General features: G+C 64.4%; 36 protein-coding genes (1 of these 36 running past the window's edge). 20 read left to right on the forward strand and 16 right to left on the reverse strand.

The features are described 5' to 3' along the window. The 5 genes from BA190_RS31750 to BA190_RS31770 all read left to right on the forward strand — a co-directional run. On the forward strand, positions 1-334 hold the final stretch of the coding sequence (locus tag BA190_RS31750) for an ABC transporter permease (RefSeq protein ID WP_068297923.1). It extends 608 nt beyond the left edge of the window; only the last 334 of its 942 coding nucleotides appear in the window; its start codon lies off the left edge, out of view; the stop codon is at positions 332-334. Positions 335-373: 39 nt separating this feature from the next. Further along, complete coding sequence (locus BA190_RS31755; RefSeq protein WP_068297926.1) at positions 374-1,180, forward strand: ABC transporter permease; 807 nt, start codon at positions 374-376, stop codon at positions 1,178-1,180. Positions 1,181-1,211: 31 nt separating this feature from the next. After that, a complete protein-coding gene (locus BA190_RS31760; RefSeq protein WP_068298043.1) occupies positions 1,212-2,642 on the forward strand; it encodes a gamma-aminobutyraldehyde dehydrogenase in 1,431 nt (476 codons plus the stop codon). A 166-nt stretch (positions 2,643-2,808) separates the two neighbouring features. Next, on the forward strand, positions 2,809-4,551 hold the full coding sequence (locus BA190_RS31765; protein WP_162275265.1) for a tetratricopeptide repeat protein: 1,743 nt from the start codon (positions 2,809-2,811) through the stop codon (positions 4,549-4,551). Between the two features lie 135 nt (positions 4,552-4,686). Continuing rightward, positions 4,687-6,333, forward strand: coding sequence for an AMP-binding protein (locus tag BA190_RS31770; protein ID WP_068298047.1), 1,647 nt, complete (start codon positions 4,687-4,689; stop codon positions 6,331-6,333). A 78-nt stretch (positions 6,334-6,411) separates the two neighbouring features. Here BA190_RS31770 and BA190_RS31775 read toward each other — a convergent pair whose 3' ends face one another. The 5 genes from BA190_RS31775 to BA190_RS31795 form a co-directional block, all read right to left on the reverse strand. Next, positions 6,412-7,653, reverse strand: a complete 1,242-nt coding sequence (locus tag BA190_RS31775) for an amidohydrolase family protein (protein ID WP_068297936.1) — start codon at positions 7,651-7,653, stop codon at positions 6,412-6,414. Between the two features lie 2 nt (positions 7,654-7,655). Continuing rightward, the gene (locus BA190_RS31780) at positions 7,656-9,233 is read right to left on the reverse strand and encodes a gamma-glutamyltransferase family protein (RefSeq protein ID WP_068297939.1); all 1,578 of its coding nucleotides are present in this window, start codon (positions 9,231-9,233) and stop codon (positions 7,656-7,658) included. Between the two features lie 387 nt (positions 9,234-9,620). Beyond that, on the reverse strand, positions 9,621-9,896 hold the full coding sequence (locus tag BA190_RS31785) for a DUF1153 domain-containing protein (RefSeq protein ID WP_068297942.1): 276 nt from the start codon (positions 9,894-9,896) through the stop codon (positions 9,621-9,623). A 129-nt stretch (positions 9,897-10,025) separates the two neighbouring features. After that, positions 10,026-11,312: a chloride channel protein gene (locus BA190_RS31790; protein WP_082980176.1), complete on the reverse strand. Its 1,287-nt coding sequence runs from the start codon at positions 11,310-11,312 to the stop codon at positions 10,026-10,028. 126 nt (positions 11,313-11,438) lie between these two features. Further along, entirely contained in the window at positions 11,439-12,218 is a 780-nt protein-coding gene (locus BA190_RS31795) for a class I SAM-dependent methyltransferase (RefSeq protein WP_068297945.1), read from the reverse strand. Positions 12,219-12,405: 187 nt separating this feature from the next. On the opposite strand from BA190_RS31795, the gene BA190_RS31800 reads away from it, so the two are divergent. From BA190_RS31800 to BA190_RS31810, 3 genes are all read left to right on the forward strand, one after another. After that, the gene (locus BA190_RS31800; RefSeq protein WP_068297948.1) at positions 12,406-13,269 is read left to right on the forward strand and encodes an alpha/beta fold hydrolase; all 864 of its coding nucleotides are present in this window, start codon (positions 12,406-12,408) and stop codon (positions 13,267-13,269) included. Between the two features lie 229 nt (positions 13,270-13,498). After that, positions 13,499-15,070, forward strand: coding sequence for a serine hydrolase (locus BA190_RS31805; RefSeq protein ID WP_202908562.1), 1,572 nt, complete (start codon positions 13,499-13,501; stop codon positions 15,068-15,070). A 174-nt stretch (positions 15,071-15,244) separates the two neighbouring features. Then, positions 15,245-16,126 carry an alpha/beta fold hydrolase gene (locus BA190_RS31810; RefSeq protein ID WP_068297954.1) on the forward strand — a complete coding sequence of 294 codons (882 nt, stop codon included), beginning with the start codon at positions 15,245-15,247 and terminating at the stop codon, positions 16,124-16,126. 190 nt (positions 16,127-16,316) lie between these two features. On the opposite strand, the gene BA190_RS31815 is transcribed toward BA190_RS31810, so the two are convergent. Together BA190_RS31815 and BA190_RS31820 are read right to left on the reverse strand one after the other, a co-directional pair. Next, entirely contained in the window at positions 16,317-17,177 is an 861-nt protein-coding gene (locus BA190_RS31815; protein ID WP_068297955.1) for a DMT family transporter, read from the reverse strand. 26 nt (positions 17,178-17,203) lie between these two features. Further along, positions 17,204-17,716: a GNAT family N-acetyltransferase gene (locus tag BA190_RS31820; RefSeq protein WP_068297963.1), complete on the reverse strand. Its 513-nt coding sequence runs from the start codon at positions 17,714-17,716 to the stop codon at positions 17,204-17,206. Between the two features lie 108 nt (positions 17,717-17,824). Between BA190_RS31820 and BA190_RS31825 the strand changes: the two genes are divergently transcribed. Beyond that, a complete protein-coding gene (locus BA190_RS31825; protein WP_068297968.1) occupies positions 17,825-19,231 on the forward strand; it encodes a PLP-dependent aminotransferase family protein in 1,407 nt (468 codons plus the stop codon). A gap of 7 nt (positions 19,232-19,238) precedes the next feature. On the opposite strand, the gene BA190_RS31830 is transcribed toward BA190_RS31825, so the two are convergent. The 3 genes from BA190_RS31830 to BA190_RS31840 form a co-directional block, all read right to left on the reverse strand. After that, positions 19,239-20,030 (reverse strand): metal ABC transporter permease, encoded by a 792-nt coding sequence (locus BA190_RS31830; protein ID WP_068297972.1) that lies wholly within the window; start codon positions 20,028-20,030, stop codon positions 19,239-19,241. A gap of 110 nt (positions 20,031-20,140) precedes the next feature. After that, the gene (locus BA190_RS31835; protein WP_068297976.1) at positions 20,141-20,929 is read right to left on the reverse strand and encodes a metal ABC transporter ATP-binding protein; all 789 of its coding nucleotides are present in this window, start codon (positions 20,927-20,929) and stop codon (positions 20,141-20,143) included. After that, positions 20,926-21,804, reverse strand: coding sequence for a metal ABC transporter solute-binding protein, Zn/Mn family (locus BA190_RS31840; protein ID WP_202908563.1), 879 nt, complete (start codon positions 21,802-21,804; stop codon positions 20,926-20,928). The genes BA190_RS31835 and BA190_RS31840 overlap by 4 nt, the downstream gene beginning before the upstream one ends. Positions 21,805-22,073: 269 nt before the next feature. Here BA190_RS31840 and BA190_RS31845 point away from each other — a divergent pair, with 269 nt between their 5' ends. Together BA190_RS31845 and BA190_RS31850 are read left to right on the forward strand one after the other, a co-directional pair. Next, entirely contained in the window at positions 22,074-24,119 is a 2,046-nt protein-coding gene (locus tag BA190_RS31845; protein WP_068297980.1) for a DUF4139 domain-containing protein, read from the forward strand. A gap of 262 nt (positions 24,120-24,381) precedes the next feature. Next, a complete protein-coding gene (locus BA190_RS31850) occupies positions 24,382-24,966 on the forward strand; it encodes a class I SAM-dependent methyltransferase (protein WP_068297983.1) in 585 nt (194 codons plus the stop codon). Positions 24,967-25,017: 51 nt separating this feature from the next. On the opposite strand, the gene BA190_RS31855 is transcribed toward BA190_RS31850, so the two are convergent. Next, complete coding sequence (locus BA190_RS31855) at positions 25,018-25,806, reverse strand: cupin-like domain-containing protein (RefSeq protein WP_210185282.1); 789 nt, start codon at positions 25,804-25,806, stop codon at positions 25,018-25,020. A 486-nt stretch (positions 25,807-26,292) separates the two neighbouring features. Here BA190_RS31855 and BA190_RS31860 point away from each other — a divergent pair, with 486 nt between their 5' ends. Both BA190_RS31860 and BA190_RS31865 read left to right on the forward strand, forming a co-directional pair. After that, positions 26,293-28,011: a caspase family protein gene (locus tag BA190_RS31860; protein WP_068297988.1), complete on the forward strand. Its 1,719-nt coding sequence runs from the start codon at positions 26,293-26,295 to the stop codon at positions 28,009-28,011. Between the two features lie 106 nt (positions 28,012-28,117). Next, positions 28,118-28,741, forward strand: a complete 624-nt coding sequence (locus tag BA190_RS31865; protein WP_068297991.1) for a GNAT family N-acetyltransferase — start codon at positions 28,118-28,120, stop codon at positions 28,739-28,741. A gap of 7 nt (positions 28,742-28,748) precedes the next feature. Here BA190_RS31865 and BA190_RS31870 read toward each other — a convergent pair whose 3' ends face one another. The 4 genes from BA190_RS31870 to BA190_RS31885 form a co-directional block, all read right to left on the reverse strand. Beyond that, the gene (locus BA190_RS31870; protein ID WP_068297994.1) at positions 28,749-29,894 is read right to left on the reverse strand and encodes a PQQ-dependent sugar dehydrogenase; all 1,146 of its coding nucleotides are present in this window, start codon (positions 29,892-29,894) and stop codon (positions 28,749-28,751) included. A 57-nt stretch (positions 29,895-29,951) separates the two neighbouring features. Further along, positions 29,952-30,467 carry a hypothetical protein gene (locus BA190_RS31875; RefSeq protein WP_068297997.1) on the reverse strand — a complete coding sequence of 172 codons (516 nt, stop codon included), beginning with the start codon at positions 30,465-30,467 and terminating at the stop codon, positions 29,952-29,954. 206 nt (positions 30,468-30,673) lie between these two features. Next, positions 30,674-30,928 carry a hypothetical protein gene (locus BA190_RS31880; RefSeq protein ID WP_068298000.1) on the reverse strand — a complete coding sequence of 85 codons (255 nt, stop codon included), beginning with the start codon at positions 30,926-30,928 and terminating at the stop codon, positions 30,674-30,676. Continuing rightward, positions 30,925-31,332 carry a VOC family protein gene (locus BA190_RS31885; RefSeq protein ID WP_068298003.1) on the reverse strand — a complete coding sequence of 136 codons (408 nt, stop codon included), beginning with the start codon at positions 31,330-31,332 and terminating at the stop codon, positions 30,925-30,927. Before BA190_RS31885 ends, BA190_RS31880 begins: the two co-directional genes overlap by 4 nt. A 172-nt stretch (positions 31,333-31,504) precedes the next feature. Here BA190_RS31885 and BA190_RS31890 point away from each other — a divergent pair, with 172 nt between their 5' ends. Further along, entirely contained in the window at positions 31,505-32,419 is a 915-nt protein-coding gene (locus BA190_RS31890; protein ID WP_068298006.1) for a bestrophin family protein, read from the forward strand. Between the two features lie 19 nt (positions 32,420-32,438). Here the strand turns inward: BA190_RS31890 and BA190_RS31895 are convergent, their stop codons facing one another. After that, positions 32,439-33,497, reverse strand: coding sequence for a lysylphosphatidylglycerol synthase domain-containing protein (locus BA190_RS31895; protein WP_068298009.1), 1,059 nt, complete (start codon positions 33,495-33,497; stop codon positions 32,439-32,441). A gap of 266 nt (positions 33,498-33,763) precedes the next feature. Here BA190_RS31895 and ppaT point away from each other — a divergent pair, with 266 nt between their 5' ends. From ppaT to BA190_RS31925, 6 genes are all read left to right on the forward strand, one after another. Next, positions 33,764-35,005, forward strand: a complete 1,242-nt coding sequence (gene ppaT, locus BA190_RS31900) for a pyridoxamine--pyruvate transaminase (protein ID WP_068298012.1) — start codon at positions 33,764-33,766, stop codon at positions 35,003-35,005. Beyond that, the gene (locus tag BA190_RS31905) at positions 34,986-36,602 is read left to right on the forward strand and encodes an ABC transporter substrate-binding protein (protein WP_371260448.1); all 1,617 of its coding nucleotides are present in this window, start codon (positions 34,986-34,988) and stop codon (positions 36,600-36,602) included. The genes ppaT and BA190_RS31905 overlap by 20 nt, the downstream gene beginning before the upstream one ends. A 128-nt stretch (positions 36,603-36,730) precedes the next feature. Then, a complete protein-coding gene (locus BA190_RS31910; protein WP_068298017.1) occupies positions 36,731-37,687 on the forward strand; it encodes an ABC transporter permease in 957 nt (318 codons plus the stop codon). Further along, positions 37,684-38,514, forward strand: a complete 831-nt coding sequence (locus BA190_RS31915; protein WP_068298019.1) for an ABC transporter permease — start codon at positions 37,684-37,686, stop codon at positions 38,512-38,514. Before BA190_RS31910 ends, BA190_RS31915 begins: the two co-directional genes overlap by 4 nt. Next, the gene (locus BA190_RS31920) at positions 38,511-39,401 is read left to right on the forward strand and encodes an ABC transporter ATP-binding protein (RefSeq protein ID WP_068298022.1); all 891 of its coding nucleotides are present in this window, start codon (positions 38,511-38,513) and stop codon (positions 39,399-39,401) included. The genes BA190_RS31915 and BA190_RS31920 overlap by 4 nt, the downstream gene beginning before the upstream one ends. After that, the gene (locus BA190_RS31925) at positions 39,394-40,167 is read left to right on the forward strand and encodes an ABC transporter ATP-binding protein (RefSeq protein WP_068298026.1); all 774 of its coding nucleotides are present in this window, start codon (positions 39,394-39,396) and stop codon (positions 40,165-40,167) included. The genes BA190_RS31920 and BA190_RS31925 overlap by 8 nt, the downstream gene beginning before the upstream one ends. Positions 40,168-40,514: the final 347 nt, after the last annotated feature.

Raw genomic sequence — 40,514 nt, forward strand, 5'->3', positions numbered from 1 at the left:
ACAGGCGGCGCTGGAGCGTGTGCCCGGCTCCCTGATCGAGGCCTCCGGCGATCTCGGCGCCAGCCCGGGCCAGACCTTTCGCAAGGTCATTCTACCCCTGGCCTTTCCCGGCCTGGTGGCCGGGGCGATCTTCACCTTCTCGCTCACCCTCGGCGACTACATCGTGCCGCAGATCGTCGGGCCGTCCTCGCTGATCCTCGGCCAGGTCGTCTACACCCAGCAGGGCACCGCCGGGAACATCCCGCTGGCCGCCGCCTTCTCGGTGGTGCCGGTGCTGATCATGGGCATCTTCCTCACCGTTGCCAAACGATTGGGGGCTTTCGATGCGCTGTGATCGACATGCTCGGCTTCCTGCGCTCGCGGCGAGGGCATCATGACCGAGAACCGCTCGCCCCTGACCCTGCGCATCGCAGCCGCCGCAGGCCTGCTGTTCCTGCACCTGCCGCTTCTCTTCATCATCCTCTATGCCTTCACCACCGAGGAGCGCAGCTTCGAGTTCCCGCCGCCGGGTTACACGCTGAAATGGTTCGGCGTGGCCTGGAACAGGCCCGATGTCTGGGCTGCGCTGGGGCTTTCGGTGAAGGTCGCGCTGGTCTCGACCTTCCTCGCCATCATTCTCGGCACGCTGGCGGCGGCAGCCTTGTCGCGCACCCGCTTCTTCGGCCGGGAAGCCATCTCGCTCTTGCTGATCCTGCCGATCGCCCTGCCGGGCATCATCACCGGCATTGCGCTGCGGGCCGCGTTCAACCTGGCCGATATCCCGTTCTCCTATTGGACGATCGTGCTCGGCCACGCCACCTTCTGCATCGTGGTCGTCTATAATAATGCCGTGGCGCGTTTCCGCCGCCTGTCGCCTTCGCTGATGGAGGCCTCGATGGATCTTGGAGCCGACGGCTTCCAGACCTTCCGCCATGTCGTGCTGCCCTCGATCGGCACGGCGTTGCTGGCGGGTGGCATGCTGGCCTTCGCCCTGTCCTTCGACGAGGTAATCGTCACCACCTTCACCGCCGGCCAGCAGCAGACTCTGCCGATCTGGATGCTGTCGGAACTGATCCGCCCGCGTCAGAGGCCGGTCACCAATGTGGTGGCGGTGATCGTCATCCTCGTCACCGCTCTGCCGATCCTGGCTGCCTATTACCTCACCCGTGAAGGCGAAAACGTCGCCGGCTCCGGCAAATAACCAAGCCTCTGGGATGCCCAAGGAGATTGCCATGCTCGATACCAAGATGCTGATCGGGTCGAAATTCGTGCCCGGCACCGAAGCGCCGGAAAAGGTGCTCAATCCCAAGACCGAGGAGACGCTGGTCGATCTCCCCGAGGCTTCCGTCGAACAGGTCGACGAGGCCGTGGAGGCGGCGGCGGCGGCTTTCGTCGGCTGGTCGCGCACCACGCCGGCCGAGCGCTCGGCCCTGTTGCTCAAGCTCGCCGACGCGATCGAGAAGGACGCCGAGGCCTATGCCACGCTGGAGGCGCTCAATTGCGGCAAGCCGCGCATCCGAGTGCTGCAGGACGAGATTCCCGGCATCGTCGATTGCTTCCGCTTCTTCGCCGGCGCCGTGCGCAACATGCATGGGCTGGTGGCCGGGGAATATCTGGCCGGCCACACCTCGATGATCCGGCGCGATGCCATCGGCGTGGTCGGCTCGATCGCGCCGTGGAACTATCCCCTGATGATGGCGGCCTGGAAACTGGCGCCGGCGCTGGCAGGCGGCAACACCATCGTGATCAAGCCGTCCGAGCAGACGCCGCTGACGCTGCTCAAGCTCGCCACCACCATCGCCGAGATCTTCCCCGAGGGTGTGGTCAATGTGGTGGTGGGGCGCGGCGAGAGCGTCGGCAATGCCCTGATCCACCATCCCAAGGTCGCGATGGTATCGCTGACGGGCGACATCGCCACCGGCAAGAAGGTGCTGCAGGCGGCTGCCAAGACGGTGAAACGCACCCATCTCGAGCTCGGCGGCAAGGCGCCGGTGATCGTGTTCGACGATGCCGATCTCGAGGCCGTGGTCGAGGGCGTCAAGCTGTTCGGCTATTACAATGCCGGCCAGGATTGCACTGCGGCCTGCCGCATCTATGCCGGCAGCAAGATCTACGACAATCTGGTGTCCGAGCTCGCCGGTGCGGTGAAAGGGCTGAAATACAACCAGGCCAATGATGACGAGAACGATATCGGCCCGCTGATCTCGGCCCGCCAGCGCTCCCGCGTCGCCTCCTTCGTCGAACGGGCTACCGAGCACAAGCATATCGAGATCGCCACCGGTGGCCACCAGGCGGCTGGCAAGGGCTTCTTCTACGAGCCCACCGTGGTCGCAGGGGCCCTGCAGAGCGACGAGATCGTGCGGCGCGAGGTGTTCGGGCCGGTGGTCTCGGTAACCCGCTTCGGCGATGTCGAGGAAGCGTTGACCTGGGCCAATGATTCCGACTACGGCCTGGCGTCGTCGGTATGGACGCGCGACATTTCCAGGGGCATGCAGATGGCCTCGCGCCTGCAATATGGCTGCACCTGGGTGAATTGCCATTTCATGCTGGTGAGCGAGATGCCGCATGGCGGCGTCAAGTCCTCCGGCTACGGCAAGGACCTGTCGATGTATGCCCTGGAAGACTACACCGTGGCGCGCCACGTCATGGTGAAGATGGGCTGACCCGCGCGTTTGCAAGCCGAGCAGGGATGGGGCTGCCTTCGGGCAAGGCCCATCCCTTCCTTTTGGACAGCGATGCCGAGTTCGGGCATGGTCTGGTGTTGTGCATGGAACAGCCTGCGCAAGCCATTGATTTCATCATGCCTTTTTCATGAACGAGGTGATTGCCATGGAGCTCGGGAAACGGCTGATCCCGGCAGCGATACTGGCCGGCGCCTTGCTGGCAATGCCGACGATCGCGCCAGCCAGGACGGCACCGGCCACCGTCGAGGCGCTCTGGCAGAGTTGCCGGGCCATCGCAAAGGATCCGGCAGCCAGCGTCAAAGCTTGCACCCAGTTTCTCGATCTGCCCGAGGGGCGGCGAGAGCAGTTTCGCACCTATGCCTTTTCCAATCGCGGCAACGCCTATGTCAGCCTGCAGCGCTATGACGAGGCGCTGGTCGATTTCGCCGAGGCGCTGCGCCTCGATGCGGGGAACGAGACCGCCTATGTCGGCCGCGGCAATGTGCATTTCTGGCGCGGCGAAAACGATCTTGCCCTCAAGGATTTCGGGCAGGCGATCAAGCTCGATCCGCGCGATGCCAATCCCCAACATGGCCGCGGCAACGTCTATTTCAACCAGGGCCGCTACGAGGAGGCGATCAAGAGCTATAGCGAGGCGATCCGCATCAATCCGAAATTCTTCAACGCCTATAGCGGCCGCTCCAACGTTTATGCCGAGCTCAAACAGACCGACCGGGCGATCTCGGATCTCTCGCAGGCGCTCAAGCTCAATCCGACCTACGTCAATGCACTCGTCAATCGCGGCAACAACTACGTGCTCGCCAAGCGCTTCGACGAAGCGATCGCCGACTACGACAAGGCCCTGGTGCTCAAGCCGGACACCGTCCTCGCCTTGAGCGGGCGGGCGGGCGCCCACGGCATGAAGAAGGATTATGCGCACGCGGTCGCCGATTTCACCAAGGCGCTGGAACTCGATCCGTCCTATCTCAACGCGCGCTATGGTCGGGGGCAGGCCTATAAGGAGCTGGGCAAGCTCGATCTGGCCGCCGCGGATTTCCGCAATATCCTCGCCCAGAAATCTGACTTCCTGAACACGCGTGACCTGTTGGCCGATGTCGAGAAATCCGGCGCGGCGGCAGCCGTTCCGCCGTCCGGCGCCAATCTGGCACCCATGGCCGGCGCGCTCGCGGCCATCAAGACACAGCGCCGCGTCGCCCTGGTGATCGGCAACGCCGCCTATCCGCAGGCTCCCCTTGCCAATCCCCACAACGATGCCGCCGATGTCAGCGCCCGCCTGGGCCAGCTCGGCTTCGAGGTGGTGACCGGCTACGACCTCACTCTGGCGGGCTTTTCCGACACGGTGGAGCGCTTCGTCGCCAAGGCGCAGGGTGCCGATGTCGCCGTGTTCTACTATTCCGGCCATGCCATGCAGGTGGATGGCGAGAACTGGCTGCTGCCCGTCGACACCAGGGTGCGCAGCCTGTTCGACGTCCAGCAGTTCAACGTGTCGCTGCAGCGCCTGCTGCAGACCGTGGATACGCAGGCCAAGACCACGCTGGTCTTCCTGGACGGCTGCCGCAACAATCCGTTCGCCGATGCCCTCAAGGCCCAGCTCAAGGCGCAGAACCGGGCCTATGCGGAGACGCGTGGGCTTGCCCGCATCACGGTGGATTCGCCCGATACGCTGGTGGTGTTCGCCACCCAGCCCAATGACGTGGCGGCGGATGGCACCGGCCGCAACTCCCCGTTCACCCGCGCCTTCCTCGACAATGTCGGCGCACCGGGCGTGGAGGTCGAAACCCTGATGAAGAGGGTGACGGCCGAGGTAAAGCAGGCGACGGGAGACAAGCAGCGTCCCGAGCGCCTGTCGGGCCTGACCACGGAATTCTACTTCGTTCCCCCGAATTAATGTGCGTCCGTTTCGAGCCAGCTTGCCCGGCGCGACAATTCCGTCATGATATCGCCAACCATAAACGGATTGGGAGGAATCATGACGGCGGTTTCGTCTGAGCAAAGGCCATGGTTGGCGGCCTATGACGGAGACATGAAACCGCATGTCGGGGAGGTGCCCTACAGATTGCTGGGCGACATGATCGTCCAGAGTGCGCGCGAGACCCCGCGCAAGACGGCCTACACCTGCGTCATGCCCAACGGTATGCATGGTTCGCTGAGTTTTGCCGAGGCCGATCGACTGTCCGATCAGTTCGCCGCCTATCTGCACGCCGAGCTGAAACTGCCGCCGGGATCGCGTGTGGCCATCCAGGCCCCCAACGGGCTTGCCTATCCGGTGGTTGCCTTCGGCGTGTTCAAGGCAGGCTGCGTGCTGGTCAATGTGAACCCGCTCTACCTGGCCGAGGAGGCGGGCGCGGTCTTCGCCGACGGCGGCATTTCGGTGCTGGTGGTGATCGACATGTTCGCTGACCGCACCGCCAAGACCCTCGCAACGGTGAAGGTGCCGCATGTCGTCCTGATCAGCGCCGCCGAGTTCTTCCCGGGCTGGCCGCGTACCGTGATCGGCCTGGTGCAGAAACATCTGCGCAAGGAGATTCCCGCCGCGACTTTCCCGCATATCCGCCTCAGGCAAGCTCTGGCACTCGGCCAGGCCAAGCTCGCGCGTGGCTTGAGGGTCGCGGACATCACCGCCGGCATGGATGCCTCGGCCACGGCCTGCCTGCAATATACCGGCGGCACCACCGGCGTGAGCAAGGGGGCCATGCTTACCCACCGCAACCTGGTCATGAATGTCCTGCAGGTGCTGGCCTTCGGGGGCAGCGCCTTCACGCGGGACGATGTGATCATGACGGCGCTGCCGCTCTATCATATCTTCGCCTTCACCGTGAATTTCCTTACCTTCACGGCGCGCGGTGCCCATGTATTGATGGTGCCCAATCCGCGTCCCCTGAGCAATCTGCGCAAGGCTTTCGAGAAATATCCGGTCAGCTACATCACCGGCGTCAACACGCTCTATAATGGTCTGTTGAACGAGGCCTGGTTTACCTCCATGCCCAAGCCCCATCTCAGGGTCTGCATTGCCGGCGGCACGGCCCTGCAGGCTGCGGTAGCCGAGCGCTGGCACAAGAGCGTCGGCGTGCCGGTGGGGGAGGGCTACGGCCTGACCGAGACGTCACCCGTCGTCTGTTTCAACCCGTTCGGTTCGGGCCATAACGGGGCGGTCGGCGTTCCCTTGCCGGACACCGACGTCAAATGTGTCGATGACGATTTCAACGAGGTGGCGCTGGGCATGCCCGGCGAACTTGCCGTGCGCGGCCCGCAGGTGATGGCCGGCTATTGGCGCCGGCCGGACGAAACGGCCAAGGTGATGCGCGGCGAGTGGATCCTCACAGGCGACATCGCCGTGATGGATCAAGCCGGTTATTTCCGCATCGTCGACCGGCGCAAGGACATGATCCTGGTGTCGGGCTTCAACGTCTTCCCCAACGAGGTGGAGGACGTGCTGGCCAAGATGCCGGGGATCAAGGAAGCAGCGGTGATCGGTGTACCGGATGGCGCGGCCGGCGAAGCACCCAAGGCCTTCGTGGTCAGGAGCGATCCTGCTTTGACCGTCGAGGCGGTGCGCGCCTATGCCAAGCAGCACTTGACCGGTTACAAGGTGCCGAAATTCGTGGAATTCAGGGACGATCTGCCGAAATCCAATGTCGGCAAGATCCTGCGAAAGGATCTGCGGGGCTAGCAAACAAGCGTTTCGGTCCAAATGCGCTTTGCTCCAGCTGGGAAACTCGATTGCTTCCCGCTTTGCAGCCCGGCGACATCATTGTTCTCGACGAATGATCTCCGGCCTCGTCGTACGGAATGTCGGGCGACCGCGCTTCCAGCCTCGTATCACGCGGCTGTTCTCGCGTACCGCCTGTTCAGGCGTCTCGCAGTCGATCAATACGATGTCGGCTGCCGCTCCGACCGATAGGCCGGATGCGCGCCGCATTCCGCGCGCTGCAAGAGGACCGATCATGTCGAAGACGAGCCGCAGATGCTCGGTGCGCGAAAGTTGAACGACATTGGCATAGAGGTTCGCCATGCGGAGGAGTGAAGCATCGCCAAATGGCGTGAAGGGGTTGAGAATATTGTTGGTGGCGATCGAGGCATTCACCCCCATCAAAGCCAGAATATGGGTCGGAGCGACCCCGCGCGGCACCAGTCGCTCATACTCGCGGCCATTTAGAAACAGGTCGGTGGCCGGCAGGGCTACCACTGCAATGCCGGCCTCCCGGAGCCCCGCCGCGATCGCTTCAACCTCATGCGACGGCCGCGCCGAAAGGCTCGTCATGTGTCCGAGCGAAACGCGCCCCTGCCAACCGCGTCGTATCGTTTCTTTCAGGACGACGGGCAGATTGCTCTTTTCGGGTGCGAGATCGAAATCGAGATGGAAGTCGACAGCGACGCCGTGCGCTTGCGCGAGGTCGAAGATCAGGCCGATTTGTCCAGCCGGATCGGGATCGGTGTAGGGAGCACCACCCACCAGGTCCGCTCCGTCCGCCAGGGCCTCATTCAACAAATCCAGCGTTTCCGGCTCGTTGGTAAGCCCTTCCTGCACGAAAGCGCAGATCTCGATATCGATGGCGAACGCGTAATCCCGGCGAACGCGTTTGACGGCTTCGAAGGAGCGCAACCCGGCCCGCGGATCGACCTCGACAAAGCTGCGCATCGCCATGGTGCCTTGTATGATGGCCTGCTCGACGACGCGAGCGGCCCGTGCATAGACATCCGCCTCGGTGAAGGACGCCTTGGCTCTTGCCGTCTCGCGCACCGCCTCCGCCAAGGTACCTTCGCAGATGCGGCAGCGATCGAGGATACAGGCTTTGTCCAGATGGATGTGGCTGTCGACGAAGCCGGCGCAAGCCAGTGCGCCTTCGGCATCGACGATTTCAACCGCTTCACAACGAAGCTCTCGACCGATCGCGGCGATCGACCTGTCGCGTATCGCCAAGTCGACCGGTTCCTCACTGGTTGGCAGGCGGGCATTGCGGATAAGCAGGTCGGCTGGAGGAATGTCCATCGTCAAAGACCGATCGCCCCACCATCGCTGCGCGGATCATGCGCAGCTATGATCGTCCCGTCAGGTCGGAGGTGAATGATGCCGGCATGTCCGCCGAGTTGGCTGAAGGGTTCGATCAGGCCCACCTGATGTCCCCTGTCCGCAAGCTCGGCAATGAGCGAGCCTCCGGCATGGGCCTCTATCTTCAGGCTGTCGCGACTGTCCGAGAAGGTACGCCCCAGAAGGAAACGCGGCCGGGATAGAGCCGCAAGCGGATCGAGCCCGTGGTCGATCAGCAGCGACAGCAGCAGAGCGAGGGTCTGCGGCTGCCCGTCGGCGCCTTGAGTGCCGTAAAGCAGGCAGGGATGCCCGTCTTTCAAGGCGATGCCGGGGTTCAACGTGTAGAAGGGACGTTTGCCGGCCCTGATGCAGTTCGGGCTCGCTGGATCGAGGCTGAAGGCCGCACCGCGGTTCTGCCATAGGATGCCGGTGTCACCGGCGACGACGCCGCTGCCCCAGTCGAAATAGAGGCTCTGCAGCATGGCAACGCTCCTGCCCGCGCTGTCCGTCGCCGCCAGGAAGGCCGTGTCGGCGGTCTGGAAGGGTTGCGGCCAAGGCAACGCCCTGTCGAGCTCGATTGAGCGTGCCTTCGCAGCCAGTCGGCGCCCATCGAGCAACCGCGCGACATTCACGTCTGTGAAGGCGGGGTCGGCGATCGACGGGCGATCGAGGAAGGCCTGTTTCACGGCTTCCACGAGGAGGTGATAGAATTCGGCCGAGGCAGGGTCGAGCCGACCCAGATCGAAGGAAGACAAGACGCCCATGATGGCAAGCGTCGTCGCGCCCTGCGTCGGCGGTGGCGGCGCAAGAAGGGTCACATCGCGATAGCGTTGCATAAGCGGCTGCTCACGGAGTGTGCGGGTGCTGGCGAGATCCGCGGCAGTCAGGGGTGAACCGGCAGCTCGGAGGCTCGACGCGATGCGCGCGCCCAGTTCGCCTTCGTAAAACTCGCGCACGCCGTGATCGGCTATGGCGCGCAACGAACTCGCCAAAGCCGGCTGGCGCTGTATGCCGTTCCGGAAGAAGATCCCTTGGAAGCCAGGCCATTGCGTGACCTCGCTTTCGCGGAAACGATACCAGAATTCTTGAGAAGGACTGACGTCGAAGCCGTTTTGTGCCAGCGCGACGGCGTCGTCGAGCAGGCCGGCGATGGAGAACCGGCCCTGCCAGTGGCTGTGGGAGTAGTCGAGGACTTGTCCCCAACTGTCGACGAGGCATGCCGTCGTCATGGCCGAAAGCGGCCCGCGAAGCGGGATGACAGACAGATCGGGGATGAACCTCGCCGCCTGGCCAATGCCCAGGAAGACGGTGGCAGAACCCGTGCGATCGGCAACAAGCCAAACCGCGTCTCCGCCGAGACCACAAAAATGTGGATAGAGGACCGAGAGTGCTGCGCTCGCGGCAACCAGCGCCTCGAGGGCATTGCCCCCCTGCTTGAGGACCTTCGCCCCGATCTCTGTGGCGAGCCAATGCGGCGTGACGACCATGCCCTCGCTCGACGTCGCGCTGTCGCTGAGCCCTTGCCGTGGGATGGTCTTCATGCAATCGCCGCGATTGTGTGAACAGACCTCCAGCCAAGCAAGTTCCGGGCCATTTCCGGCTCAGGCGCGTTCGACCTCTTCGAGGCCCCGGCGTCGGTGCACCCAGCGGAAATCCCAGCGATGGGCAGACGGCAACCAGGCGTGCGTTTCCAGGAAGGTCATGTTGGACCGGTCGGCATCTTCGAGACTTGGTATGACGCCAAGAGGCCTCATGCGGGATGCATGAACCTGATCCCGCAGACCAACAGGCTATTTTAGACCGCGGATATGAGGCTCGCCGTTCGACAAAAAGAGAGCAGATTGCGACTTTTGATCATCGCAACCTGCTCTTGGACTGTCGTGTCCGCTGCAAGCGGAAAGAGCAGGCCGGAAGGCCTGATCCTGGATCTATTGCCGGTAGTGCTGGATGCGCGTGGTGCGCAGGCCCGCCAGGCCGTGGCGGTCGATCGAGGCCTGCCAGGACAGGAATTCCTCGGTAGTCAGCACGTAGCGGTTGCAGGCTTCCTCGAGGCTCAGAAGTCCACCGCGCACGGCAGCTACCACTTCTGCCTTGCGCCGGATCACCCAGCGCTGGGTACCGGGAGGCGGCAGGTCCGCAACGGTCAGGGGGCTGCCGTCGGGGCCAATGACATATTTCACCCGAGGGCGAAGAGTTTCGGTCATGGGTACGCTCACACAATTCGAATGACCATGTGAGCTGCAGGCTAGGAGGGCTCGCTTAAAAATTGTTGAAGGAAATTCAGAAAAGTCATTGATCTCGCTTCGATGATTACAATTCGGCAACAAGCTGAATCAGGCCTTAACTTCGTCGCCATCCGTTCGGTTGCCGGGCGCCAGGAAGGGTTTGGCCAAGGCGTGGTAGAGCTTTTCCCGGCAGATGAGGGCCGAGATGCCGTCTGCAATGATGGCGGTGGCGAGTAGAGGCAGCACCATGGCGCGGCTGTCCGACATTTCCGAAATGATGATGACGGCGGTGAGCGGAGCCCTGACCACGCCGACGAAATAGCCGATCATGCCGAGAAGCACGATGGCGCCGAGCGGCTGGTCGGGAAAGGCGAGGGCGAGCAGATTGCCGACCCCGGCGCCGGTGGCGAGCGACGGTGCAAAAATCCCGCCCGGCACGCCGGACAGCACGGTGATCAGGCTCGAAAGGAACTTGGCCGGCCCGAACCAGAGGGGCTCGGCATGGGATTCGACCAGCCGGCGGGCGACCTCGTAGCCGGTACCCCAGGTTGCGCCCTGGCTGAGAATGCCGAGGATCGCCACCAGGAAGCCGCAGACCAGGGCGAGGCGGATGGGACGGCGACGCATGGCCGCGATCGGGGCGAGGGCGGTGGCGCCGAAAGCCAGGATCAGCCGCGAGAACAGGCCGCCGGTGATGCCGCCGATCACGCCGGCCAGCGGCGCGATGAGCAGGGCGGCGCCGAGCGGCAGCGCTTCGTGCACGGAGCCGAAATAGATGTAGTCGCCGGCAATGCCCAGGCTGACGAGACCCGAGATCATCACGGCCGCCATGGCCAGCAGGGCAAGGCGCTGGTGGTAGGAGGCCGCGAGTTCCTCGATGGCGAAGGCGATACCGGCGAGCGGCGTGTTGAAGGCGGCTGAGACCCCCGCCGCTCCACCGGCAATGATCACGGCGGGCGACAGGTCGATCTTCAGCAGGCGATGCATGAAGGCCATGATTGCGGCGCTGATCTGCACCGTTGGTCCCTCGCGACCGACCGAAGCGCCGACCAGGATGGCGCCGACCGTCGCCGCGAATTTGAAGACGGCGACCTTCATGGAGATCAGGCCGGTTGCAACGGCATGACGGGGATCGCGGGCGCCGGCACTTATCTGGGGAATGCCGGAGCCCCGCGCCGCGGGCGCGAAACGACGTGTGAGCCAGGCCAGGAGAGCGAGCCCGAGGGGCGTCACCACCAGTGGCGCATAGGGGGCTTTGGAGACCATCAGCTCGAACAGCTTCGCGGCCTGGTCGGCTGTCCAGGTGAAGGCGAGGGCGACGAGGCCCAGAATGACGGCGCCGATGGTCGTGGCGGTGCGGCGACGCAGCAATATTGGAAGATCGTCAGGAATCATCGGGCAAGCAAAGTCCTTTGCTTCCCTTCTACACCGCCCGGGCCTCGCGGCGGCAAGCAAGAATGGTTCAAGAAGACCTGGCTGGCGCCGAATGGGCGCAAACTATCCGCCCCCTGTCATCTCCACCTAGTCTTTCGCCCGTTCGGCGCTGATGATCCAGGCGCGTGACTCGAAAAGCACGCCGTCGGCCGTCATGTGAGCGTCCAGCAGATCGCGCAGCCGCTGCAGGGGCCGATCCGGTGGTTCGTCCGTGCGAGCGAGCGTGTCCTTCACCAGATAGAGGCCGGTGATGGCATCGAAGGCGGCGTCGACATTCGGCCCGTAGAAGACCGGCTCGTTCACTTCGGCGAAGTCGATCGAGGTAAAGCCGGCGGTGCTGAGAAGCGCCGTGGCCGTGGCGGGATCACCGAGTGAAAACGGCTTGCCGGCATCGACGGAAATCGCCCCTCCCGGAGCCAGGGCCTGCCTGATGGCGCTGGACCAGGTGTTACGCGCCTGGCTCTGCCACACCATCCATGCAAGACGCGCGCCCGGGCGCAGGGCCCGTGCGATATTGGCAAAGGCGGCGGCCGGATCGGCAAAGAACATCACGCCGAAGCGGCTGATGCACAAATCGAAGCCGGCAGCCGGAAACGCATGGTGTTGTGCGTCGCCCTGTTCGAATGCGACGTTTTCCAAGCCTGCTTCCAGGCAGCGTTGTCGCGCAATTGCGAGCATCTCGGCAGAAGTATCGACGCCGACGACGCCCGCTTCTACCGCGATACTGGCGGCTTCGCGTGTGGTCTGGCCTGCGCCGCAACCGATGTCGAGTACCCGGTCGCGTGGCCCGATCCTGGCAGCGGCCCGCAAATGGCGATTATGCCGGGACAATTCCGCGTCGTAGAAATCGGCACATTGCAACGCCATGAGACTCATCCGGTTTTGTCGTGGCTATGAGAAACGCGTCCTGTTGCCGGGTTTCCTGCTCGCTGGCGGCGGGGCAGCGTCCCTTGTTTGGTGGCGTATTGGATACGCCCCACAAACTGATTGCATAATAGGATCAGATGTGCAATGTCGAATCCAATTGCAATATGCAAGCAGAAGGATCGTGTTCATGGAACGGGCCGAATCATCCTGCGTCACCGAGAAATCCGTCGAAGTTAAAGGCGCGAAGCTTCAGACTCAGGCTTTCGGCGCACCATCCAGCCCGCCCATCGTGCTGATCATGGGGATGATGGCCTCGATGCTGTGGTGGCCGGAGAGGTTGTGCAGGGAACTGGCCGCTCGCGGACGCCATGTAATCCGGTACGACCAGCGCGACACCGGCCTTGCCACCCACTATCCGCAAGGCGAGCCTGGCTACGCCTCCAGTGATCTGGCCGACGATGCCATGGCGGTTCTCGACGGTTACGGCCTGGAAGCGGCGCATCTGGTCGGCATGTCGATGGGTGGTTTCGTCGCGCAGGAGGCTGCATTGCGCCATTCCCGGCGCGTGCTTACGCTCACGCTGATCAGCGCCTCACCGCTCGCGGTCAAGGGACTACCGCCCTCGACCGAAGCCTATCGGGAGCACTCCGCGACGGGCGAGGCAGTTGACTGGTCTGATCTTGGGGCCATCGCCGATTTCCTGCGCCGCGATGCTGCCATGCTCGCCGGCACCAGGCATCCGCATGATGCCGAGGCCGTGAATGCGCTGATTGCGCGCGACATGGCCCGGACGCCGGCATTTGCCAGCGCAACCAACCATTTCGCGCTGGTGAGCGGGGAGGAGGCCACGAAGCTGCGAGCCTCCGACCTCACGATGCCGGTTCTTGCAATCCACGGTACGGCCGATCCCTTGTTTCCCATCGCGCATGGAGAGGCCTTCACCAAGGCCGTGCCGAATGCGCGGCTGCACCGGATCGAAGGCGGCGGGCACGAAATCCACGACCGGGACATTGACGAGATGGTGCAGGCCATCGCCCATCATGCGACATAACGCGTGTCCGGCAAGGCAGTCGCACCCATCTTTCACGCGTTGAATTCGTAGTAAATTTCGTACAGCGAGCCGTGCTGATCGAATACAGCTTGGCGCGCTATTTCACGCTGGCAAAAATAAACTGAAAGAGGCAGGGTAGCCGGAGTCTTTCTCATGTCATCGGAAGAATTCGGCGATGTCTATATGTCACCAGGGGAGTAAAGTTGGCTCTCGGTTGCGGCATTCGCTGATGACGGCTGTCATCGCCGGTTCGATGATGCTGTCATCCATGGCGGTCGCGCAGTCGCTCAAGCCGGAAATCGGGCCCTCGCCGCCCGAGGATGCCATGCCGCTCTACAAGGGCGGCGTCGAGAAGGCGATCAGCAGTTTGCCTGAGATCGTTCGTGACGTCAGGGCTCAGTCACATGTCCCCGGTATCGCCGTGGCGGTCGTGCACGGCGGCAAGACCGTGTTCGCAAAGGGATACGGCGAACGCCTCAAGGACGACAAGACCCAGCCGGTCGATGAATTCACGGTGTTCCAGGTCGCCTCGGTCTCCAAGTCGATTTCCGCCACGGTTGCCGCGATCGCGATGACCAAGGGCACCTTGGCTGGCAAGGCCATCAGCTGGGACGATCGCGTCCGCACCTATCTGCCCGGCTTCCTGCTTGGGAACGACTATGTCTCGAACCAGGCCACCATCGGGGATTTCTTCGCCCATCGTTCGGGTCTGCCGGGAGCGGCCGGGGACGATCTGGAGGATCTCGGCTTTGAGCGCAGGGACATCATCCAGCGACTCCGGCTGATGCCGCTCGACCCCTTCCGGACATCTTATCATTACGCCAATTTCGGCACGACGATCGGCGCCGAAGCGGTCGCCGCCGCCATGGGCGAGCGCTGGGAGATCCTGGCCGATCGGCTGCTTTTCAAGCCTCTGGGCATGCGGTCGACCAGCTATCTTCACAAGGATTTCCTGGCACAGCAGAACCGCGCCGTTCTGCATGCTTTCGAGGGGGGTGAGTTCAAGCCCCGATATGACCGGGATCCCGACCAGCAGGCGCCGGCGGGCGGGGTTTCCTCCAATGTCACGGAACTGGCGAAGTGGCTGCAATTGCTGCTCGCGGGCGGCAAGTATGGCGGCGAAACGCTGATAGCGCCCCAGGTTATCCTGCCTGCGTTGACCCCCCAGGCGGTAGGCGGACGCGCCGAGGCGCTCGACGCGCGCACCGGCTTCTATGGCTATGGCTTCAACGTGAACGTCAATGCCAACGGCCGGACCTCCATGGGTCATTCGGGCGCTTTCCTGCTCGGCGCCGGCACCACCTTCCAGATCCTGCCTTCGGCCGATGTCGGCATCGTGGTCCTGACCAATGGCGCGCCGGTCGGCGCCGCCGAGGCCATCGCCGCGCGCTTCATGGATATCGTGCAATATGGCGGGGAAACGCGGGATTGGTATACCCTTGCGCATCAGCACATGATGGGCTTTTTCAAGCCGGTCGGCGATCTCGTGCGCAAGACGCCGCCTGCCCATCCCAAGCCTGCCAGGCCGCTTGCCAGCTATGTCGGCGCCTATGTGAGCCCTTATTTCGAGGTCGGCACGGTGCAGGTCGAGGATGATCATCTGGTCCTGCTGCTCGGGCCGCACCTGATGAAATTCCCGCTCCGCCACTGGGACGGCGACGTCTTTGCCTTGAGGCCCGACGGCGAGAACGCCCCCGAAGGCTCCCTGTCTTCGGTCAAATTCTCGGGGGAGCAGCCAAATCCTGGAGCGATGACGGTCAACTATCTGAATGCCGAGGGGCAGGGCAGTTTCAGGCGATGATCGCTTCTCCGCCCTCGCTCTGATCGTCCGAAAAGAAAAATCCACGGTCGAAGCGGGCCAAGGTCCGGACATCCTGTTTTCGATGCCGCGCGGCATCGCTGCTGACAGGACGCGGTCAGTTGCCTGGTCTTATGTCAAGATGACCTCCCCTCTGCCGCATCGGATGCCCAAGCCATGAAAATCATCGAAGCCGGCGTTCTCGACATCGCCTATATCGAAAAGGGCCCCGCCGACGGGGTGCCGGTCCTATTGCTGCACGGCTTTCCCTATGACGTCCATGCCTTCGACGTCGTCGCCGAGCGGCTGGCGGCGAAGGGCATGCGCTGCATCATCCCCTATCTGCGCGGCTATGGCCCGACGCGGTTTCGCTCGGCCGAGACGCCGCGATCCGGCGAACAGGCGGCGCTCGGCGCCGATCTCCTCGCGCTGATGGATGCTCTCGCCATCCCCGCGGCCGTGCTCGGCGGCTATGATTGGGGTGGACGTGCCGCCTCGATCGTGGCGGCGCTCTGGCCGCAGCGCGTGAGGGGCCTGGTGAGCTGCGGCACGGGCTACAACATTCAAGACATTGCCCGCGCCACCGTTCCGGCCGAACCGGAAGAGGAAATGCGCTTCTGGTATCAATATTATTTCCACACGGAGCGCGGCCGGGCGGGCCTGACGGAAAGACGCCGGGAGCTCTGCCGCTTCATCTGGAAGCTCTGGTCGCCGCGCTGGGCCTTTGACGAAGAAACCTTCCAGGCCAGCGCCGCCGCCTTCGACAATCCGGATTTCGTCGAAATCGTCATCCATTCCTACCGCCACCGCTATGGTGGCATTGCCGGCGACCCGGCACTGGCGGCGATCGAGACATGTCTTGCCGCCCAACCCGCGATCGACGTGCCGGCCGTCGTGCTGCAGGGCGATGCCGACGGCGTCGATCCGCCCCGCCGCGAAGATCGCGACGCTCCTCATTTCACCGCGCGTTATGAGCGCCGTATTCTCCCCGGCATCGGCCACAACCTCCCACAGGAGGCACCGGAGGCTTTCTCCGAGGCCATCGCCTCGCTGGTGTAGATCCCACGAGTACCGTGGTGACTTTCGATGCAATGGCTACCCCTGTGGCGGTACTGGGTCCGCGCAAACAAAAAAGGCCCGCTCGATAGCGGGCCCGAGGTGCGGAAATCACGCTTTCCGGGGGCGCTCCGCCGCAGGGGAAGCGGCGGGAACCGGTTGGGTGGACAGGCGGATCAGGCGTAGCGGCAGATCAGGCGTAGCGCTTGGCGCCGGCGACGCAGATCACCACGCCGGCCGCGACGGCCCACACCGTCAGGCCGACCTGCTCGTGCAGCAGCAGCGCGGCGAGAGCCAGAGACATGAAAGGCTGCAGCAATTGCAGCTGGCCGACGGCGGCGATGCCGCCCTGGGCAAGGCCGCGATACCAGAACACGAAGCCGATCAGCATGGAGAACAGCGAGACATAGACGAGGGCCGAAAGGGCCGGCCAGCCGATGGCGCCGAGATCGGCGGGCAGCCACCAGATCGCCAGCGGCAGCATCACCGGCAGCGACAGGATGAGGGCATAGGAGATCACTTGCCAGCCGCCGAGATCGCGCGACAGCCGGGCGCCTTCGGCATAGCCGAGGCCGCACACCAGGATGGAAGCTACCATCAGCCCGTCGCCCCAGGCATTGCCGGCAGTACCCTGGCTCAAGGCATAGGCGGCCACCATGGCGGCCCCGGCGATCGAGAACACCCAGAAGCCGAGGCGCGGACGCTCGCCGCCCCTGAGTACCCCGAAAATGGCGGTGGCGAGCGGCAGGAGCCCGATGAAGACGGTGGCGCGCGAGGAGGTGATGCTCTGCAGGGCAAGCGCCGTCAGCAGCGGGAAGCCGACCACGCAACCGATGGCGACCAGGCCCAGGGAACCCAGCTGCGAAGCGCGCGGCCATCTCTGCCTGAGGATGACCAGGAGGGCAATGCCGAGCAGGCCGGCGATGGCGGCGCGCGCCGTGGTCAGGAAAAGCGGCGTCAGGTCATGCACCGCCACGCGGGTGGCCGGCAGCGATCCGGAGAAGATCGCCACGCCCAGGAAACCGTTGAGCCAGCCTGCCGACTTGTCGTCCATTTTTGTATCTTTCGTATTTCGTTTCGTCAGCCGGCAATGCCGCGGACATAGAATTTCGTGTCGACCGCCATGATCGGGAAGCTGGCGGGCAGATCGTGCCGGGCGATCTCGGCAAAGCCGTTCTTCTCGTAGAATCGGTGGGCGGCCAGGAATTTGGCCGTGGTTCCCAAGAAGATTTCCTCGATGCCGCGTTCGCGGGCTTCGTCCAGGAGATGGCCGAGCAGGCGCGAAGCCACGCCGTAAGGCCGGCCGCGATAGGGGGCGGCCACGAACATCTTGCGCAAAGCGGCCTGCGCTTTCGCGGTGCGGCCGGGAGCAATATCCTTCAGTCCGATCGTACCGACGATGGCGCCGTCATGTTCCGCCACCCAGAATCCACCCCGGCCGCTCTGATAGAAATCACCAATCGCGTTTAGGTCCGGCTGGTCGCCTGCCGTGATCTCGATGCCGAATTCCTCGCGCTGAATGGGGAGGATGACGTCGAGCACGCCATCCCGGTCGGCCGGTACGAATTGTCTGATCCTGATGGCAGTCGTCATGGGGAAACCTTCGAATAATCGAGCTTGTTGTCCCAGAATTGCGCTGGCATCGACAGGGACAGACCGGTACAATCTATCTGAACTGTACTGGTTCATGGAGAGGTACGGATGCTGGATCAAGTTGGCGGTTCCACGCTGATCGAGGCGACGATGGCGGAGATCCGCCGCCTGATCGCCACGGCGCCCGGTGCGCGCCTGCCCTCCATCCGCCGGCTGGCCGAACGGCAGGGCGTATCCAAATCGACCGTCGTGGAGGCCTATGAACGGCTGGTCGCGCAGGGCGCCGTGGCGGCGCGGCCCGGCTCGGGCTTCTTCGCGGCCGGCCGTGTCCGTCCCTTCGCCTTGGCGGAGAGCGGTCCGAGCCTTGATCGCGCCATCGATCCGCTCTGGATCTATCGGCAGTCACTGACCCAGCAGACGAGTGCGCTGCACCCCGGCTGCGGCTGGCTGCCCGATTCCTGGCTGCCCGAGGACATGGTCCGGCGCGGGCTTCGCGCGGTGGCGCGCGACGAGACCACCAATATCTCGACCTACAGCGTGCCCCAGGGGCTGCGGTCCCTGCGCGAGCACCTGGCCCGCCGCTTCACGGAGCGGGGCCTGGAAGTGGAGCCTGCCGCAATTCTGCTGACCGATTCAGGCTCGCGCGCCATCGACCTAGTCTGCCGCTTCCTGATCCAGCCTGGCGACGTCGTGCTGGTGGACGATCCCTGCTATTTCAACTTCCAGTCCCTGCTGCAGGCGCAGCGGGCCCGCATTATCGGCGTGCCCTATACGCGCCAGGGGCCGGACCTCGAGCGTTTCGCCAGCCTGTGTGCCGAGCATCGTCCCAAGCTCTATCTGACCAATGCCGTCCTCCATAACCCCACCGGGGCGACGGTGAGCGTGGGCAGCGCCCATCGCCTCTTAAAACTGGCCGAGCAGCATGATTTCATCCTGGTCGAGGACAACATCTTCGCCGATTTCGAAGCACGGCCCTCGCCGAGCCTGGCGGCGCTCGATGGTTTCGAGCGTGTCATTCATCTCGGCAGTTTTTCCAAGACGCTGACGGCGGCCTTGCGCTGCGGCTATATCGTGGCGCGCGCCGACTGGATCGAAGGACTGACGGATCTGGCGCTCGCCACCGGCATCGGCTGCAGCGATGTCGCGGCCCAGACCACGCTGTGCCTGCTCACCGATGGCAGCTATCGGCGCCATCTCGACGGCCTGCGCCCGCGCCTGGCCAGGGCGATGGCCGCGACGACGGAAAGGCTGGAGGCCTGTGGCCTGCGCCTGTGGCTGGAGCCGCAGGCCGGCATGTTCCTGTGGGCGGAGCTTCCGGAGGGGCTGGATTCGGCGGCGATCGCCCGCAAGGCCCTGGAGCGGGACGTGGTGATGGCGCCGGGCAACGTCTTCAGCGTCTCGCGCAACGCCGCCCGCTTCCTGCGCTTCAATGTGGCGCAATCGGCCGACAAGCGCATTTTCGATGTTCTCGCCGAGGTGATGGAGAAGACGGCGACATCCCGCGAGGGTATGTGACTTGCGGTCAGTGCCCGCGCTTGCGCGCCATCAGGCCCGCAGCGACATAGGCGAGCGCTCCCAGGGCCGTAATCCAGAAGCTGGTCGGCCAATCGGTATAGAAGGCCAGGACCAGGCCGATCCAGGCGATGGCCACCGCCAGGACGATGGAGATGATCAGCCCCTGATGGACGCGGTGGCTGATCCGCAATGCCGCCGCCGCGGGGGCGACCATCAGCGCGAAGACCAGGAGCACGCCGACGATCTGCATCGCCTCGGCCGTGGCTAGGGCGACGACCACCATGAAGAGGGCGGAAATCAGGGATGTCGACACGCCCTTGGCCTCGGCGAGTTCCGGCTGCAGGCTGGCGAACAGGAGGGGCCGCCCGATGACCGCAAGACCGATCAGGCAGAGGAGGCCGAGGCCTGCCAGCACGAAGACCGTGCCGAGGCTGACGCCGAGCACATTGCCGAACAGGAGATTGGTCACAGCCCCAGCATAGGCCTTGTAGAAATAGAGAAAGAGCAGGCCGATGCCGAGCGAGAGGGTGAGCACGATGCCGATGGCGACATCGCGATGGGCGCGCTCGCCCAGCAGGCCGATGCCGATGCCGGCCAGAACGGTGAAGATGGTGAAGCCCACGAAGGGGGAGAGGCCGAGCAGCGCGGCGCCGGTCGCACCGGGAAAGCCGACATGCGCCAGGGCATGGCCTGCAAAGGTCTCGCCGCGCAGCACCAGGAAATAGCCCACGGCCCCGGCGACGATCCCCACGATCGTGCAGGCCATGAAGGCATTGCGCATGAACTCATACTCGAACATTGCGGGACTTTCCTGGACAATCCTGGGAGCGCGGACGTCCTCGTCCGCCTCTTCCTATCCGCGCGAGCCGCGTTTCCAAGAGCGGACGAGGACGTCCGCGCTCCCAGGCCTTACGCATCATGCACATGGCTTTCCAGCTCGCCTTCCTCGGCCATCACGAAGATGCGGCCATTGACGCGGGCGACATGAATGGGCGTGCGGTAGAGATCGGACAGGACATGGCGGTTGACGACCTCGTCGACAGTGCCGATCGCGGCGCGGCCATGGCCGAGATAGAGCACCTGGTCGACGGCGTTGAGCAGCGGGTTGATCTCATGGGCGCAGAACAGCACGGCGATGCCGCGTTCCGAGGCGACCTCCTTGATCAGTTCGACGATGCCGCGCTGATGGGCCGGGTCGAGGCTGGCGAGCGGTTCGTCCATCAAGAGGAGCCTGGGGTCGCCGATCAGGGTCTGGGCGATAAGCAGGCGCTGGCGCTCGCCGCCGGAAAGCTGGGAGATCGGCCGGCGGGCGAGATCGGCGGCGCCAACGCGCTCGATTGCGGCCCAGGCCGCTTCCTTGTCGGCCGCGGACGCGAAGGGCCAGCCCCAGCGCGTGCCTTCGATGGCACCGAGCACGAGTTCGTAGCCGCTGAGGCCTGACAGGGCCGCGTTGCGCCGCATCTGCGGCATGTAGCCGATCTTGGGGTTGCCGCGCCGCGGCGCTTCGCCGAGCACGCTGATCCGCCCGGCCTGCGGCGTGACCAGGCCGAGCACGGCGCGCATCAGCGTAGTCTTGCCGGCGCCGTTGGGACCGAGCAGGCCGACAAACCGGCCTTCGGCAATGGAAAAGGAGACGCTGGACAGGATCCGGCGCCTCCCGAGGGTCAGGCTGACTTTTTCGAAACCGACAGCACTCACTGCGTCAAACCGGAAAGGGCCAGATCGACCTGGCCGAGCTGTCCGTCGAACCAGGCCTGGATAGCGGTGCCGGCCGGCATGGTTTCGGTGACGCCCACCACCGCGACCTTGTGATCCCTGGCGATCTGCAGGAGCCGCTTCGTGGTCTCGTCGGTGACCTGATTGTTGTAGAACAGGATCTTGGCCGAGCCGTCCTTGAGACTGTTCTCGAAGGCGGCGACCTGGCTGGGGCTCGGCTCGCTGTCATTCATGATCGCGGTCTGGAAATCCTGGTTGAGCATCTTGAGGCCGAGGGCCTCCGCCATATAGCCGAAAACCGGCTCGGTGGCAGTCACCTTGACGTCCTTGTACTTGGTCTTGATCGCATCGACCTGTTTCGTCAACTCGGAGAAAGACGCTTCGAACTTGGCGAGATTGGCCTTGTAGTCGGCTGCGTGGCCAGCATCGCGCTTTTCGAGCTCGGCGGCCAGCGCCGTGGCCACGGCCGGGAACGTCTTCAACTCGTACCACAGATGGGGATTGTCGCCTGCTTTGTGCCCGGTGAGCTCGGCGGCGACGATCGCCTTGCGATCGGGATTGGCGGAGGCGGAAAGCAGCTTGTCCATCCACGGATCATAGTCGGCGCCATTGTAGACCACGATCGCGGCGGTCGAGAGCGCGCGCGCGGTGGAAGGGCTCGATTCGAAAAGATGCGGGTCGTCCTCGGGATTGGAAAGGATCGAGGTGACCTCGACATGCTCGCCCCCGATCTGGCTGGCGAGGTCGCCATAGAAATTCTCCGCGGCGACGACCTTGATCTTCTCGGCGGCCGCGGCCGGATGGGGCATGATCGCTGCCGCGGCCATGAGGACGGCGGCAAACATCATCGAACGCATCGTGATCTCCATGACACTAGATAAGGACAGGCTGCAGGCCCATCGCAAAGACTGAAATGTTATAATGTAACAATCTTTGATTAGTGGGCGGGGCGAGGGATGTCAATCGTGTCCGGGCAGGATTCGCGACAGCGACTCAGGCTCGCCCACCGGTTGCACTCGCCTGTAACCCCCGATACACCTCCGATGCGTCGCAAAGCTGCTACAACAGCGTCGAAACCTGCCGCCGACCTCCCGGAGCAAAGCGCTAGCGCTATAGAGGGCTTTTCATGCGTTCCCCCGTTCTCCTCGTCCTGATGGCCACCACCATGCTCACCGGTACTGCTGAAGCCGCCGAACTCGTCCTCAAGCGTGCCGTGCTCGGCACCGGGGGCGTCGGCTATTTCGAATATGCTGCCGAGGTTACGGGCAAGGAGACGCTCACCCTGCGCGCCCGGCTCGACCAGGTCGACGACATCCTCAAGAGCGTGCTGATTCTCGATCCGGCCGGTACCGGCTCGGCCACGCTGCCCGGCAAGGCCGGCGCGGACGAGACCTTCGCCTCCCTGCCTTTCGCGAAATCCGATCTCGACAGCATGCCTGCCCTGATCGCGGCGCTGAAGGGGGCCGAGATCAGGCTCTCCGGCCCGCGCAAGCTCGAAGGACGCATCGCCAGCGTGCAGACGGAGACGGTTACGAGCAAGGACGGCGGCACCATGACGCGGACCCGCGTCTCCGTCTTCTCCGGCGCCGCGATCGAGCAGTTCATCCTGGAAGAGGCCGAAGGGCTGGAATTCAAGGACGCCAGGCTCGGCGAGCAGGTCGAGACGGCGCTCAAGGCCCTGCGCACGGCGCAGGACCGTTCCGGCCGCGACATTTCCATCCAGCTTGCCGAGGGCGGCAAGCGCACCGTGCGCATCGGCTATGTGGCGGAAGCGCCGGTCTGGAAGGCGGCCTACCGCCTGACGCTGCCCAAGGCCGACGAGGACAAGGCGCGCCTGCAGGGCTGGGTCGTCCTGGAGAACATGACGGGCAATCCCTGGAAGGACGTCGAGGTGACCTTGTCCTCGGCTTCGCCGGTGACCTTCCGCCAGGCGCTCTACGATCCCTATTACGTCCAGCGCCAGACCATTGCGCCGCCGGTGAGCCGCACGGCCTTGCCGCGTACCGATGCCGGACAGCAGAATCTGGAATTGAAGGCATCGGGCGGCGCGGGCACCGACCAAGCCATGTATGACATGGCACCGGCTCCCGCCGCCGCGCCCGCTCCGATTGCGCCATCGGCGCGGCTGCGCAAGAACCAGGCCTTCCTCGGCCAGGGAGGCGGCGCACAGAATTTCGGTATTGCCGAGCCGCAGGAGGCCGGCAGTGCCGCCGAGGAGAACGCCGCCGGCGCCAGCTTCACCCTGTCGAAGCTGGTCAGCGTCGGCTCGGGCGAGAGCCTCACCATTCCCTTCGTCGATCTCAAAATGCCCTCGCAGGCCGTGGCCTGGTATCAGGGCGGCAGCCGCAATCCCTGGCAGGCGCTGACTTTGAAGAATGACGGCGCCACCTCGCTGCCCGCGGGCTCGGCCACCATCTATGAAGGCACCGAGGCTGGACCGCTCTTCTCGGGCGAAGCCCAGTTCCCGCTGCTGCCGACCGGCGATTTCCGCCTGATCGGTTTCGGCGCCGACCAGAAGGTGCTGGTTGACTCGGAGGCGAGCTCGGCCAAGGCGATCACCAAGATCAAGGTAGTCGACGGTACGCTCCAGGTCGAAAGCCGTCTGCGCCAGACCACGACCTATCGGGTCAAGAACGGCGCCGGCGAGCTGCGCCATATGGTGGTCGAGCAGCCGCGCGTTGCCGACTGGACTTTGGTGGAACCCAAGGCCGAGGAGGCGACCATCGCCGGGCAGGCCTATCGCATCCGCTTCGATGTCGAGGCGGGCAAGTCCAAGCAATACAAGGTCACGCTGGAGCGGCCCGTGGTCGAGGCGATGGCCGTCGCCGATGTCACCGGCGAGCGCATCCAGGCATTGATGGCCGCCCCCGATCTCGATGCCGAGACCAAGGCCCGGCTTGCCACGGTTGCCGAGGCGGCCAAGGCGAGCGACGAGGCGCAGGCCGCGACGACACGCCTGGAAGAGCAGCGCGACGGCATCACCCAGGACCAGGAACGTATCCGCGAGAATCTGAAGTCGGCGCCGCAGGGTTCCGATCTCGCCCGGCTCTATTCCCAGAAGATGCTGGAGCAGGAAAAGGCGCTCGACAAGCTCGATGGGGCGATCAAGGAGGCGCGCGCCAAATATGAGGCGGCCCGCAAGATCCTCGGCGATCGCGTGAGAGCCCTGTAGCGGCAGGAGACAAGACCGGTCCCGCACCGGGGCCGGTATGCCGCTTTTTTGACAACCGCCGAAGGGTTGCAATGCTGGCTCAATGCAGCCCGGCACAATGGTCGTGCCTGCGGCGAAGATTGAGTCGCGTTCCGCCTCTCAACGTGGTCGCGGCAGGTCCGACGGTGCAGGCGCGATCGAGGCTGCATCCGTTTCGGCGGATGCATGGAGCGGGTCTCGGCCGCGCTTCTCCATGCGGTCTCGATTGCGACCGGACGATGGCATGACCATGCGCGACGTATTGCCCTTCTTGCGGGCCTTGAATTCAGATCCTCTCAGCGTGGGCGCCATCGCGCCCTCGGGTCCGGCCCTCGCCGAGTTGATCACCCGTGAGATCACGCCGTCCTCGGGACCCGTCGTCGAGTTGGGGCCGGGAACGGGTGTCTTCACCCGGGCCCTGCTGGCGCGTGGCATACGGGAGGACGAGCTCACGCTGCTGGAGCGTGGCACCGAATTCGTCGAATTGTTGCGTGGGCGCTTTCCCCTGGCGCGCGTGCTTCACGAGGATGCCGCCGGCCTGGGGACACTCGGCCTCTTCGACGGGCCGATGGCAGGGGCGGTGATCAGCGGACTGCCGCTCCTCAACCTGCCCCGGGACAAAATTCGAGCCATATTGGCCGGCGCCTTCGAGACCCTCCGTCCGGGCGGTGCCTTTTATCAATTTACTTATGGCGCGCGCTGTCCCGTGCCGGGACCGATGCTCGAGGAACTCGGCTTGCGAGCGGTCCGGATCGGCCGGGCCTTCGCCAACATACCACCGGCGACGGTATATCGGATCGGCCGGCGTGGCGCCTCCGTGCCGCGCTGATCCCCAGGCCGGCCATCGTCAGGCGGGCCTGGCGTCCAGGCCGGCCTTGCCTCAGCGGCCCACCAGCTTCTTGACCTGGCGGACGCAGCCGATCGTGGCCGCCTTCGAGCGGTCGACGATGGCCGACTGGCCGGGCGACCGGGGTTTCAGGCCCATGCGGCGCAGATAATAGTTGGCCCGGTAGACGTCCTTGTACTTCCAGTTCGGAAATTCGAGATTGAGCGACAGGCTGATCGAAATATTGTCGTGGTTCTGCAGCCAATGCGCGCCATGCGTCGGAATATGCACCGCGTCGCCGGGCTCAAGCGTGATCTTGCGGGCCTTCCGCTCGGCTTCCGGCTTGAAGGTGCCCGCCGTGGTCGTCACCGCGTAGTAGCGCTCGAGTTCATCCTCGGTGGTGATGCTGCGATCCATCGGATCGCAGACCCAGATATCCTTGGTGCCGTGAATCTGGGTGAGGACGTTGACCTCGGCATCGAAGTGATAGGGCGTCTTGCGGCGGGGTGAGGTGATGAAGATCAGCATTTCGGTATTGCTGAGCTGCTTGGAGCCTTCGGGGCCGGCAATCTGGCGAATGAAGTCGTCGAACTCGTCCAGCAGCTTCTTGTAGCGCGGATCGATTTCGATGTGCTTCAAAACCATCCAGGCACCGGCCGTCTCGATGCGGTCGATGACCTGTCGCACCGTCATGTCCGGTTTGGGGACAGAGCCCCATTTGTCGGTGATCGAGAGATCCCCGGCATCCCAATAGAGGTCGCCCGGGCGCTTGGCCGCTTCCTCCGCCACGCTCGCCAGCGCATCGATCGAAAACAGGGGGTGGCTGGCCAGAGGGTGCTGCATCGAGAAAGCAGCCTTGTGAAGCAGGCGGCGACATTCCTCGAACGGTTCCACCGTCGACCATTGATCCGAATGCTGAACAATAGATGGCTTCGTCAGCATGCCATGTTTCCTCTGGATTGAGCAGGACGTATCAGTAGTTGAGTTATGATTTATTGATTTATCGCAGATTTTTACTTTATGGGCGAGGCGAGTGGAGGAGTCTTTCGGGGGCGTACAAATCAATCTTTAGTAGGAGGGGAGACGTTCCCTCGCTCGCTCGTAAGCCGTATCACTTAAGGGAAGTCGACGCGCCGCCGATGGCAAGAAGAGCGCCTCGGCCAAGCATCCATGCTCGACGTGAACGGGATCGCGCAAGGCGATCGGAGTGCGCAAAGGCACGGTCCGGACAGCAAAAGTCGTGCCTTCTGCCGCCAGGCGAACTATACAAGCGGACTTTAAAGGCGCAGCCGGCGACGCCTGACTGATCCTGCCGGTTTCGAGGGTATCATGCGGCGTGCGGCACGCTTCTTCACCGGTCTGGTTCTATCGCTGGCGTTCGGCCTGTGCGCTGCCGAAGCTGCCCTGGCGCGCAATCTCGCGCTGGTCATCGGCAATGATTCCTATGCCAACGTCACGTCGCTTCAGAAGGCGGTCTCGGATGCCCGCGCCATTGCCGACCAGCTCGAAAAGCTCGGCTATGTGGTGAGGCGGGTCGAGAATGCCGATCAGCGGGGCATGAGCCGGGCCCTGGTGGCTTTCAACGCCGATATCCAGCCCGGCGACCGGGCGCTGTTCTACTATGCCGGCCATGGCTTCGAGATCGGCGGCACCAACTACCTGCTGCCCACCGACGTGCCTTCGGTCCAGACCAACCAGCAGGACCTCATCCGCGACGCGTCCTTTTCGGTGGAGCGGGTCATCGACGGGATCCGGGACAAGGGAGCCGGCGTTGCCGTGCTGGTGCTGGATGCCTGCCGCAACAATCCCTTCGCCAATGACAGGTCGCGCTCGGTGGCGGCAACCCGTGGCCTGGCCCGCGTCGACGCGCCTGAGGGCGTCTTCGTCCTGATGTCGGCGGGCGCCAAGCAGGAAGCGCTCGACCGGCTCTCCGACCAGGACGGCAATCCCAATTCCGTGTTCACCCGCAGCTTCCTCGGCGAATTGTCGAAGCCCGGCCAGACCCTGGTCGAGATCGCCAAGAAAACGCAGGTCGACGTGCGTGCCTTGGCCGCGAGTGTCGGCCACGACCAGACGCCGGCCTATTACGACCAGGTCATCGGCGACGTCGTACTGTCGGATGCGGTGGACACCACCCCCCAGGCGGGGCAGCAGGTCGCCTCGGCGAGCCCGCAAGGCAATACCGGTCCGAACATCCGCACCGAGATCAATACGGTCGGACGGACCGAGGCCGGCAAGGGTGTCTCGATCGGGCCCGGCGTGAAGCTCGGGCCGGGGGTCACGATCGGTGGCAAGGACTCCCGTATCGCCCTTCAGAATCCGGCCAATCCGCCCACGACGGATCCGGCCAAGGCCTTGAATCTCCAGCAGGGCGGTGCGGCGACCGGCCAGCAGCTCGCTCTGGTCCGGCCGGATACCAAGCCCGGCCAGCTCACGCAGCCCATCGGCCGTGCTCCGATCGCCAGCTTCTCGCGCTCCAATGCCGGCTGGACGGTGACATTGTCCCTGCCGGAACCGGCGACAGCCCTGTCGTACCGGGTCGGCGAGGCCGGGGAGTTCAAGGAAACCGGCCTGCTCGACGTCCTCGACCAGCGCACCGGTGGGCGCATGCCCAATCCGTCCTTCTCGATGTCGCCCCGCGCCCAGGCGGGCATCATCCAGGTACGCTATCGCAGCATCGATGGCGCCGATGTCGGCCCCTTCTCGATTCGCTTCGACCCGGACATCGCCCTTTACGAGGACCAGCGCCGCAATCTCACCTCGATCCAGGGCAGCTGGGTGGAGTTTCGCGATTTCAACGGCGTGCTGGTCTATTTCACCACGCTGGTGAGCTATCGCTGTGCCGTCACCGAGGTGCGCTATGGCCTCAACGGCGCACCGCCATTGACCCGCTTCGACTTGCCTGTCTGCAACATGAAGGATCCCTATTCGATCCCCAACAATGCCAAGACCTATCTGAAGCTACCGGGCAGTACCAAGTCGATCAGCGTGCAGGTCACCTGGCGCGACGGCTCGCAGTCCGAGATCAACACGGTGGAGAAGGATTGAGGCCGGGAGATCGGGTGAGGCAAGGTGGCACTCTTTGCTTCGGTGCGTCTTTGTGATTTGAAGTGGTTCATTCAGATCATAAAATCCTTCTGCATCGTTCGGTTCCATGACCTCCTCCGCTCCCGTTCTTTCCGCTGGCTATTCCAACGTGCCGCCCGGCATGCTCGCCAATGTGGTCACCTGTCTCGAAATGCTGCAAAGGCCCAAGCCGAAGCCGGCGAAGCCGCTCGAACGGCCGCTGACGCTGGAGCGGATCGAGAAACCCGATTTGGGCGACTACCGCGCCCTCTATCGAGCCGTCGGCGAGGACTGGCTGTGGTTTTCGCGGCTGATCATGCCGGACGCCGAACTCGCGGCGATTCTGGAGCATCCCGATGTCGAGGTCTATGTACTCATGGCAGGCAAGCGGCGGCTTGGCCTGCTGGAGCTCGATTTTCGCCAGCAGGGGCAATGCGAGCTCGCCTTTTTCGGTCTGGTGGCGGAGGCGATCGGGCAAGGCGCCGGCCGCTTCCTGATGGACCAGGCCCTGGCCAAGGCCTGGGCCAGGCCGATCGAGCGGCTATGGGTGCATACCTGCACGTTCGACCACCCCGGCGCGCTGGCCTTCTACCGCCGCTCCGGCTTCGAGCCCTTCGCCTTCGAAGTGGAAGTCTGCGCCGATCCGCGCCTGAGCGGATGCCTGCCGCGCCAGGCCGCGGCCCACATACCGCTGGCGGACTTCACCGCCTGAGCATTCGCTATTTCGCCGGCGTCAGGCGCAGCAGGCGCCCGTCCGAGGCGTCCTCGATCAGCCAGATTGCCCCGTCGCGATCGACGGCGACGTCGCGGATGCGGGCGCCCATCTCCCAGCGATCGGCCTGGCGCGCACCGTCCTTGCTATCGAAGGCGATGCGCACCAGGGCTTCGCCTCCGAGGGCGCCGATGAAGGCCGAGCCTCGCCATTGCGGAAACAGCTTGCCCGAATAGAAGGCCAGGCCGGCAGGGGCGATGATCGGGGTCCAGTAGATCACCGGGGCTTCGAATTCCGGGCGGGTCCGGTGACGAGGGATCGGCACACCGCTGTAATTGTCGCCGTTGGAGACGATGGGCCAGCCATAATTCGCGCCCCGGCGGATCAGATTGAGTTCGTCGCCGCCGCGCGGGCCCATCTCGTTTTCCCACAAACCGCCGTCGGGGGCGAAAGCCAGGCCATAGGGATTGCGATGGCCCAGGCTCCAGATCTCGGCCTGCACGCCGCCCTTGGCCGCCATCGGATTGTCGGCGGGCGCCGTACCGTCGAGATTGAGCCTGAGGATCTTGCCGCGATTGGTGTCAGTGTTCTGGGCGGTCTCCGGCTCCATGCGATCGCCGGAGCTGAGGAAGAGGTGGCGCCCATCGGGGGCGAAGGCGATGATACCGCCCGGCTGGCCGCCGCCACCCTTTGGCGAGGCGCGCCAGATCACGGCAAGATCGTCGAGACCTGCTTTGCCGTCCACCTCTTTCAGTCTGGCTCGTGCCAGGGCGAGTGTTCCGCCGCCGAAGCTTGGTTCGACATAGCTGAAATAGACCAACCCGTCCCGGGCAAAGCCCGGCGAGGCCGCAATGTCGAGCAGGCCATTCTGGCCGCCGGCCTGCACGCGCGGAACGCCGCTAACCTCAGTCTTGGCACCGGCCGGGGTCACCAGGAACAGCTGCCCGCCCTTTTCGGTGACGAGCATGCGCCCGTCGGGCAGGAAGGCGATTGCCCAGGGCGTGTCGAAACGCGCGACGGTGGTGGCCTTGAAGGGGCGGGTCGTCGAGGCAGGGCTGTTCGCCGCATTCAACTCGGCGCGGGCCAGGCCGGGAGGGGCCGCTGCGCTCCCGATGATTGCGGCAGTCAGAACGATTCGGACGGCATTTCGCATCGATGAGTCCCCCACCGGCCCGCGCAACCTGCCGGCCCGGACCCGGATGCATCAATCTCAGCCGATTGCGTCCTTCCAATGGCCGGACGAGGTTGGCCGTCCGCGGTGCTGGGGACAGATGTCACCCTTGCGCAGGATGGCCTCGGCGCAGCGCAGATTGATCCAGGTTGCGGTCAGGAAGATCACGGCGAAGATCAGGCTCTGGGGCGACAGATCGATCATGGCCATGCCGCGCCGTGCCAGCTGGATGACGAAGGTCGCCGCGACCAGGGCCGAAAAGCCGGCGCCGATCGCGCTGAAGGCGAGACGCGGCAATGGCCAGACGGTCGACGAACGCCGGCGTTCCCAGAGGAGAAGCCCGAAATTGGCCAGTGGCCCCACCAGAAACACCGCCACGATCGGGCCGAAGAAGAGCAGGATCCACTCGAAATTGCACAGGAGTTCGCGGCAGGGCAGGCTGTCGATATAGAGATAGACACCCCAGTAGAGCAGGGCGAGCGCGCCGCTCGCCAGCGCATAGGCCAGCAATCCGTTGGAGAAAGCCTTGGTCTGTGACGGCGTAGGAGAGGTCATGGTCCTGTCCTGCTGGCTTGCTCGAGATCATTTAAGTTAGTGAACGAACGCTAACTTAAATGATCTGACGGTTGGCGTCAACCGCATTTGGATCTTATCGAAGGCGATGTGGGAGGGGCGTGCGATCGGACACCGGACATTGCGGGAGGAGAGGCCGTCACCGAGCAGGTTGCGCCCGCTGAGGCAGGGCAGGGAAAGCGGCAATTCTACTCGGGTACCGTGAAAATCCCGCCATTGGCCCAGGCGCTGCGGCGGATGTCTTCTTCACCGGCCGGCTCGGCGTCGTCGTCGTCCAGCAGCGTAAGAAAGCCGTCCCCGGCTGCCAGCCTGTCCGGCGACAGATAGCCCCATTCGCATTCCTCGCAATGGCCGTAGACAATGCCTGTTTTGACACTGCGATAGAGGAAGAGCCGGCCCTGGCGGCAATTGGGGCAGGGGCCGACATGAAAGTGGCCGGTCATACCTGCGGGCCCGGCCGGATCAATTGCAGCAGGTCCCAGAGGTTGCCGTACAGATCCTCGAACACCGCCACCGTGCCATAGGCCTCCACCCGCGGCTCCTCGTGAAATTGCACGCCGCGCGCAAGATAGAGGCGATGGTCGCGCCAGAAATCGTCTGTGTTGAGGAACAGGAAGACGCGCCCGCCCGTCTGATTGCCGATTGCCGCCGCCTGAGTGGGGGAGGTGGCCTTGGCGAGAAGCAGGCGGGTTGGGCCGGTGCCAGGTGGCGCAACCAGCAGCCAGCGCTTGCCATCGCCGAGGTCGCTGTCCTCCACCACGTCGAAACCGAGCTTGCCAACATACCAGTCTTTGGCCTCGTCATAGTCGCGGACGACCAGTGTGATTGCACCCAGATGCTGCGGCATGGTTTCTCCCTGTTTCGAAGCGGAGACCGGGTCGGCCGCAAGCCCAGCCGCCCGAGCGCGACAATACGGCATCCAGATAGGGCCGCGAGAAAATTCACGCCGCCTTCGCGGTGTGGCACAAGCGGGCCTGCGTGCCACATGCCACCCCAAGCCCCAACCGGATCCCGCTTTTATGATTGTTCGCAAAAACCCGCAGGCATGGGAGCTCTTCTTCATCATGCGCGGCTCCATCGTACCGCAGATCTGGCCGCAAATGCTGGTGGTGGTACTGATCTCGGTGGCGGTGACGCTGCTGGAGACACGCGGCTTCATCCATGTGCCGCCGATCGCCGCCTTGCCCTTCTCCCTGATCGGCGTGGCGCTGTCGATCTTCTCGGCCTTTCGGAATACGGCGAGCTATGACCGTTGGTGGGAGGCGCGCAAGATCCTGGGGGCTCTGGTGATCGATGCCAGGGGATTGTCGCGCCAGGCCCTTGCCTATCTTGCCGCCGAGCCGGAGGTAGCGCGGCGGCTGGCGCTTCTTGCCATCGCTTTTTGCGATCTGGTCCGCTGCCATCTGCGAGACGAGGAGCCGGACGAGGCAGCGCTACGCCATCTCGATGCAGCCGATCGCGCCGCCGTCACCGCAAGTCGGCACGGGCCGAATCGCCTGCTGCTGCAGATGAGCCGCCTGGTCGCCGAAGCCCTCGACAAGGCACGGATCTCGGCGCAGATGGCGCAGATTCTCGAAGAAAGAATCTCGGGGCTTTCGACCGACCTCACCGCCGCAGAGCGCATCAAGCAGACCCCATTGCCCTTTGCCTATTCGCTGCTGCTGCACCGCACCGTCTATCTGTTCTGTTTCCTGCTGCCCTTCGGGCTTGCCGACAGCATGGGCCTGTGGACGCCGGTGATCGCGGCCATCGTGACCTATACCTTCTTCGGTCTCGACGTGCTCGGCGACGAATTGGTGGCGCCCTTTGGCGCGACCCCGAACAGCCTGCCGGTGATGGCGATCTGCCGAACCATCGAGATCAATATTCTGGAGGATCTCGGCGAGACAGAGCTGCCCGAGGCACCCTTGCCCGTCGATTTCGTGCTGAGCTGAAGGCAAGGCCCGGCCGGGCTTACGAATGCTGCGGCGGGTCCTGGCGCACGGTTTCGAGCTTGATCGCCGGCTGGGCGTCCTTGCCTTCGACTGGCTTGCCACCGACGACGGAGCCGAGCAGGCCTCCAAGGGACTGGCGCTCGGTGTAGAGCACGATGACGCAGGAAATCGCCAGCGGGATGAGCAGATAGAGCAGGCGGAACATCAGGAGAGCCGCGATGATCTCGGCCTTGGACTGAATCACCGCAGGATCGCTCGGATTGGCGCCGGCCGGCAGCATGATCAGCAGGAAGACCGCTTCGAACACGCCGACGCCACCTGGGGCGTTGGAAATCAGGCCGGCGCAGAAGGAAGCCAGGAACATGCCCAGCACCACGAAGAAGCCCGGGTTGAGGGCGTCGGGCAGGGCGAAATAGATGATGCCGGCGGCGCCGACGATTTCGATCGGAGCGGCGAAAAGCTGCCGGAAGGCGATGGTCGGCTTGGGATAGGCAATCTGCAGCGAACGGATGCGCAGGGGCTTGAGATGCAGGATCGCACCGGCCTGGTAGAGCAGCACGAAGGCAAGCATGGCCAGACCCAGCATGAAGGCGGCGCTGGGCGGGAAATGGAACAGGCGCGAGAGCAGCTCGGGCTCGCCCACCAATACGATGCCGCCGAGGAATACGGCGCCATAGGCGAAGGTGAAGGCGCAGAAAGCCGTGACGACGGCGACCTCGGCCGCGTTCAATCCCATCCTTGAATAGGCCCGGTAACGCACTAGGCCGGAGGAGAGCACGGACACGCCGATATTGTGGCCCAGCGCATAGGCCACGAAGGAGACGATCGAGACTACGGGCCAGGACAGCTTCTTGCCGACATGCATCAAGGCGATGCGGTCGTACCAGGCCAGGGCGGCATAGGCGAGCGTGGTGGAGGCGAACGCCAGCAGGATCATCAGGGGCCCGCGATCGACCACGGCCTGCCAGACCTGGCCGACTTCGACGCCCTTGAGCTCCTTGGACAGGAGATAGACCGAGAATACGACGGCGGCGAGCCCGATGACCGGCCAAACATATTCGAGCTTGTTCTTCATCATGTCCGTCTGGGTAAGGGTTCGAACCGGTTGCCGAAACGTGTCGTCACACCGTGTTCAGGTAAAACCATAAACAACGGGATCGTGTCGAACACAAGACAACCGGATGATGAGCGTCGCAGAACGGTCACGCCGGAGACAGTCCTACTTTTAACGCAACTAACATGTATTTCCTTTTAAGGCGCGTTAACTCGCTGTAATTCATGCGTTGTCGGCACGGCGCTACGAAGCTAGCATCCGATCAAATCGTTTTCTGCGCGGACTGTTCCATGCTTGCACCACCGCCTTTCATGCTGACGACCGGGCCGGTGACGGCCTATCCGGCCGTGCTCAACGCCATGGCCCGGCCTGCCGTCTATGATGGACACCCTGCTTTCCAGCAGTTCTACCGGGCGGTGGTGGGCAAGCTGCAGGCCGCCTTGCGCCTTTCGAACCTGCCCCTGATCCTGCAAGGGGATGCACTGCTGGGGCTCGAAGCCGCTGCCGCCTCGCTGATCGGCCGCAAGGACGTCGTGCTCAATCTCGTCTCGGGCGTCTATGGCAAGGGCTATGCCGGCTGGGCCCGCCGTTATGCCGGCGAGGTGATCGAACTCACCGTACCGTTCGACGAAGCGATCGATCCGGAAAGAGTGCGCGAGGCGCTGGCGGCGCGCCCCGATATTTCGATCATCACTGTCTGCCATCACGATACGCCCTCGGGTACGCTCAATCCCCTGGCCGAGATCGGACGCCTTGGCCGCGCGCACGGCGCCTATGTCATCGCCGATGCCGTTTCCTCCTTCGGCAGCCTGGACGTGCACCCGCAAGAGGCCGCGATCGACATCTTCGTGACCTCCGCTGCCAAATGCCTGGGGGCCACGCCGGGCCTGAGCCTCCTTGCCGTCAGCGACAGGGCCTGGGAGAGAATCAAGGCCAATCCGGATGCGCCGAGGGCCTCCTTCCTGTCGCTGCTCGACTGGGAGCTGGCGGCCGAGGCCGGGCGGGCATTTCCAGTCACGCCTTCGCTCGCGGAGATCAGTGGCCTCGATGCAGCGCTCGACCTTTATCTCCAGGAAGGGCCCGAACGGATCTGGGCCCGCCATGCCCGCACGGCGGCAGCCGCGCGGGCGGGGCTGAAGGCGCTGGGCCTAAAGCTATGGCCGGCACGCGAGGCAATCGCCGCACCCTCCGCCACGGTTTTCCGCCTGCCGGAGGACATTCCGGATATCCGCCTGCGCGATACGCTGCTGGAACGCTATGGCGTGATGCTCTCGCTCGGCCGCGGCGAGACGGCGGGCAGAGTGTTGCGCATCGGCCATATGGGGCCGGCAGCCGAACCGATGCTGGCCGTGACGGCCGTGGCGGCGTTGGGCGGAGCGCTCAACCAGCTCGGTCGGCAGGTCGATGCGGGCACCGGGGTCAATGCCGCGCTTGCCATTCTCAGCCAAGCGTCATCCAATCACGCTGATTCGAAAGGCTCCTCCCGGGAGGTTGCACATGCCGATCCTGCCAATTCTGTCGACCCTGCTTGATCGCCGCTCATTCCTGCTCGCCAGCGCCGGGACGGCCTTGGTGCTCGGGCTGCCGCACCGCGTCCGGGCCAGCGAGGTTCCGGCCGGCCGCCTGACCGTTGCCGCCGATTCCGAGCCGACCAATCTCAATCCCGCCATCGTTGCCTCGAACGGCGTGTTCTTCGTCGCCAGCAAGGTGATCGAGCCTTTGGCCGAGGCTGATTACAACGGCCCGGACGGATTGGTGCCGAAGCTTGCCCTGTCGTGGGAAGGGGCGGCAGACGGCAAGGCCGTCACCTTCAAGTTGCGCCCCGACGTGAAATGGCATGACGGCAAGCCGTTCACCTCGGCCGATGTCGCCTTCTCGGCCCTGGAAGTGTGGAAGAAACTGCAGAATCTCGGCCGCGTCGTGTTCAAGGACCTCGAAAGCGTCGACACGCCCGATCCTCTGACGGCGATATTGCGTTTCTCGGCGCCGACACCGTTCCAGCTCATCCGCAACTGCCTGCCGGCCTTGACCTCGGTGCTGCCAAAGCACGTATTTGCCGGCACCGACATCATGAAGAACCCGGCGAATGAGAAGCTCATCGGTACCGGGCCGTTCAAATTCGTCGAGCATAAGCCGGGCGAATATTATCTGCTCAAGCGCAACGAAGCCTATTGGACCCAGGGTCAGCCGCATTTCAACGAGATCCTGTTCAAGGTGCTGCCCGATCGCCAGTCAGCCGGTGCGGCGCTCGAGGCGGGCGAGATCCAGCTTGCCGCTTTCTCGGCCGTGCCGTTGGCCGATCTCGATCGCATCTCGAAGGTGCCGGGCCTCAAGGTCTATTCCACGGGCTATGAGGCACTCACCTATCAGATGATCATCGAGATCAACCATACCCGCAAGGAACTGGCGGATCTGCGCGTACGCCAGGCCATTGCCCATGCCATCGACAAGGGCTTCGTGGTGCAGGCGATCTTCCGCGGCTATGCGACGGCAGCCACCGGTCCCGTGCCGCAGACCGACAAGACCTTCTACAATCCGGATGTCGAGCGTTACGAATTCGACCCGGCCAAGGCCGAGACCCTGCTCGACGAAGCCGGCTACAAGAAGGGCGCGGATGGCATCCGCTTCCATATTAAGCTGTTGCCGGCGCCCTTCTTCAACGAAACCGTGCAGTTCGGCGCCTATCTCCGGCAAGCCTTGGCCAAGATCGGCATCGATGCGGAGATCGTCTCCAACGATTCGCCGGCGCATCTGAAGGCCGTCTACACCGATCATGCTTTCGACCTGGCCGTCGGCACGCCGGTCTACCGGTCCGATCCGGCGATTTCCACCACCATCCTGTTTCAGAGCGGCATACCGGCGGGCGTGCCGTTCTCGAACCAGTATGGCTACGCCAACCCCAAGACCGATGCGTTGATCGCGGCGGCCGCGGTCGAGATCGATCCCGAAAAACGGGCCGAGCTCTACAAGCAGTTCCAGAAGCTGGTGGTGGACGACCTCGCGCTCATCAACGTGGCCGAGTTCTCCTTCATCACCGTGGCCAGCGAGAATTTGCAGAACGTTTCCAACAATCCGCGCTGGGCGGTGTCGTCCTGGGCGGATACCGCCCTGCCGGAGATGGCGCCGTGATGTCGTTTCCGGGTGCGCGGACGCCTCGTCCGCTCTTGGAACCGCCTCGTTCCCGGGAGACCAAGAGGCGGACGAGACGTCCGCGCATCCGGGAATAATCGCCCGTGATCCCGCGCTTCCTTCGGCGCATGGGCGGGGCCCTGGTGGTTCTGCTCCTGGTCGTCATCGGCGCCTTCTTCATGCTCGAATCGGCGTCGGGCGATGCCGTCGATGCCTATGTCGCCGGTATCGGCGGGGCGGATGCGGCGCGGATCGCCGAGCTGAGAAGCGAGTGGGGTCTGGATCAGGGGCCTGCCTTTCGGCTCAAGGCCTATCTGTCGGCCTTGGCTCACGGCGATTTCGGCTGGTCGACCGCCTTTCAGCGGCCCGTACTCACTATTTTGCTGGAGCGCCTGCCGGTGACCCTGATCACCATGGGCTCGGCGCTGGCGCTGGCATTCCTGCTCGGCATCGCGCTCGGCTTCCTGGCGGGCTGGCGACCGAATAGCTGGCTTGACCGCATCTTGTCGCTGGGCTCGCTTGCCCTCTACGCCATGCCCGGCTTCTGGCTCAGCCTGGTGCTGATCCTGGTCTTTTCCGTCATGCTGCGCTGGTTGCCGGCCAGTGGCTTCGAGACGATGGCGTCCGGCAAGACGGGCCTGGAACGGGCAAGGGACATCGCCTGGCATCTGGTGCTGCCGGTCGGCGCGCTCGGACTGCTCTATATGACCCTGTTCCTGCGCCTGTTGCGTGACGGCATGGAGGAGGTCTGGCATGCCGATTTCGTCCTGGCTGCGCGCGCCCGCGGCGTGACGGGCTGGCGCCTCGCGCTGAACCATGTCGCCCGCAATGCACTGGCACCGGTGATCACCATGCTCGGCCTGCAGTCGGCTTCCCTGCTGGGTGGCAGCGTGGTGGTGGAGAGCGTGTTTGCCATACCCGGATTCGGCCGCCTGGCCGCCGAGGCGGTCGCCCGCCGCGATACGCCGCTGCTGCTCGGCGTGGTGCTGTTCAGCGCCGTCGTCGTCATCGTCATGAATCTGCTGGCCGACCTGGTGCAGGCTTGGCTCGATCCGCGCATCGGTGCCAGCGAGCGTGTGGCATGACCATGCTGGCGGCCATGTTGCGCAGCGGGGAGGGCCGTGTCGGCCTGGTGTTGCTCGCTCTGTTTGTCGTGCTTGCGCTGACGGCGCCATTCGTCTTTCCGGGCGATCCGCTAGCCATTGGCGCGCCACCGCTGCTCGCGCCTTTCACCGATTCTGCCCATCCCCTGGGAGCCGACCGGCTGGGGCGCGACATCGCTGCCGAGCTGGCCTGGGGCAGCCGTACCACGCTTCTCGTGGCCGTCGCTTCGGCGCTGGCTTCCCTGTTGCTCGGCTGCCTGGTCGGCACGCTGGCAGGCTTCCTGGGTGGCTGGACCGACGACGTGCTGATGCGCCTCTCCGATGCGTTCCAGACCGTGCCGGCCTTTCTCCTCGCCATGGCGCTGATCAGCGTGACCGGACCGAGCCTGCCGGCCATCGTGCTGGCAATCGCCGCCGGTGCCTGGCCGCAACCCGCCCGCATCGCGCGCGCCGAAATTCGTTCCCTGCGCGAGCGCGATTTCGTCGCTTCGGCCCGGGTTGCCGGCATGCATCCGCTCGTCATCGGCTTTCGGGAGATCCTCCCCAATGCCCTGCCGCCGGTGATTTCGCTTGCCGCGATCATTGCCGCGGCGGCCGTATTGATCGAGGCCGCGCTGTCGTTCCTCGGCTTCGGCGATCCCAACAGGCCGAGCTGGGGCAGCATGGTGGCCGAGGGGCGCGCGCTGCTGCGCAGCGCACCCTCCCTGTCACTGGTGCCGGGACTTGCGCTCGTTGCAATGGTGCTGGCGATCCATCTCACCGGGCGGGGCTATGCCAGGGCGCTGCGCGTGAAGGAGCCGGCGGCATGAAGCTTTTCTCCCTGCGCGGCTTCGGCGTCTCCTATCGCGATCGTGCCGGCATGCATCCGGCCTTGCAGGGCGTCGACCTCGATATCGAGGCCGGCCGGCATCTGGCTCTGCTGGGGGAAAGCGGATCGGGCAAATCGACCCTGGCTGCAGCCCTGGCAGGATTGTTGCCGGCCAATGCGGCGAGTACCGGCAGGTTGACCCGGCCGGGCTTTGCGTCGCAGCCCTGGCCCGGGCGCGATATCGGCATGGTCTTTCAGGATCCGGGCGGCAGCCTCGACCCGCTGATCCCTGTGGGCGACCAGATCGCCGAGGCGCGCCGGGCCTGCCGGGGTGGGAGCCGCGCGGACGCGCTGGCCCTCGCGCGGGATTGGCTCGGCCGCATGGCCTTGCCCGACCCGCATGTCGCGTCGCGCAAATATCCGCACCAGTTTTCCGGCGGCCAGAAGCAGCGCATTGCCCTCGCCGCAGCACTGGTCAGCGAGCCCAGCGTACTGATCGCGGACGAGCCGACCAGCGCCCTCGATTCGATTACCCAGCACGCCATCGTCGAATTGCTTCGGGCGCTGACGGCGGGAAGCGGGCTCACCTTGATCTTCGTCACCCACGACATCGCTTTGGCTTCGCAATTGGCAGACGATGTCGCGGTGCTCTACCAGGGGCGTGTGGTCGAGGCTGGCCCGGCGGAGCGCCTGTTCCGGACACCGTCCCATCCCTATCTCAAGGCCTTGCTGGCGACACGCCAGGAACTGAAGGATCTGGAACTGAAGGGTCTGGACCTCGGGAATCAGGGGCTCGGACGTCCCCGCTCGCGCCGCTTTGCCGAGATCGATCCCAGGGATTTTTCCGTCAGGGTTCCCGCCGTGGGGGAGGGGGCCGGTCATGGCTGATGCCCTGCTTGAAATCGAGGCGCTGTGCAGCAGCGTGCGGGGGCCGGCGGGGCGGCATGCCATCCTGGATGGTATCGACCTTGCCATCGCACCGGGCGAGATCGTCGGTCTGGCGGGGGGATCCGGGGCGGGCAAGACCAGTCTTGCCCGTGCGATTCTGCGGCTCCATCCGGTCGATGCCGGTTCCATCCGTTTCGAAGGGCGCGAGATCACCCATCTTGCCGGCAAGGCTTTGCGCCGTATCCGGCCGCGGCTGCAGATGGTGTTCCAGGATCCCTTGGCTGCCTTCAATCCGCGTGCCCGGGTCGAGCGCGTCATCGGCGATCCCCTGCGAATCTGGCATTCCCTGTCTCGGGCACAGGAGAGGCAACGGATCCTGGCATTGATGGAGCGCGTCGGCCTGCCGGAGCGGCTGCTCGGCCGTTTCCCCCATGAGCTCTCCGGCGGCCAGCGCCAGCGTGTCGCCATCGCCCGGGCCCTGGCGACGGATCCGGCCCTGATCATCCTGGATGAGCCGGTCTCGGCGCTCGACGTGGCCGTCAGGGCGCAGATCCTCAACCTCCTGCTCGACATCCGTGAGAAGGCCGGCACGGCGCTTTTGTTCATCGCCCATGATCTGGCCGTGATGGCGGCCTTGTGCGACCGGCTCTGCGTGATGGATGCCGGGCGTATCGTCGAGTCCGGCCCTCCCGGCCGGCTTGTTGCAGTGCCGCAAAGCGAAATGACGCGTTTGCTGGTCGCCGCGGCACCGAAAATGAGATTCTGAAAATTCTTTCGCGAGTCTCAGGGCGATTTCGACTCAGATTCGGCGCAAGCAGGCCGGTCTCGACTGGAATTTATCCACAGGGCGCAGGAAATCTTTGATGCGCCGCAATATGGTAAATTATTCCTGATGGGGGCTGCAAACGGCCCAAAACGGGCATTTTGGATGAGTTTCGATCTGGATGGAGGGGAGCCGCTCCCATGGGCCCGACATGGTCCCATGACGATTTTGCAAAAATCCGCAAAAGGGGGCGTTGACAGTGCGGTCTGGGGTCCCCTATACAGCGGCCATCGACGGACGGCGTTGCCGCGGATTGAGCGGCGGCGCTGACGTGTCGCTTCACGGACAAG

The sequence above is a fragment of the Labrys sp. WJW genome (assembly GCF_001676615.1).
GTDB classification, from domain to species: Bacteria; Pseudomonadota; Alphaproteobacteria; order Rhizobiales; family Labraceae; genus Labrys; species Labrys sedimenti.

Coding starts and splice junctions, on each gene's coding strand:
- BA190_RS31885 (WP_068298003.1), bottom strand. CDS start 31,332: ATGCCGCAGCATCTGGGTGCAATCACACTGGTCGTCCGCGACTATGAC.
- BA190_RS31875 (WP_068297997.1), bottom strand. CDS start 30,467: ATGACCTCTCCTACGCCGTCACAGACCAAGGCTTTCTCCAACGGATTG.
- BA190_RS31815 (WP_068297955.1), bottom strand. CDS start 17,177: ATGGACGACAAGTCGGCAGGCTGGCTCAACGGTTTCCTGGGCGTGGCG.
- BA190_RS31895 (WP_068298009.1), bottom strand. CDS start 33,497: ATGATGAAGAACAAGCTCGAATATGTTTGGCCGGTCATCGGGCTCGCC.
- BA190_RS31865 (WP_068297991.1), top strand. CDS start 28,118: ATGACCTCCTCCGCTCCCGTTCTTTCCGCTGGCTATTCCAACGTGCCG.
- BA190_RS31830 (WP_068297972.1), bottom strand. CDS start 20,030: ATGTTCGAGTATGAGTTCATGCGCAATGCCTTCATGGCCTGCACGATC.
- BA190_RS31765 (WP_162275265.1), top strand. CDS start 2,809: ATGGAGCTCGGGAAACGGCTGATCCCGGCAGCGATACTGGCCGGCGCC.
- BA190_RS31800 (WP_068297948.1), top strand. CDS start 12,406: ATGGAACGGGCCGAATCATCCTGCGTCACCGAGAAATCCGTCGAAGTT.
- BA190_RS31860 (WP_068297988.1), top strand. CDS start 26,293: ATGCGGCGTGCGGCACGCTTCTTCACCGGTCTGGTTCTATCGCTGGCG.
- BA190_RS31850 (WP_068297983.1), top strand. CDS start 24,382: ATGACCATGCGCGACGTATTGCCCTTCTTGCGGGCCTTGAATTCAGAT.
- ppaT (WP_068298012.1), top strand. CDS start 33,764: ATGCTTGCACCACCGCCTTTCATGCTGACGACCGGGCCGGTGACGGCC.
- BA190_RS31775 (WP_068297936.1), bottom strand. CDS start 7,653: ATGGACATTCCTCCAGCCGACCTGCTTATCCGCAATGCCCGCCTGCCA.
- BA190_RS31845 (WP_068297980.1), top strand. CDS start 22,074: ATGCGTTCCCCCGTTCTCCTCGTCCTGATGGCCACCACCATGCTCACC.
- BA190_RS31855 (WP_210185282.1), bottom strand. CDS start 25,806: ATGCAGCACCCTCTGGCCAGCCACCCCCTGTTTTCGATCGATGCGCTG.
- BA190_RS31840 (WP_202908563.1), bottom strand. CDS start 21,804: ATGCGTTCGATGATGTTTGCCGCCGTCCTCATGGCCGCGGCAGCGATC.
- BA190_RS31755 (WP_068297926.1), top strand. CDS start 374: ATGACCGAGAACCGCTCGCCCCTGACCCTGCGCATCGCAGCCGCCGCA.
- BA190_RS31770 (WP_068298047.1), top strand. CDS start 4,687: ATGAAACCGCATGTCGGGGAGGTGCCCTACAGATTGCTGGGCGACATG.
- BA190_RS31920 (WP_068298022.1), top strand. CDS start 38,511: ATGAAGCTTTTCTCCCTGCGCGGCTTCGGCGTCTCCTATCGCGATCGT.
- BA190_RS31910 (WP_068298017.1), top strand. CDS start 36,731: ATGGGCGGGGCCCTGGTGGTTCTGCTCCTGGTCGTCATCGGCGCCTTC.
- BA190_RS31810 (WP_068297954.1), top strand. CDS start 15,245: ATGAAAATCATCGAAGCCGGCGTTCTCGACATCGCCTATATCGAAAAG.
- BA190_RS31915 (WP_068298019.1), top strand. CDS start 37,684: ATGACCATGCTGGCGGCCATGTTGCGCAGCGGGGAGGGCCGTGTCGGC.
- BA190_RS31790 (WP_082980176.1), bottom strand. CDS start 11,312: ATGATTCCTGACGATCTTCCAATATTGCTGCGTCGCCGCACCGCCACG.
- BA190_RS31820 (WP_068297963.1), bottom strand. CDS start 17,716: ATGACGACTGCCATCAGGATCAGACAATTCGTACCGGCCGACCGGGAT.
- BA190_RS31880 (WP_068298000.1), bottom strand. CDS start 30,928: ATGACCGGCCACTTTCATGTCGGCCCCTGCCCCAATTGCCGCCAGGGC.
- BA190_RS31870 (WP_068297994.1), bottom strand. CDS start 29,894: ATGCGAAATGCCGTCCGAATCGTTCTGACTGCCGCAATCATCGGGAGC.
- BA190_RS31925 (WP_068298026.1), top strand. CDS start 39,394: ATGGCTGATGCCCTGCTTGAAATCGAGGCGCTGTGCAGCAGCGTGCGG.
- BA190_RS31780 (WP_068297939.1), bottom strand. CDS start 9,233: ATGAAGACCATCCCACGGCAAGGGCTCAGCGACAGCGCGACGTCGAGC.
- BA190_RS31805 (WP_202908562.1), top strand. CDS start 13,499: ATGACGGCTGTCATCGCCGGTTCGATGATGCTGTCATCCATGGCGGTC.
- BA190_RS31785 (WP_068297942.1), bottom strand. CDS start 9,896: ATGACCGAAACTCTTCGCCCTCGGGTGAAATATGTCATTGGCCCCGAC.
- BA190_RS31825 (WP_068297968.1), top strand. CDS start 17,825: ATGCTGGATCAAGTTGGCGGTTCCACGCTGATCGAGGCGACGATGGCG.
- BA190_RS31890 (WP_068298006.1), top strand. CDS start 31,505: ATGATTGTTCGCAAAAACCCGCAGGCATGGGAGCTCTTCTTCATCATG.
- BA190_RS31795 (WP_068297945.1), bottom strand. CDS start 12,218: ATGGCGTTGCAATGTGCCGATTTCTACGACGCGGAATTGTCCCGGCAT.
- BA190_RS31760 (WP_068298043.1), top strand. CDS start 1,212: ATGCTCGATACCAAGATGCTGATCGGGTCGAAATTCGTGCCCGGCACC.